Consider the following 47,972-nt stretch of genomic DNA (forward strand, 5'->3'; position numbering starts at 1 on the left):
GTGCGCCCCGGCATCCGCGGCAGCGCGCCGATCGCGCGGCCATGGGTCGGGACGACCGGCGCGGCCGGTCACGATCCCTGCCGGCGCGGCGGCCTGGACCGCGCCGCCGGGCGCGGGGGGGGAGCGCGCCACTGCTCAGGCCAGCGGCACCCCGATCCGTCCCAGCCCCGGCAGCTTCACCGCCGGGCGCCGCACGTCGATCCCCGCGACGCCGCCCAGGATGTTGATCTCGACCCCCTCGGCCCAGCCGATGGTGATGCCGGCATAGCCGCCGAGCGTCAGGCGCATCCCGGTGCCGGAGGCGGTGCGCCGCAGCCAGCGTCCGTCATAGGGATGGTCCTTGCCGATCGCCGTTGGCGGCAGCACGGCCTGCGCCTCGGGCACCGCATCGAGAAGCGCGGCGACGAAGGTGTTGGAATTGGGTCCCGGCCAGACGCGGTAGTCGCCGCGTGCGCGCCAGGGATAGGCCTCGACCGCGGCCTGCAGGCGCGGGATCAGCGCCGCAGCCGCCGCGCCGTCCGCGGCGAAGACCACCTCGGGCGCGCGCCCGAACCAGCGGCCATCGGGCACGAAGCCGTTGACGCGGATGGGATCGCCCCAGGCGGTGTAGTCGTAGCGCGTGTAGCCTGGCGCACCCTCGGGCTTGACCACCACCCAGCTGTGCACGGCGAAGACGCCGCGCCAGCGCACCGTCGGCGCGGCGAAGACGCGCACGATCGCGCCGGTGTGCTGGTCGGCCGGCGGCAGGTGGCCGATGCTGGACCGGTCGGCGGAGGCCCAGGCGGCGCCGATGCCGTCGCGCTGATACAGCACCGCCGCGAGGCCGATCGGCAGCAACCAGACCAGGACGAACAGGATCAGCACGCGCCGGGCGATCTTCATGGGCGCCAGGATGTGTGGCCGGCCGCCACACGGACAAGGCTGCGCGGCGGCGCCCCTGGCGCTGCCCGCCGCGCGGCCCCAGATCGGATGCACACCGAACAGGAACACCCGCATGACCGATTCCGCCGACTATACCCCGCCGAAGGTCTGGACCTGGAACAAGGCCAATGGCGGGCGCTTCGCCAACATCAACCGTCCCGTCGCCGGCCCGACCCACGACAAGGACCTCCCGGTCGGGCGCCACCCGCTGCAGCTCTATTCGCTCGGCACGCCGAACGGCGTGAAGGTCACCATCATGCTCGAGGAGCTGCTGGCGCTGGGCCATGCGGGGGCGGAGTACGACGCGTGGCTGATCCGCATCGGCGAGGGCGAGCAGTTCGGCTCCGGCTTCGTGGCGGCGAACCCCAATTCCAAGATCCCGGCCCTGGTCGACCGCAGCGGGCCGGAGCCGGTGAGGGTCTTCGAATCGGGTGCCATCCTGGTGCACCTGGCGGAGAAGTTCGGCGCCTTCCTGCCCGCATCGGGCCCGGGGCGCGCCGAGACGCTGTCGTGGCTGTTCTGGCAGATGGGCAGCGCGCCTTATCTCGGCGGCGGCTTCGGCCATTTCTACGCCTATGCGCCCTTCAAGATGGAATACCCGATCGACCGCTTCGCGATGGAAACCAAGCGCCAGCTTGACGTGCTCGACCGCCGCCTGGCCGAGAGCCCCTTCATCGCCGGCCCGGACTACACCATCGCCGACATGGCGATCTGGCCCTGGTACGGCGGGCTGGTGAAGGGCTGGCTCTATGGCGCGGCGGAGTTCCTCGACGTGGCCTCCTACGCCCATGTGAATCGCTGGGCGGATGCGATCGGGGCGCGCCCGGCGGTACAGCGCGGGCGGATGGTGAACCGCGTACAGGGTGAGCCCGCGAGCCAGTTGTGGGAGCGCCACGACGCGAGCGACTTCAACACGCGCACGCAGGACAAGCTGAAGGCAGCGGAGTGAAGGGGGATGGCGGAGGGGCCAGTCCATAGCGAACCAGTCTCCACCGCATCTTCTCTGTGAGCAGGGGAGATACCAGGGAGATGAGGCCCATCTGTGGAGTGGGCCCCTGGAGACGGACAAATGTCAGGCGGCGGCTTTGACAGGGTGCCGGGCCTGTTGCTCCTCGAACTGCACGGGGCTCAGGTAGCCTGAAGCCGAGTGCAGCCGCCCGCGGTTGTCGACATTCTCGATAAACCGCGGGCGATCCGCGGCGACGTCCTCGCAGGTGTCGTAGGCCATCGGATACGCGGCCTTGACTTTCAGCGTCTTCATGAAGGTCTCCGCCTTCGCGTTGCCGTGCGGATTGCCGCGCCGCCGCATGGAGCCACGCAGGCCATGGGCCTCCAGCAGCTCACGATACGCCTTTGCAGCGTATTGCGACCCGCGGTCCGAGTGATGAATGCGGCCGGCGGCGCCTGGGCTGGACGGCGTGCTCGCGCATGAGGCGGCAGACCTCCTTGTGGTTCACCACCAGGCCCAGGTGCAGGAGCGCGGCCTGGACCCGGCGCCAGCCATAGCCCCCGAACTCGTCGCAGATCGCCGCCACGGCCTCGACCACGGCGGTGTCGTCACATCGAACCGCGGCGCATCGCAGAAGGTGGAGCGGGCGATCCCCATCAGGTGGCATTCCCGCGCAAGCGAGACGCCGCCGCGCCGACGATCGCGGACATAGGCCCGCCTCTCGGCGACGCCGCGAAGCGCACCGCCCCCTTCAGAAGCTCCGGCTCCAGGGCCTGCCTGCCGTCGAGCCGCTCGAGCACGGCAATCCGCGCCTCGTAGGCCTGGATGAGGTCGGCTGCCCGGGCGTCCTCGTCGAAGGCGTCGGCTTCGCACTTCTCCACCCAGACACGGATCAGGTTGCGCCAGATATCGTGGCGCTTGGCGAGCCCGTGCAGGGTCGCCCCGGCCAGGTATTCCTGCGCGACCTGACGCTTGAACGCGAGACTGCGGGATCGGTATCTCGCCATGGGCTTCCATCCTTCGAAAGCCCGGTACCCCGGTCAGATCCAATCCGCCCGCCTGTCCGGGTCCAGGGGCCCACTCCACTGCCTGAACGATAGCGACGATCATCCAAGCGTCAGATGGACCGAATGACGTGCACCATCGTCAACAAACGGCAGACGCACAGGACGCTCCCTGATCGCCGTACCATCCAATGTGGCGGCGGCTACGCCGCGACTGACGCGGTCGGGGTTGTCGACGTGGATCAGATACCGCGCCGCGCCGCACGCGACGGTCACCTCGAACCGCGGCCACGCGCGGGGGATACAGGGGTCCAGCAGAAGGGTCTCGCCCCGTATGCGCAGCCCAAGGATGCTCTCGAGGCCGGCGCGCTGCATCCATCCGGCGGAGCCGGTGTACCAGGTCCAGCCGCCCCGTCCGACATGGGCCGGCGCGGAGTAGACGTCGGCGGCGATGACGTAGGGTTCCACCTTGTAGCGGTGGACACCAGCCCGGGTTCGGGCGTGGTTGATCGGATTCAGCATCACGAACAGTTCGGCCGCCTTGTCGCCCTCCCCAAGCGCAGCGAACGCCATGACGGACCAGAGGGCGGCGTGCGTGTACTGGCCACCATTCTCCCGGATTCCTGGCGGATAGCCCTTGATGTAGCCGGGATTGAGCAGTGTCTTGTCGAAGGGCGGCGTGAACAGCAGCGCCAGGCCATCCTGCGGACGGATCAGCTCGCGCCCGACCGCCGCCATGGCCTGCGCCGCGCGCGCCGGATCCGCCGCGCCCGACAGGACGGCCCAGGATTGCGCGATCGAGTCGATCCGGCATTCCTCGCTGGCGGCCGAGCCCAGCGGCGTGCCGTCGTCGAAGTAGCCGCGCCGGTACCAGTCCCCATCCCATCCCTCGCGTTCCATCGATGCCCGCAAGGACACGGCATGCCCACGCCAACGTTCCGCACGGTCAGCCTCGCCACGCGCCGCGGCGATGGGCGCGAATGCCGCGAGGGCAGCGTCGAGAAGCCAGCCAAGCCATACGCTTTCGCCACTCCCTCCTTCGCCGACGCAGTTCATCCCATCGTTCCAGTCGCCGGTGCCGATCAGCGGCAGCCCGTGACTGCCGAGCGCGAGGCTCGCATCGAGGCCGCGGGCACAGTGCTCGAACAACGTGGCCGTCTCATCGGCAACGGTCGGCTGGAAGAAGCTGTCGTGTTCGGCTGCCGTCAGCCTCTGGCCTTCCAGGAAGGGGACTTCGACATCGAGTACGCCCGTGTCGCCCGAGACCTCGAGGTAATGCGCGACGGCGAAGGCGAGCCACACCCGATCGTCCGAGATCCGCGTGCGCACGCCCTGGCCGGAATGCGGCAGCCACCAATGCTGCACATCGCCCTCGGGGAACTGTCGCGCGGCGGCACGCAGGAGGTGCTCGCGCGTCAGCGCCGGGCGTGACGCGGCGAGCGCCATGCCGTCCTGCAGTTGATCCCGGAAGCCGTAGGCGCCACTCGCCTGATAGAAACCGGAGCGCGCCCAGACCCTGCAGGCCAAGGTCTGATACAGCAGCCAGCCATTCAGCATGATGTCCGTCGCCCGGTCCGGCGTGCGTACCTGCACCGTGCCAAGGACATCGTCCCAGTAGCGATCCACCTCCGCCTTCGCGGCGTCGAGGTCGCAGGTTCGATAGCGCGCGATCAGGCTGCGCGCCTCCTCGGCGCTGGCGGTTTCGCCGAGGAAGAAGGCGATCTCGACGACACCACCAGGCGGCAATTCGACCGTGGTTCTCAGGGCGCTGCAGGGATCGAGCCCACCCCCGGTGTTCCCGGACAGCGGACCCACGCGCGCAAGCGCGGCGGGGCGAGCCAGCGTCCCGTTGCGGCCGATGAACTCACACCGATCTCCAGTCCAATCCGTCTGCCGGCCGCGAAGATCGGCAAAGGCCACGCGCGACGCGAAGGCCGGGTTCCAGGGATTGCGCGCGAACATCGCACCGGTCTCGCCGTCAATCTCCGTCGTGACGAAGGGAAGCGTCGCCGAGCGCGAAGGGCCAAGAACCCATTCCGCATATGCAGTCACCAAAATTCGGCGCGCGCGGCCCGAGGCGTTTCGCAGCACGAGGCGCGAAATCTTGATCGGGTCCTCCAGCGGTACGTACTGAAGCAGATCGCTCTCGATTCCGTACCCCGAGTGACCGAACCTGCTGTACCCGCGACCGTGGCGGCCAACGAAGGTCTCCCCGTTGCTGCGAATGGGAAAAGCGGTTGGGCTCCACAACGTGCCGGTGTCCTCGTCCCGCAGGTAGAATGCCTCGCCAGACCGGTTGGCCACGGGGTCGTTCGACCAGGGGGTAAGTTGATTCTCGCGGCTGTTGACCGACCAGGTGTAGCCGCCGCCCTCGGTCGCCACTTGGAAGCCGAAGGCGGGGTTGGCGACGACGTTGATCCAGGGCGCGGGTGTCGATCGGCCGGAGCCCAGGATGGTGACGTACTCTCGTCCGTCCTTAGCGAAGCCGCCGAGGCCGTTGAAGAATTCGAGTTCTGGCAGGGGCGGCGAAGCAACGGGCATGACAGTCGCGGCCATCGGTCTCGCAGGAGCTGGGACCGCGACACCGCGTTGTGGCGCACGGTTGAGCTGATGAGACAGTTGCCCACGACGGCCAACGAGCACCACACGTGCCGTTGCCGCGAGCAGTGCGACCGTCTCGGACGACATCAGGTCCGCGCGCACCACGAAGACACGTCCGGGCTGTCTGCCGTCCGGCGGTGGTGTCCGCGACTCGCTCGTCCGCACCAGGGTCTCGAGCGCGACCTGAAGATCCTGGACGTAGGAAGAAGCGCGATCGTTCAGGATCACGAGGTCAACGGCGAACTGCTTCATCCGCCAATACTCGTGCGCCTGCAGCAACTGGCGGGCGATCCCGATTTCCTCGACCTCGCCTATGCGCAGAAGAAGGATGGGCAGGTCCCCGGAAATTCCCAGGGGCCATAGCCCCGGCTGCCCACCGCCGCCGCGCATGATGACTTCGGAGGAAGGGCGGAGGATTGGCGAGGCATAGATCAGGTGAGCAGCAATGCGGTGGAATAAACCCGCCTCGCCCGAATCGATGCCGAGGTGATGAAGTTGCACCTGCGCCTGCGTCCAGGCGAGCGTGGCGGCCCGATCGAAGCCCGTGGCGTCCTGGTGCTTGTCCACGAGCTCGAGCAGCGTGTCGCGGGAGGATGCGGCCATCGTCCAGAACGTGACGCGCGCAACCGCACCCGGAGGAACCCTCACGCGCCGGCGCAGCGCAAAGACAGGATCGAGCACCGTGCCGACCGTGTTTGAGAGCGATCGGCGATCCGACATCGCGATTGGCCTGCGGATACTGCCCCCGCGGCCAAGGAATCGGGCCCGGTCGGTCTCGATCTCCGGCCGGCCCACAGCCTCGCCGTCGACGATGGCGAGGTGCGCAGCCCAGATCTCGGGTTCCGCCGGCGAGCGTCGCCGGCGAGTCGCCAGGATGCAGCCGATGTCGGCCAGATGCTCGGTCTCGACGAACAGCTTCGAGAGCGCGGGGTGCGCCACGTCGGCCGCCTGCGGGCCCAGAACCAGCTCTGCATAGGACGTGACCTCGATCTCCCGCATGCGGTCGCCGGTGTTCGCAATCGAGATGCGCCGGACCTCGGCATCATCCTCGGCCGAGACGAGCACCTCCAACGTCGTGGTCAGCGCGCCGTCGCGCCGCGTGAACACGGCACGGTCCTCGTGGAACACGACGTCGTAGTCATCGGGTTCGTCGCCGCACGGCTGGAAGCCAGCCGACCAGATCTCGTTGCTGGCGGTGTCGCGCAGGAAGATGTAGGACCCCAGATCGTCGCAGGTGGCGTCCTCGCGCCACCGGGTCACGGCATGGCCTCGCCAGAGGCTTTGGCCCGAACCGGCTGCGGTCAGCATGACCGTGTAACGGCCGTTCGAGAGAAGGTGCGTGGCGGGCGCGCCATCCTGCACCGAGGTGTAGCGTCGGCCACCCGGGGGGTCGATCTCCTGAAGCCTGACGGCCGAGTGTGTATCGGCGACCCATGACGGCATGATGGTGACATCGCGCGGCGTGCGCTCGTGCAGCAGCAGTTCGGTCGCCTGGACGATGGGCTCCGCATGGAACCGGGTGCGCATCGCGCCATCGAGCAGCGCGTCCGCGATGGCGACGACGGTCATGCCCTGATGATGCGCCATGAAGGCGCGCACGATCGCGACGTCCTGGCCCTCCGGCACCCGCATCGTCGTGTAGTCCAGGGCTTCGCGGAACCCGTGGCGGCCGAGCGCACCGACCTCGGCGAGGCGCCGGAAGTTCCGCGCCGCTGCAGTGGGGTCGACCATGGTGGCAAGCCCCGTTGCGTATGGCGCGACAACCGTGTTCTCGCCGAGGCCCCGCTTCAGGCCGAGGCTCGGGACGCCGAAGCTCGAATACTGGTAGGTGAATTCCAGGTCGCGGGCGTTGTAGGCCGATTCCGAGACGCCCCAGGGCACGCCGAGTGTCGTCGCGTACTCGACCTGTCGTCGCACGATCAGGCGGTTCGTTTGCTCGATCAGGCTCCCGGCCGGCGCGCGCATGACGAGCGACGGCATCAGGTATTCGAACATCGAACCCGACCACGAGATCAGCGCAGCGCCCGAGGCAACCGGCGTGACCGCGCGGCCGAGACGGAACCAGTGGCGCGTCGCGACGTCGCCCTTGGCGATCGCGAAGAAGCTCGCGAGCCGCGCCTCGGAGGCCAGTAGATCGTAGCAGCTTGGATCGAGCCTGCCCTCGGGCACCAGGTAGCCGATGGAGAGCAATTTGCGGTCGTGGTCGAACAGGAAGCCGAACTCCATCGCAAGCGCCATTGTCCGGGCAGCTTCCTCCAAAGCCGAGAGGCGAGCCCCCAGGGCTGCGTCAGGCCAGGCCGGCGCCGCAAGGTCGCGGCGGTGACTCTCGATCGATCTCTGCACCGCTGCCACCCAGGACAGCATGTCCGTTCCGGCATTGTCGCCCCGCTCGGCGGCGAGCGCGGCGGCGATGTCGGCAACGACCTCGGCCTGGACTGCAAGTCCCGCGAGACGTTCCGCGATGGGCTCTCCATCCACGGACGGCCGGCGCGTATCGGTCTTGAATGCGGCGAGCGCGTCGTCGAGCTGCTGCCACGTCACCGTTTGGGTCCGGCGCCCGTCACGCACGCGGACAGCCTCGTCGCGAGTGACGTCCAGCGCGTCCCCGATGCCGGCGATGCGCGCATTCGCGCTCAGCGGCAGTTCACGCCATTCCCGGCAGCCATTCGCGATTGCGATGAGGTGCCCTGCAAGGTTGCCGCTGTCGACGGTGGAGACATAGCCTGGATCGAGCGGCCGCAGGTCGCGCGTGTCGTACCAGTTGTAGAAATGGCCACGTAAGCGCGGCAGACGGCTCATGGTTGCAAAGGTCGCTTCGAGCCGTTCGACCGCGTCCGCGGTGCCGAGCCATCCGAAGTCGCGAGCGCTGAGCACGGAGAGAAGATATAAGCCGATATTGGTCGGGGACGTGCGATGCGCCACGATCGGCTTCGGATCCTCCTGAAAATTGTCGGGCGGCAGCATGTTGTCGCCGGCCGTCACGAACGTCTCGAAGAAGCTCCACGTTCGCCGCGCGATCAGTCGCAGAGCACGCGCGTCGTCTTCGGACACCACCAGCCGGCCGGCTGCAGGCGGCGAACGGCTTGCCCACCACGCAATGCCGGGAGAGGCGATCCATAGCAGCGCGAAGGGGGCCGCGAGTGGCCCGGTCCCCTGACCTGACAGAGATGCAACGAGGATAGCCAGGCCACCGATCGCCGGCGCGCCCGCCATCCGACGGTGGAAGTCGAGCAGGTCGGACCTGCACTCGATCGTTGCCTGCGCAGCGGTCACCCATTCGAGCAGGTGTCGGCGGGTGACGAGAAGGCGCGCGAGCGTACGCGCAATCGCATCGACCATCAGCCAGGCCTGGTGCGCGAGGAAGGTGACAACAAGCAGCGCGAGGGTGAGCGCAAGTCTCACATCGTGGCCGAGCGCGCACAGGTGGCTGCGCGGCGTGAGGCCGCGACGGCGCGGCAGGACTGCGCTGATGACGGGAATAAGCGTCGGCAGCACGATCGTTAGGAGCAGGAATGCTGTCCAGACGAGTGCAGCCTGGAAGGGCAGCGTCCATCCGGCCAGGAAGGCCAGCACCGTGGCCGGCGCCGATAGAGTCCGGCGCAGGTTGTCGAGCATCTTCCAGCGTCCGATCCCCGGGACGGCGCCGGCCTCCTGGCCACTCCCCGCTGGTTTTGGCGCGTATCCCAGGATCCATGGCAGCAATTGCCAGTCGCCACGCGCCCAGCGGTGCTGGCGCAGCGCGGAGATGTCGTAGCGGGCGGGAAATTCCTCGACGACCTCGACATCGGTGGCAAGGCCCGCGCGGGCGAAGATCCCCTCGAACAGGTCGTGGCTGAGCAGCGTGGCCTCCGGCACCCGGCCTGCAAGCGCGGCCTCGAAGGCATCGACGTCATAGATGCCCTTGCCGGCGTAGGAGCCTTCGCCGAACAGATCCTGGTACACGTCGGAGATAGCCGAGGCGTAGGGGTCGATTCCGCTGTGGCTCGAATAGATCCGCTGGAACAGCGAGCCTTCCCGCCCGACCGGCAGGGAGGGCGTGACCCGCGGCTGGAGCACCGCGTAGCCTTCGACGACCCGCCTGGTCCGCGGGTCGAGCCGCGGCCTGTTGAGAGGATGTGCCATCTTGCCGATCAGCCGCCGGACGGTGTCACGCGGCAGCCTCGTATCGGCGTCGAGTGTGATGACGTAGCGGACATCGGCCGGCACGACGACCGGTCGATCGGCCGCCTCGATGAAGCTCGTGTCGGTCGCGCCGCGCAGCAGCCGGTTCAGCTCATGGAGCTTGCCGCGCTTGCGCTCCCAGCCGAGCCAGCAGCCTTCGCCTTCATTCCACTGTCGCCGGCGATGCAGCAACAGGAACCTGTCGCCGCCGGGCGCCGGACCGTAGCGGCGGTTCAGCTCGGCGATGCCAGCCGCCGCGGCGGTGAGCTGAGCCGCGTCGCCCTCCATCCGTTCGCGCGGAGCATCGCACCAGTCCGAGAGCAGGGCGAAATGGAGGTCGCCGTCCGAACTCGCCAGATGATGGACCTCCAGTCGTTCGATCTGCTTCTCGATCGCCTCCTGCGACGTCAGGAGCATCGGCACCGCGATCAACGTACGCAGATGCGACGGCACGCCGTCGTTCAGATCCAGGGCAGGTAGGAGTTTCGGCCCGTAGCCCCATGCCGTGCCGCGGTTCACCAGCGCGACGGCGACGTCCAGGGCCGGGACGGCACCCAGCGCGCCGAGCAGCGCCAGCATGCTGCCGTCGAGCCCGCCCGCGCGCAGAAGCATGAGCGGCAGCAGCAGAAGGAAGGCCGCGACAATGGTGATCGCGCTGACATAGCCACCGATGCCGACTGCCTGGTTCAACAGCCAGGCCCGACGGCGCAGGGATGGCTTGAAGCCCATGGCGACCTCGAGCGCGGGCCGGCCAGCCGCAAGCAGGTAATAGCCCGGGTCCGCCCTGCGGCCGTCTGCGCCGTCCGGTGCCTCAAGCGCGGCCTGCCTCGCCGCGAGGACCGCGCTGCGGGCGATGTCGGTCTCCCGGCGCCCCGACCCGCGCGAGAGCTCCTCGATGGCGCTGCGGTAGAGGTTGCGGGTCGGGAAATCCATGTCCCGGTAGCCGTCGCTTTCGGCGAGCACGTCGTCGACGAGGCTCATGCTTTCAAAGAGCGCGCTCCAGTCGATGTCGGAGATCAGGCGCAGGCTGGTGATGATGTTACGGACGGTGACGCTCGCAGCGCCTTGGCGCTGGTGCTCCTCGCGCACGGCCGCTTCAGCCGTTGTTCCCCGTCGCGCAAGGCATTCATCGAGCCAGGTCAGAGCCGGGATGATCCTGGGGTCCTGATCGCGCAGCCGGTGCAGGAGTTGGACCGCACAGGCATTCGTCGGCTGCGCGCCGTCAGGATGCGCCAACACAGCCGCGAGCGGTTCGGCAGCGCGCCCGCCGGCGCCCAGCAGCCGATCCGCGAGTTCGTCGGCAACCTGGCATGATGCGCGGTCTTCAATGATCTGCGCTGCCAGCCGTCTCAGATTCTCGACCAGCACGATCCGGAGCGTGATCGCGATCGCCCAGAGCTCGCCGATCGTGAGCACCTCAACGTCCTGATACGCTCGCACGTAGCGGCACAGTGTCTCGGGCGCGAAGTGGCTGTCGGTGTGGGCAACGAATGCCCAGGTAAGGCCAAAGACCCGCGGGTAGCCCGCGAAGGGCCCGGTGGCGAGCTTAGGTAGCTGACGATAGAAGCGCGGCGGCAGGTCGCCGCGGATCTCGTGGATCTGCTTCTCAACGAGGAGATAATTGTCGATCAGCCATTCCGCCGCCGGCGTGATGGCGGCGCCTCCCTCCGCTGCCCGGGCGATGATGCGGTAGGCGTCGAGCAGTACGTTGCGGTTGTCCGTCAGTCGCAGTGCCAGCGGGTAGACCTTGCTGGGCTTCGCGGAGACCGTCTGTGCGACGGCGAGGCTGCGCGCGTGCTCCTCGAGACGCTCGACGCTGAAGAGCTCTTCGCGCACGGGTGCGCGGCTCGCCCACGGCGATGCCGAGGAGCCGCGTGTGAGCATTGGAGGAATGAGCCTTGTCACATGGAACCCTCCAGCGTGTTGTGCGATCGCGATAGCCTCGTGCGATTTCTGTGCGTCAACGGGTGGCGAGTCCTGGGACCGCGCCCATGCTGCTCCCGTCGATTTCTACTGGAGCCGATGCGGCGCCGCGGGGTTGTTCGGATCGAGACCCAGCGCCTGCAAGGTCGCTGGATTGACCTGGCCCGTCGACTGCAAGCCGCGCCCCTGCTGGAAGCGCTCGATGGCAGCCTGCGTACCGGGCCCCCAGAAGCCGTCGACCCCGCCGCGATAGAATCCAAGCGACCGAAGGCGCTGCTGCACGTTCCGCACCGCGGCTGGACCCAGGATGTCCGGCATCACCACGCCTGATGAAGCCGCCGCGGGCGGCTGCGAAGGCCGTGCCGCAAGCAACTCCCCGGGCGCCACGCCGAGCGTCGCTGCCGTGGCCTGGTTCAGCTGCCCTGTGACCTGGAGGTTGCGCGTCTGCTGGAAGCGTTCCAGTGCCGCCTGGCTATCCGGCCCCCAGATGCCGTCGGCCTGGCCCGCGTAGACGCCCGCCTGCTGCAGCTTCTGCTGGATGAGGACGGTCGCGGCGGGCGAGAGCGCCTGCGTGTACAGCAGTACGGGCGGGGCCTGTGCATGGCTGGGCAGTGGCACTATCGGCATGGCGAAGCTCAATCCGACCAGAAGTGCATGTGAACGCTTCATCCGTCCCGCTCCCCGACGATATCTCGTTCGCCAAGAACGCCGATGCCGCGGTCTGGTTGCATTGCTGCGCCCGTTCAATGTCTCCGGGGCTGATCGACTGGCAGCGGGGATCCCTGCAGCGTCCGTCCTCATTCGGAGTGCGCTGCGCGGCGGCAGGGGGTTTCGGTCCCGCTCCGGCACGGCCAACGCCACACATTGTCTGGCGAGAATGCCACGAGCGAAATGCGCCTCATGCCATCACTCGCGGCCCGCGACCCCGCCGGACGACATGCTGCCCAACTGGGATCGCCGACGCTCACCTCGGACGACCTGCGAGGCGACGTCACCATCCAGGGCAACCGGCCGCGGCGGGATCTCTTCAACGGAGTGCGCGCGGTCTGCGTCGACCCTGCGAAGAACAGGCAGCCGACCGACGCGCCGCCGCCGAAAGCACGGACATCGGTCTAGGGCTGCGCGTCAGGCTGGTCAGCGGCGACGTTCGGGGTGGCGATGGGCTGGTCCGGCGACCAAGGTCACCGGGTTCTGCCAGCCCGCCGTCGCGTGCCGTGTGCAAGGCCGATCCACGTGGCGCGACGGCGCCGAGGTCTGCTCCTCGGGCCTGGCAGCCGCCGCGGCCTGATCCGATCAAGCCGGCCGTCGACGACCGGACGCGTCAGTCTCCGCCGGGACGAGGGCGAGGGTCGAGGCCGATCCCATCCCTGCCCGCTGCCGCAATCTCGCCCGCGAAGGCCCTAGACATGGAGCGTCTTCCGGCGGACCGATCGCCCCGCCGACGCCACCCTTCGCGCGCGAAGCATCTGCCCTGACCGCTCGATCGGTACAGGCGGCCCTCGCCGCGGTGGGGCATCATCAGTCAGATGACAGCAGACTGCGCTGCTTCAGCGTCGGCGGAGCCAGATTGCGATCGCCTCCCCGGCCATTGCGCCGAGCACCGGCGCCGAACCCACGAGCGCCCCCGCCTCTCGCATCGGGCTGCGCGCCGCGGCCGAGAGCATCATCCTACGGAGCGCGAGCGCCTCCTCCGCCACCGGATCGCGCCGTTGCTGCGCCACTAGCGCGAGGATCCCCGCCACCACGAGGTCAGCCACTGCGACGATGCCACAGGCTGCGGCCAGACCGACGCGCGGCGCCAATCCGATCACCGCCGCGGCATGAGCAAGCCCGATCGCCGCCACGCCGAACAGGCTGGCCGCGGCCAGCCAGGCACCGCGCCGAGCCGTCATGCCCACCGTGCGGCGCAGGCGGAGGCCCTCCGCCTGCGCCGCGACGCCGAGAAGGCTCAACAGCCGCATGGCTCAGCGCCGCAGCAGCAGGCCGATAGCGATACCGGCCAGCGCCGCCGCACCGATCGCGGCAATCGGCTGTTCGCGCACGCTGGCGGACAGCGCGCCCGTCTGCCGCCGTACCGCATCCATGGCGCCATGCGCGGCATCCTCGGCACGGCCGGCGGCCTCGGCCAGCGCCGGCGTAACGCGGTCGCGCATGAGCGCCTCGACCTTCTCGCGCAGGGCCGCGAGTTCTTCGCCGGCGGCGTCCTTCGCCGTCTGGCTCAGATCGGACACGGTTTCGCCGATGCCGGACGTCTTGTTCGTCGGATAGGACGACATGGTGTGTACTCCTTGCAGCAAGTGATGGGTCAGGCCGAGTGGCTTCGCAGCATCCAGGTGGCCTTGTCATGGGCCGCGATGCGCGCCACCAGCAGGTCGTGGGTCGCGAGGTCGTCTTCCGCCTCCTCGGCAAGCGTGGCGGCCGCAGCCGAGAGCGTGTGGTGATCGTCGCCGAGCATGCGCACCATCCCGGATGCGTCGGGGATGCGCGCCCGCTCCTCGAGCGTCGCCTGCGCAAGCATTCCCTCGATCGTCATCGGTGCGGGACTTCCCAGCGCGCGGATGCGCTCGGCAATCACGTCGACCGCCTTGAACAGCTCGGTGTATTGCACCTCGAACAAGGTGTGCAGGCCGTGGAAATTCGGCCCCGTAACGTTCCAGTGGCAGGCCTGGGTCTTGCCCATGAGCAAGTAGCTGTCCGCCAGGAAAACGGTGAGGCCATGAACGATCCCGTCCATGGGTGGTGCGTTCGCGCCGGGCTTCGGTTCCATCGTGGCGTTTCTTTTTTCGGTCATGGTCATCTCAACGCTCCGTGGCGCCGATGGTTGCCCCTGGGCAGTTCCGGGCCCCCTAGTGCCCCGCAAGTGCCGACGGCGTCGCGTCGGTTGTCCTCGCGGCGGTGAAGCAGGCTTCGACGGCGTCGTGCAGGGACGTCGTGTAGATGTCGGCGCCGATCGCTGCCTGCATTCCCGTGTTCGACAGCACGGCCTCCTCCGCCGGCCACAGACCGACCAGGACTGGCACACCCGGCAGGTGCTGCCGAAGTCGGCGAATGAGGTAACGCAGATGTGCCGGGCTGCCGCTGATCTCGAGATACGAGATGCACAGCATCTGTACGCCTGTGCGCTCGAGGCTCCCCACCTGGTCACGCGCAACCGCGGCATGCGGCAGAAGGGCGGCGCCAATGTCGTTTTTGCTCAGAAGCTGTGCGAGCATCGCTGCCGCTGCCTCGTCCAGCGGCCCACGTCCGGCCACGCAGAGGACGGCTCGCTCCGACCGCCAGGCTTCTGGTAAAGGCTCCAACGTCAGCGCCATACCTTCGGGTGCTGATGTCTGCGATGCGTCCCGGTCCTTGACCTTCTTCGCCGCGCCATTCGTGTCGCCGTGGCTCGTGAGGTCGGCGATGACGCCCAGGGCCGCGCCCGCTACCAGGTCGAGCCGCTCCTGCGTAAGCACGCCTCGTTCGGCGTCTACCGCGGCCAGCCGCAATCCCTTGAGCGCCACATCGTCGTAAAAGGAGGTAAGAGAGCGCTCCTTGAGCAGCTGCTCCGCCTGGTCCAGCGCCTCGTCCCGGTCTCCCGCCAGCATGCGCTGGTAGAAGCGTTCGGGAGGTGTCAGCGCAGGTTGGTCGCCGAGTATGACATCGAGGAACTCGAGCCGTTCCACATGACGTCCGAGCACAACGAGGCAAAGGGTGAGCGGCATGGCGAGGATCAGCCCGATCGGCCCCCAGATCCAGCCCCAGAAGATCGCGGCCATGATGACCGAGGTGGGCGACAGGCCCGTGCTGTGCGCGAAGACGACCGGTTCGGCCACCTGACCGACGAGGGCTTCGCCCACAAGAAACAGCACGGCCGTCCAGAGGACGGCTGTCCAGCCGGGATCAACCGCCGCAGCGAGTAGAATTGGAGGCACCGCAGCGAGGATGCCTCCGACAAAGGGGACATAGCGCATGAGTCCTGCGAGCGCGCCCCACAGCAGCCCGCCCGGTACGCCGAGCACGAACAAGCCAAGCCCGATCACCAGGCCGTAGCCGGTGTTCAGCCCCAGCTGAAGCAGGAAGAACCGGCTGAGTCGTCGCGCTGCATCGTCGAGCGCGGTCGTGGTGCGGTGCAGGTCGGTCGCACCAGCGAGGCGGATCAGGCGGTCGCGCAGATCATCGCGCTGAAGCAGCACAAAGACGGCGACGACGAAAACGATGATGGCAGTGGCCAGGGGGGACAGGATCGGGGTGAGGTATCGTCCGGCCAGTTCCAGGGGAGACAGGTCGGGGGAGCGGAGCTCGACAAGCACGGGTTGGGGTCCGTCACCCGTCGTCGGGCGGGAACCCGTGACGCCGGGCCCGTCGGCCGACGTGGAACGAGTTCCGTGGTTCAGCACGCGCCCGACATTATCGAGCACACCAGAAAGCTGCCGCTGGGCAACCGTACGTGCCGCCTCTACCTTCTGCTCGACAGCAATCGCATAGCGCGGCAAGTCGTCGGCGAGACTCGCCAGCTCCAAACCGATCACGGCGCTCAGGACGAGCACGGCGGCGAGCGCCATGAACGACGTGAGCAGGACCGCCGGCGCACGCCAGATGCCCAGGCGCCGCAGACCGTCGACAATGGGCGCCAGAACGAAGGAAAGCAGCATCGCCAGCGTGACCGGGATCAGTACCTCCCGGCCGAGATGGAGCGCTACGACAACGACCACGCCAAGCAGCACCGCCAGCAGCGTCTGCAGACCGGGCGGCTGGACTGTCGGGACGTGGGGCCGTTGCGGCGTAGGCGGGGTCGCCGGCATGCGTCATCAATCTCCTGCTCCGGGACGACGCCACCCGGACGATCATACGGTGAGTAGAACCAACGCACGGACCCCCGAAAGGTTCAGATCCGACGCGGGCCCGATGGCCACCAATCAGGTCCAGGCTTCGGGCGGCAACCAGATGCTGCAAGCGAATGGTCACGCGCAGGCCAGTCTCGGGCGAAGCCCTGACATCGAGTTGTGCCCGGGCATTCTGCCGATGCGGCCCCGCGATCAGGGCTCCGACCCCCCGGAGATCGGTCAACTCGTGCCTGGGAGTAGACTGCTTGAACCGATCGCGCTGTCGAGCAATCCGGCAAGACTCAGGCTCCCGAGCAGGTCGGTCAGCGGCTGAGTCCTGACGTTGTTGGTCGACATGGGAGAGCCCCTCGGGAGGCGAACGGAATCGTGATAACCAACGGCTTCGGACCGATGCCGCCTTGCGGGCCACCGGCACACGGTCGGAGCCAACGGTGCAAGCACAGGCGACGAACCGCAGCGCTGCGCGCCGCCAGCATCGCCTCGCCTTTCGCCAAGGCCACAGATGTCGTCAGCGCGGGAGCGACACGCCGACGCCAATTCCGGTGACTACCGCGAGCGCCAGGCACGCAAGCGGGTGTTGCTGAATCGCCCGGGCCATCGGATGCATCCGATCTTCGGCGGGTTGCGCCGCGTCTTCCTTCGGGCCCAGCTTGGCCTTGGAGGCCAGGATCTCATCGAGGTTACTGCGTTCGCCACCCACCATCCCCTCGGTAGTTGCGTCGGACAGCTGGCGCGCATCCTGTTCGAGTGTGCCGAGCGCTGCGCGCTTCTGCGCATCGGACAGCTGGCGATCCGACACGATGTCATCCGGCACGTAGAAGTGAGTCGCCGGTTCCTGCACCCGCTCGCTCGCGCCGGACCACCTGGCCACGGAAGGGCCTTCTCCTTCGCGCGAAGCCTTCGCGGTCACGTTGAGCTTCACCGTATCCCCCTCGACCGTCTCGACGGAACTGACGGGAATGGGCCCGTGCGCTTCGTGATCGGAACCTTCGGTACGCGTGAATTGGATGCATGCATCCTCGACGCGATCGACGATGCCCACATGCACGCCGTCGACGTCGACAACGGCCATCTGGGCGCGTACTCGCTCTGACATGGAGTTCATCACGGCATCCTCACGTTTGCAGCTCCGCTTCACGTAAAGCGCCTGTCCCACATGCTGGAATGCGAACCGGTTGCCGGACGCCGCCGTTGCGGCGGCGTCCGGACTGGCAATCGCCGACTTACGTGAAGGCAGCGACCGGTTTCCGGGTCCGGCTGGGCTGCAGAATTTCCACCTCGTCACGCCGGACCGTGTCCTTCACGGTTTCGACGCGCTGCGTGCGCTCGGTCCGGACCACGATCTCCTCACGAAGGCGAAGGCGCTTCTCGACCGTGGGAACCTCCTCGGTTTCGACGATCTCGACGGTCACTTCGGTCAGGATCTCACCGGTGACCTTGTCGCTCACCGGCCGGCGGCGCTCCACCACCACCCGCTCGCTCAGCAGCATGACCTCCCGCTCAACCGGGGTCTCGACCACGAAGCGGCGAATCCGCGCCGTGCCGCGGTTCTCCGTACGCTTGCCGACCTCGAGGACCTCCTCGCCGAGCGCGATGACCTCCTCCATGCCGGACACGCCGCGCGGCCTGGTGGAGTCCTTCGGCCGCGCGCTCTGCATTGCGCCCAGCCAGGGCCACATGAACATGTTGGTCAGGGCCAGCGCCGGCGACTGAGTGAGTGCCGCTGCGGCGATCTGGCTGGCAGCCTTGGTGCCGATCTTCGCCGCCACGGCAGCCGGCTTCAGCACCACCTCGGCAAGCTCGCGCGTCTGAGCACGCAGGCGGTGCTCGGCGGCGGCCTGCTCACGTTCAGCCTTTGCGTCTGCCTGCTTCTGCAGTGCGGTCTCGCGCGCGAGAAGTTCAGCTTGGTCGCGGTCTTGCCTGGTGTTCGCCCTGCGCTCCTCAGCTTCGTCCTGCTTGGCTTGCTCGGCCTCGGCAATGCCAGCTTCCATCTTGTCCATCACGCCCTGGACCTGCTCGTCGCTCAGCGTACGCTGAACGGCGGGAAGGAGCCCCTTCCGATCGTCACGAGCATGCTGACGGAAGACCTTCTGCAAGTCGGCGAGACGCTCCGAGAAGGTCGCGTCGTTCTTCGCCATGCCGTCAAGCTCCGCAACTTTCGCGCGCACCTCCCTGTTGTCGCGGATCGCGTCGGCAACCAGATCCTTGGTCTCAGAATTCCGCCTCAGGACAGGAAAGAGGTGCTGCTCCTCGAGGCTGGTGTGTAATTCCAGCTCGGCCTTGAGTTCGGTAAAGAGCTTTTCCCGGGTCTTCAGTGCGCCGTCCGATGTCTCGGACAATCTGGCAAACAGTTCGTTGGCCTTGGTCGGACCGGCCTGCATCAGAGTTCGAAGATTCATGACATACGTCCTTGGAACGGCCGCTGGCGCGGATTGGGAAGGCACCCCGGATAGACTGGGACTTGTCCACAAGCGGCGGTGTAGGGAATAAGGCGCTGGCCTTCAGTAGGACAACGCGGGTACGGCTTCCGGGTTGCATGGCAGCACCAAGGGTATTGTTGCGCCTGCGCCCCCGGCGGAAACCAGCAGCGCCGTGAGTACGTCGCGGGGCGCAGTCGAAGGCGATACCACCGATGACTCCGCGCCGGTTTGGCGGCGTCCTTCACCCCGCATGCGCTCCAGCGGTTCAATTGGTTGTAGATCGTGGTCGGCGGGCGGTAGGCCGTCGGGCGTTCGGATCGCAGAACGCGGGGAACCCGAGGGAACTCTTAGAGGCGTGCTCATCTGTAACCCCCCACGGCCCGCGATTGGATGGCTGTGGTTGGGGGTGGGAGCGGCCGGAGTGCCTAGCCCGCGGCAGGTGCGCCGCGGAGCGGTCGCGGATCCACGGCCTGACCATGTAGATGCCGGCGAGCAGGTGCCCTCCGGGTCCGGCACCCTCGATCCAGCCAGAGCCTACCACCGCCGTCGGCGTCGATGGTCCAACTCGTTGCCCAGCAGCGCGATGCGATATGTGGCGGTCGGGGCACGGTTGCGCGGCGCTCGCTGTCCCGCGGGACGGCCAGCCCTTGTCGTGCACGGCCTGGGCGACTCCGGCCCCTGCGGGCCCTTCGCGCACCGAGAGCGCCCGGCTGCCTTCTCTCTGCGTTCGCTCACGCCGTGCGGTGGGCCCACGCGACGCGGGCGCGCGGCCGGCTTCGTCGCTCACAGGCGCTGACCGATGGAAACGAGCATAAGCGAGCGTCATCCGCCGAAGGCGACCGCATGGCCGGGGAGTGGACGGAAATCCGGGGCATGGTGCTGCCGGGGGACGGTGAGGCCCTCATCGTGATGCTCGGTCCTGCGGCGGTGATGCCGATGCCGGCGGCGGGGCGCGCACTGGAAGGCCCAGGCCCTGGCGCTCTATCTGGCCGGCTCACTTGGCGTCCGCCGTGGGGCTACCAAGCCTAGGGCCGCTCCGGCTGCTCGAGGCCGGCCCCGGCCCCTGGGACGCGGCCGGCGCCGCACACCTCGGGCGGTGGCGCGCGGCGGAGCGAGGCCGGTGGATCCGGCGCCCAATCAGCGGGACGGATCAGGTGTCCGGGTAGTGGCGGGTCAGTTGTGGACCCGATCGTGGACCCGACAGAACTGCCTCTCCATTCATTATTGAAATTACAGGATATCTGGCGGAGGGGATGGGATTCGAACCCACGATAGGACTTGACATCCTATAACGGTTTAGCAAACCACCTAATTATATAGAAATTCTAGTGACTTGACGGCTTTGATGGCCTAAGAGTTGCACTCTCGTTGCACTTGGAGGCGAGATTGGCCACCATCAATGCCCGTCCGACGCGTGACGGCATGCGCTTCACGGCGCAGATCCGGATGAGGGGAATCCGGCTGAATCGTACCTTTGCGACACGGCGCGATGCCGAGCGCTGGGGGATCTTGGTCGAAGATGCGATCGCGAAGGCGACCGATAACGCCCCATTCGACCCAACCGCCTATCTGCCGCCACCGAAGACTGCCGTCCCTGTCGTTGCGCCACCTGCCCGACCGGCTACGCCCGGCGAAGCAACGCAGCCAATGACCATCACCGAACGACTTGCCGCACGAGCCGCCCAGCGCGCCGCCAGCCCTGAGTACCAGACGGATGACGCTCTGCCCTCGCCTTCACCCGCTTGGAGCCTGCGGCGTGCTATCCAGCACTACCTCGACTCAAGCGATGGTCTTCATCGACGCACCGAAAAGACACAAAAGACCAACAGCGACAGGCTTCGTCGCTGGACTGATGCCGAGGAAGACAGAAGAACGCTGGTTGCCGCGCTCGACGCCGAGCGCGCGCGCCCAGAGCCTAACAGTGACCGCCTTTCGAAACTTGCCGGACGGCTCCTCGCGGCGACCCACCGGATCAAGATAGCGTCGCAGCGGCTGGATTCTGTGAGTGCTCACGACCTTCAATCGTTCATCGACCATCGCACGCAGAGACAGAGGCTAAATGCGAGCACGGTGCGGAACGAAATCTACTGCTTGTCCGCAGTGTTCGAGTTTTTCGCGGCGCAACCAAAGGCGCGGGGTAAAGGCGGGCGGGGACTGGACATAAAGAACCCCGTACCGCTGTTGGAACTGCCCAATCTCCCGCCGTCGCGTGACCGCCGATTAACCGGCAAGGAGGCCAACGAGCCTTCCGAATGGGACCGGGTTATCGCTGCGCTCCGCCACGTGCCAGATGGGCCGGAAATGGAGGCCCTCATCACGGTGCAGATCGAGACGGGCATGCGGCCCGGTGAAGTCCGAAGCATAAAGCGGGAATGGATCAAGAGCCGAGGTGCGGTTCGCTGGATTTCCATTCGAGAAGGCGGGGGCCTTACAAAGCAGGTGCGCCGTAAGGTCATCCTGAGCAATGAGGCATGGTCAGCGCTACGCCCACTCATTGAGGCGCACGACGAAATTCACGGCATGACGGCGGGTGCCAATCTGCGCCTTTTCACGCTCTCCGAGTCCGAGCAAGCCTATCGCTGGAAGCGGGCGCGCGAAATTGCCAAGTGCCCCGATCTCCGCCTCCACGACCTGCGACATGAGGGCCTTTCTAGGCAGGCTGAGGTCCTCACTATCGGAGAATTGCAGCAGCAGAGCGGACACAAGACGGCTTCCAGCCTTCTTCGGTATCTCCACGCTCGGCCCGATCATGTCGCAGAGAAACTTAAGAACGTTCGAAGAGATTAGATTTTTCCTGGTGAATTCTGTGTTCCTCAAGCTGACGCTGCACGTACAGTTCTTTCCAACGCTTTCGCTATGATGACCGCGCCATAGGAACCACCCGCCAGGCCGGTGGATACCGAGGTCTGCAATCATCGCGAGGATCGCAGGATTCAGGTGCCGGCTCTTTGCCTGAGCCGGCCCTCCTCGGCTTCGCCGCCGCGGCAAGCGCGGCGGTCATCGTCACCAACTGTTCTCTCAGGCACTCCCCTTCGCGCTCTGCGGCTGCGGCCATCGCCTCTGCCGCCACAGCCTTCCGGTCGGCCTCCCCGGCGGCCCTTACGAAACCAACGATCTGACCTTCGAGTTCAGCGATCGCGGCTGCAGCCTTCCACCCATTCGCGTTGGCCTTTGCACGAAGGGCTTCACTGCGCTCGGATACCGGCAGCGCGCCGATGAGGTTCATGCCGCCGACCGCGAAGATCGCTCCGCCCTGAGGCATCTCGAAGAGAGTGATATCTAAGCAGATCAGGTCTTTCGGCGAACCCGGCGTGGTTTGGTCGCGGCCTCCTTCATTGACCGGCTGGTAGCTCGCTTCCTGCACCACCGCGCGCGCGACGACGGGCGTATGGCGCGGCGCGCCGAGGGATACATCCGTGCGGTCGAGTGCATGCCCCGCCGCGACGCCGCTCATCAGTCCGCGATCTCCGAAGCTGCCGCCCGGCTGCGCCCGCCCGTTGCCCTAACTCATGCGGAGCGAGGCAACCCGCCGCGTCGTCGCCAGCAGCAACCGCGCGGCCCGGGACAGCAGCCTGCCACGCTGGATGATGGCGGCGGCGCCGACCGGGATCCTGGGACGGAGGTCCACCAGCGCTAGGTCCGCAGGCGTGCCGCTCATCGCGACGTAGGGATCCACGATGGCGATCCCCGCACCGGCACGTACAAGAGACAGGGCCACCGAGGTCTGCGTCACCGCGATCGCGATTCGGCGCTTGAGGCCCGCCGCACGGAAGGCATCCTCGGCGAGGTCACCAAGCGGCAGGCCACGCCCGACGCTGATTAGTGGCCATGGCACCAGATCGCTGACATTGACGCTGCCGCGGCCGGCCAATGGATGAGTCGCGGGCACGGCGCAGACGAGCTCGGTCTCGTCGAGCGCGACGATCTGCGCCTCCTCCGCCACGAGCGGCGAGAGGACGAAGCCGACATCGACGCGTTCCCGCGTGACGGATTCGATCACGCCGATGTTGTCCATCGTCTGAACCTCGACATGGATGCCGGGGCGGGAGCGGCGGAACGCGGCGATAGCGCGCGGCAGCAGATGGTCGGCCAGTGTCGGCGTGGCGGCGACCACGACGGAACCGACCGTCATGTCCCGGATGCCGTCGATCAGCCGGTCAATGCGGGCGACGCCCTGAAGGACGCGCTCCATCTCGGTGAGGATGACGCTTAGCTCGGCAGTCGGCTGCAGGCGCCCCTTGCGGCGGCTAAACAGCGGAAAGCCCACGGCTGCCTGGCTTTCGCGCAACAGCATGCTGACCGCCGGCTGCGAGACGCCCAGCACCTCGGCGGCCGCAGTGACGGCGCCATGCCGGGCGACGGCATGAAGGACTTCTAGTTGGCGGTACGTCAGTCGCATCATCTCATCTTATATTCTTATAAGTCTCCGGATGTTGAGCTTATCGGGAAGCACGCGCAGGATGCCTCCCGCGGCGCCCGACAGATCCCCACCAAGAGGGGGCGGGGCGCCGCAGGAACGTCCATGCGCATCACTTCCGTCGAGACCTCCGTCGTTGCGCTGCCCTTTACGATGGGCGGGCCGCATCCCCCCTTTGCCGGCCGGTCGTGGGACAGGCTCGAGATCCTGCTGGTGCGGGTGGAGACCGAGGACGGCTTGGTCGGCTGGGGCGAGGCCTTCGGCCATGCAGCCATCCCGGCGACCAAGGCGGCGCTCGACACCATAGTCGCGCCGCTGGTGGTCGGCCGCGACGCGCGCGCGATCGAAACTCTGACGCGCGAACTAATGCACGCGACGCACCTGCTCGGGCGCAACGGGGCGCATCTCTATGCCGTCTCCGGCGTCGAGATCGCGCTGTGGGACCTGATGGGCAAGCGCGCCGGGCAGCCGGTCTGGGCGCTGCTCGGCGGACGGGAACGCGCGAGCCTGCCGGCCTATGCGAGCCTGCTTTCCTACGCCAATGACCTTGGCCTAGTGGCGAGGAACACCGCCGATGCCCGCCGCGCCGGCTACCGCCACATCAAGCTGCACGAGGTGACGCGGGAGGCGGTGCTCGCGGCGAAGGACGCGGCGCCGGATGCCGCGATCATGCTCGACGTGAACTGCGTCTGGACGCCGCCGGTGGCGCGCGACATGGCCGCCGCGCTGGCCGGTGACGGGCTCTACTGGCTCGAGGAACCGGTCTGGCCGCCGGAGGATGCGCACGGCCTCGCCAGCCTGCGCCGTCACGGCATCCCGTTGTCTGCAGGCGAGAACACCGCCGGGCTGTTCGGCTTCAAGGCGCTGATCGAAGCCGGCGCGATCGACATCGCGCAGCCCAGCGTGACCAAGGTCGGCGGCATCGGGGAACTGGTCCGCGTCATCCGCCTTTGCCAGGCGCATGGCGTCGAGGTGGTGCCGCACTGTCCTTACTTCGGCCCAGGCTTCGTCGCGACGCTGCATGTCGCGGCCGCGCTGTGCGAACGGCCGCTGGTCGAGGTGCTGTGGCTCGACATGGAAGCGAACCCCTTCGACCCCTGGGTGCGGGCGCGCGACGGCCATGTGGCGGTGCCGAAGGGGCCGGGCCTTGGCTGCGATCCGGATCCGGCGATCCTGGCGCGCTACCTCACCACCCCGCCGGTGCGCACCGAAGCGAGGGCGTCGGCATGAAGGTCACCGCCGTCGAGACGACGCCAGTCGTCCTGCCGCTCGACAAGCCGCTTGGTAGTGCGCTCGGCGCCATCTCCCGCTTCGGTGTCATCCTGGTGACGGTCCGCACCGATGTGGGCATCACAGGCGAGAACCTGATCTTCACCCTGCACGACCGTCGCACCGCGGTGCTGCGGCAGATGGTCGACAGCCTCGCGGACCTGATCGTCGGGCGCGATGCCGGGCACATCGGCGGCTTCTGGGCGCGCGCCTGGAAGGACATCAACTTCATCGGCCACCAGGGTGTGGCGGTGATGGGCATATCGGCGATCGACGGCGCGCTGTGGGATGCGGCCGGCAAGGCCGCGAACCTGCCGCTCTACCGGATGCTCGGCGGAGCGAAGGACCGCGTGCCGGCCTACCATTCCGGCGGGCTATGGCTGTCCTACACGGTGGATGAGTTGGTGGCCGAGGCGCAGGCTTTCGTCGCCCAGGGCTTCGGCGCGGTGAAGATGCGGCTCGGCAAGGCCGATCCCGCCGAGGACGCCGCGCGCGTGCGTGCCGTGCGCGAGGCGATCGGCCCACGCATCGCGCTCATGGCCGACGCCAACCAGGGGCTGAACGAGGCGCAGGCGATCCGCCTCGGGCGCATGCTGGAACCCTTCAACCTCACCTGGTTCGAGGAACCGCTGCCCTGCTGGGACCTCGAAGGTCTCGCGCGCGTCGCGGCCGCGCTCGACACGCCGATCGCCAGCGGGGAGACGGAATACACGCGCTACGGCTTCCGACGCATGCTCGACCTGCGCTCGGCCGATATCCTGATGCCGGATCTCCAGCGCGCCGGCGGTGTCAGCGAATTCATGCGTATCGGGCACATGGCGCAGAGCCACGACATCGCGATCTCGAGCCACCTGTTCCCGGAGACGAGCATCCAGGTGCTCGGCGCTCTCTCGAACGCGATCTATCTCGAGTACATGCCGTGGTTCTCTCGGCTCTACAATGAAGCGCTGGAATTCGACGCGGGCGACGCCCTGGTGCCGGAACGCCCGGGCTGGGGCTTCACCCTGAACAGCGATTACATCCGCCACCTGCAATCATAAGGACCGGCGCCGCACCGCGACGACCGGCCACAACGGAGGGACCGAAACCATGAAGATCACGCGTCGCGCACTGGCCCTGGGGGGCACCGGCCTCGTCGCAGGAGCCTCCCTCGCCCGCCCGGCCATCGCGCAGAACGAGCCGATCCGCATCGGCTGGCTCGCCGCGCTGACGGGGCCGAGCTCCGCCCCCGGTGTCGGCTTCAATCGCGGCGTGCAGTTCGCCGCCGAGGCCATCAACTCCGCCGGCGGCGTCAAGGGCCGCCGCATCGAGATCCTGACACGCGACACCCAGGGCGATCCCACCAAGGCGGTGAACGCGACGCAGGAAATGATCAGCCAGCTGCGCGTCCACGCCATCTGGGGTCCGACCAACTCTGGCGAATCCCTCGCCGTGACAGCCATCATGGCGCGGGCCAAGATGCCGAACATCCACCCCTGCGTGGTGGACACGCTGATCGACGAGCGCCGCTACCCCAACGCCTTCCGCATCACGCCGTCCAACACCCAGTGGGACGATGCAGTGCGCGGCTACTGCCTACGCCGCGTCAACGCGCGGAAGGTCGCGGTGATCGGCGACACGACGGGCTACGGCGTAAGCGCAGTCAACGCCTCGGTCGCCGGCTTCCAGCGCGACGGGGCGGAGGTTGTCTACAAGGCGAATATCGACGCCACCCAGCCGGACATGACGCCGGACATGCTGCGCGCCCGCAATGCCGGCGCGCAGGCCATCGTCATCTGGTCGGTCTCGACGGGCATGATCGCGCGCATGCTGAACACGCGCGCCACGATGAACTGGGACGTGCCCTTCGTCGGGCATCCCTCGCTCTCCTCGGGTGAGATCGGCAGCCTGATCGAACGGCCCGCCAACTGGGAGAAGGTCTATGCCATCGGCTACCGTTCCTGCTCCTTCGACGCGGCGGGCAACCTGCCGCCGCGCACGGCGGAGCTGGTGCAGCGCTTGCAGGGCAAGGTGAACCTGCAGGACACGCTGCTGTGGTGGGTGGCCTCGGCGATTGACGCCATCGACCTCATCGCCAAGGCGGTGGACGCGACCGGTTCGACCACCAACGACGCGATCATCGGCCACTGGAACAGCCTGCGGAACTATCCCGGCTACTACGGCACCTACAGCTACTCGCCGACGCAGCATAACGGCTTCCCGGTGGAGGAAGTGGTGATGTCCGCGGCGAACTCCGCGCGCAACGGCGCCTTCGCCCTGGCCCCGGGCTACTGAGCGGGGCGACGCGGGAGGACGCCGATGCTCGCATCCATCATCGCCTCGGGGCTCGCGGTCGGCGCCGTCTATGCGCTGATCGGCATCACCTACAACACGATGTTCGCCACCTCCCGCGTGATGAGCTTCACCGCCGGCCAGCTCGGCATGCTCGGCGGCGTCTTCGGGTCCATGTTCATGCTGCGCCTGGGCGTGCCGATGCTGCCGGCCCTGGCGCTGACCCTCGCCTGCTGCGCCCTGATCGGCGTGGTGACGGAGATCGTCGCCGTCCGGCCCGTGCTCAAGAGCCTCGAACAGCACCTCTATGTGCTGACCACGCTCGCGGTCGCGCTGCTGATCCAGCACACCACGGCGATGGAATGGAGCACCGAGCCACAGCCCTTCCCGCGCCTGTTCAACATCGGCACCGGCGTCTGGGACGAGAAGTACTGGCTGCCGGTCGCGGCCTGCATCGCGACCATCGTCGGGCTGGAATACCTCTATCGCCGCACGCTGGTGGGGCGCGCCTTCGTCGCCATCGCCGAGGACAATTTCGCAGCGCGCGCCCTCGGCCTGCCGGAGCGAAACCTGCGCATGGCGAGCTACGCGCTCGCCGGGGCCATCGGCGCGCTGGCGGGCTTCGCAGGCGGGCAACTGCTGCTCGCCTTCTTCGCCAATGGCCCGCTGCTGAACTTCTATGGCTTCATCCCCGTGGCGTTGGGCGGCCTCGGCAACAACCGCGGCGCGGTGATCGGCGGCTTCGTCCTCGGTCTCTTCCAGCAGGCGGCGAACTTCATGGTCGGCGGCATCTTCTCCTCGGTCGCCGTGTTCACGCTGTTCATCATCGTCCTCCTCGCCGCGCCGCAGGGCATGTTCGGCGCGCAGGCGGCGCGGAGGGTCTGATGGACGCGATGACCGGAACCGCGCCCGCCCGGACTGGCAGCGCGCCGAAGGTGGCGGGGCCGCTCTCGCCGCTCTGGCCCTTCCTGCTGCTGCTCGCCATCGGGCTCGCCATGCCGCTGACGGGCAACGCCTATTGGGGGCTGATCGCCACCCGCATGGCGATCTACTGGGTGCTGGTGGCGGGGTTGAACCTCATCGTCGGCTATGCCGGCCAGCTCGCCATCGGCTACGTCGCGCTGCTCACGATCGGTGCCTACACCACCAGCGTGCTCGCCGCCGGCAATGTCTTCACGCCGCTGCCGGCCTTCGCCGCGCTGAGCGTCGCGGGCCTTGCCGGTGCGGTGGCTGGCGTGGTGGTCGGCCTGCCGGCGCTGCGCCTGCGCACCTTCTACTTCGCCATGACGACGCTGGGCTTCGCGACCATCGTCACGCAGATAACGCTCGCCTGGCAGGACGTGACGGGGGGCGGCATCGGCATCACCGGGCCCGAAATGCCCGCGCCCTTCGATACCACCTGGGGCCTCCTCTATTTCTGCCTCGGCTTCGCGGCGGTGTGCACTTGGCTGACGGCCAACATCGCGCGCAGCCGTTACGGTCGTGCCCTGGTCGCGGTGCGCGACGCGGAAGTGGCGGCCGAGGCCTCGGGCATCCGCAAGCCGCGGCTCCTAGTGCTGGTCTTCATCCTCGCTGGCGCGCTGGCGGCGATGGCGGGCGGCCTGTTCGCCACCCTGCAGACCTACATCACGCCGGATGCCTTCACCTTCGACCTGTCGCTGCTATTCTTCATCGCCATCCTGATTGGTGGCCGCGGCTCGATACTCGGTCCGCTGCTCGGCACGGTGATCCTGACCCTGCTGCCCGAGATCGCCGCCCCGCTCGCCGCCTGGTCCACCTTCCTCTATGCAGTGCTGCTGCTGGTCATCGTGCTCGCCATGCCGGGCGGCATCGCGGCGCTGATCGACCCGCGCAGCCGGCGCAAGCTGCCGGAGAACCGGGTGATCGCCCCGCGGACTGAAGCGCTCGATGCGCTGCTCGGCCATCGGAAGGTGCCCGAACCGATGCGCCTGCGCGGCATCGTGCTTGCCTTCGGCGGGGTGCGTGCGATCGACGGCGTGGACCTCGACGTGCAGCCGGGCCAGGTGCATGGGCTGATCGGCCCGAACGGGAGCGGCAAGACCACCACCCTGAACGTCATCTCCGGCTACTACCGGCCCGAGGCCGGCACGATGGCGATCGGCGCGCAGCCGCTGCCCGCCGGCGATCCGGAGGGCCGGGCGGGGCTGCGCATCGCCCGCACCTTCCAGACGCCCAGGCTGATCGGCGAGGCCTCGGTGCTCGAGAACGTCATGATCGGCGGCACCATCGACGGCAGCGCGAGCTTCGGCGAGGCACTGCTCGCCCTGCCGCGCCAGCGGCGCGACGAGCGCGACCTCGAATCCCGCGCCCGCCTCGCGCTGGAGGCGGTGGGTCTTGCCGACCTCGCCGCCGCGCGCGCCGACCGGCTGCAGCACAGCGAGCTGCGCTTCATGGAAATCGCCCGCGCGCTAATGCTCCGTCCGTCCTTCCTGATGCTGGACGAGCCCGCGGCGGGCCTCTCGACCGAGGAAATCCGCCGCCTCGGCGCGCTGATCCGCGGCATCAGCCGGCATGGGACGGGGGTGCTGCTCGTCGAGCACCACGCCGACCTGATCTTCGACATCTGCGACCAGGTGACCGTGCTGAACCTCGGCAAGGTCCTCGCAGCGGGAACGCCGGCCGAGATCCGCGTGCACAAGGAGGTCGTCAGTGCCTATCTCGGCGCCTGAGCGGAGCCTTCTCGAGGTCGGGGGCCTCGAGGCCGGCTACGGCAAGATCGCCGTACTGCACGGCGTGGACCTGCGCATCGGCGCGGGCGAGGTGGTCGCGCTGCTCGGCCCCAACGGCGCCGGCAAGACGACCCTGCTGCGCGCCATCTCGGGGCTGCTGCCGGTCACCGCCGGCAGCGTCTCCTTCGACGGGCAGGACCTGTCGCGCGCAAGCCCGCGGGAGGCCGCGCGCGCCGGGCTGGTGCACGTCATCGAGGGGCATCGCGTCTTCACGCAGATCTCGGTCGCGGACAACCTGCTGCTCGCCGGCTACGACCTGCCACGCGGGGAGCGCGCCGCGCGCATCGAGGAAGCGTTGTCCTTCTTCCCCGAGATCGCGGCCAAGCGCCACGACCGTGGCGGTGCACTGAGCGGCGGGCAGCAGCAGATGCTCGCAGTGGCGCAGGGCCTGGTCCGCCGTCCCCGGCTGCTGATGCTGGACGAACCTTCCGCCGGCCTTTCGCCGGTGCTGGTGGACCGCGTGCTCGGCGTCGTCAGCGAATTGCGCGCGAAGGGCACCTCGGTTCTGCTGGTGGAGCAACTCATCGAGAAAACCCTGGCCGTCTCCGACCGCGTCTATGCCCTGGCGCAAGGTCGCATCGTGCTCGAGGCCGGCGCCAGGGAGGACGACCTGCCGCACCGGCTCGAACGCGCCTATTTCGGCGAGGACGTGCCGACGGCGTTGCATGCCTGAACGTCAGCCGATCGGAGATATGCCCTGATGCCGTCGTTCAGCCGGCGCTCTACCATGCCCGCGGAGCCATGCCTGGCGTGGCTCCTGCAAGACATCGTCCGCATCGGACCGCAACCAGGGTCCGACCTGATACGGCGACCCCACGCTTTCCGTGATGCAACCCTGGATCACCGAGGACAGCAGCATGCTCAAGCGACGTGAACTCCTTCCTCTTTCCGCGGCGCTGCTCGCCGCGCCGCGCCTCGCGGCCGCACAGGGCCAGCGTTCGCTGCGCTTCGTGCCACAGGCGGACCTCGCCATCCTTGACCCCATCGCGACGCCGGCCTTCGTCACGCGCGCCCATGCCCTGATGGTGTTCGACACGCTCTATGGCTGGGATGCCGATTTCGTCTCCCGCCCGCAGATGGCGGAAGGCCATGTCGTCGAGAATGACGGCAAGCTGTGGCGCATCACGCTGCGCGAAGGGCTGCGCTTCCACGACGGCGAGCCGGTGCGCGCACGCGACGTGGTCGCGAGCCTCAACCGCTGGGGCAAGCGCGACACCTACGCCTACGACCTGATGGACGTGCTCGAGGACATGCGCGCGGAGTCCGACCGCGTGGTGACGCTGCGCCTGCGCAGGCCGTTCCCCACGCTGCCGGACCTGCTTGGCAAGCCGGGCACCAACATCCCGTGCATCATGCCCGAGCGGCTCGCCAGCACCGACCCGATGCGCCCGCTGACCGAGATGGTCGGAAGCGGCCCCTTTCGCTTCGTCGCGAATGAGCGGGTGCCCGGCGCGCGCAATGTCTACACGCGCTTCGAGGGCTATGTGCCGCGGCCGAGCGGTACGCCGAGCTTCCTTGCGGGCCCGAAGGTGGCGCATCTCGACCGCGTCGAATGGCGCACCATGCCGGACGCCGCCACCGCCGCCGCGGCACTGCAGTCGGGTGAGGTGGACTGGTGGGAACAGCCCCTGCCCGATCTGCTGCCGGTGCTGCGCCGGCACCGCGACGTGCGCGTGTCGATCCAGGACGAGTCCGGCTTCATCGCCTTCCTGCGCCTCAACCACGTGCAACCGCCCTTCAACAACCCGGCGATCCGCCGCGCGATCTTCGCGGCTCTCGACCAAGCGGAGGTGATGCGCGCGGTTGCCGGCGAAGACCGCGCCATGTGGCGCGACAATATCGGCTTCATCACGCCGGGGCCGATGGCGAGCGATGCCGGCATGCAGGCGCTGACGAGCCCGCGCAGCCTCGACGAGGCGAAGCGGCAGCTCCAGGCCGCGGGTTATCGCGGGGAACGGGTCGTCTTCATGGCGCCGACCGATTTCGCCGCCATCAACGCCATGAGCCTCGTGACCGGCGACCTGCTGCGCCGCATCGGCTTCAACGTCGACTACCAGGCCCTCGACTGGGGCACGCTGGCGCAGCGCTGGAACAGCCGCCAGCCTGTCGAGCAGGGCGGCTGGAGCGCCTTCTGCACCTTCACTACCGCCGCCGCCACCACGACGCCCGCGGACAACAAGTTCATCCGCGGCATCGGCGAGCGCGGCCTGATGGGTTGGCCGGACAGCACCGAGATCGAGCGCCATCGCACCGCCTTCCTCGACGCCACGGATCTCGCGGCGCAGCGCGCCGCCTGCGCGGCGCTCCAGGAAGCCGCCTTCCGCGAAGTGCCCTATGTGCCGCTTGGCATCTTCCTGCAGCCGACGGCCTACCGGCGGGACGTGCTCGACATCCCGAAGGGCTTCCCGCTGTTCTTCAACGTCCGGAGAGGGTGATGGCGGCGGGGGACCTCGCCTTCCTCTCCGCCACCGAGATGGCTGCCGCGCTGCGGGCGCGGCAGGTCTCGGCCGTCGAGTTGCTTGATCTGCACCTCGCGCGCATCGACCGCTTCAACCCCTCGGTCAATGCGATCGTGGTCGAGGACCGGGAGGGCGCGCGGCGCCGCGCCGCGGCGGCCGATGCGGCACTGGCGTGCGGCGAGGCGCTGGGTCCGCTGCACGGCGTGCCGATCACGGTGAAGGAGGCCTTCGACGTCGAGGGCCTTCCCACCACTTGGGGCGACCCGGCGCTGCGCGGCAACATCGCCGCGCGCACGGCACCATCGGTCCAGTCGCTGCTCGATGCCGGGGCGGTGCTGATCGGCAAGAGTAACGTGCCCTACCTGCTGTCCGACTGGCAGACCTTCAACGCCATCCACGGCACCACACGGAATCCGTGGGACCCTGGCGCGACACCGGGTGGATCCTCGGGCGGGGCGGCGGCGGCGCTGGCGGTCGGGATGTCGGCGCTGGAACTCGGCAGCGACATCGGGGCGTCCATCCGCAACCCGGCGCATTACTGCGGGGTGTTCGGCCACAAGCCCAGCTTCGGCGTGGTGCCGCAGGCGGGGCACGGCATTCCCATCGCGCGCACGCCGCTCGACGTTCTGGTGTGCGGCCCGCTGGCGCGCAGCGCGGAGGATCTCGTGCTCGCCATGGACCTCCTCGCTGCGCCGGAGCCGCAGGATGCACCCGGATGGCAGGCCCGCCTGCCGCGACCGGCGCAGACACGCCTGAGCGATTTCCGCGTGGGCGTGTTGCTCGGTTCGCCGGTCTGCGCGGTGGACGACACGGTCGTCGCCTGCCTGGAGAACGCGATCGCCGCCATCGCGACCGCAGGAGCGCGGGTGGATCGCTCGGCACGGCTGGAATGGGACCTGGCTGCCTTCCACGACACCTATCTGCGCGTCCTGCGCGGGGCGACGGGTGCCCTTCTGCCGGAGGCGGACCATGCGGCGCTCGAGCAGGATGTCATTGCCCTCGGCCCGCAGGATGGCAGCTACCGCGCGCGCGTGGCGCGCGCGGCGACGCAGTCCCATCGCGCTTGGTTCCAGGCCAGCGAGGAACGCCAACGCGTCCGCGACGCCTTCGCGCGGCTGTTCGAGACCGTCGATGTCCTGCTGTGCCCGGTGGCAGCCTCGGCTGCCTTTCCGCATGACCAGGACAGGCCGCGCTGGGCGAGGACCATCACCGTCAATGGACGGCAGGAGGATTACAACGACCAGCTCTTCTGGGCTGGCATCGCCAGCCTGCCGAACCTGCCGGCGACGGTGGTGCCTGCCGGGCGCACGCCGGCCGGCCTCCCGGTGGGGCTGCAGATCGTCGGGCCCTATCTGCAGGACCATCGCACCATCGCGTTCGGCAGGCTCGTCAGCGAGGTGATCGGCGGCTTCGTGCCGCCGCCGGGCTACGCATGACCCGCCGGAGCCTGATCGCCAACGGGATCGTGCAGAGCTACCTGCGCTTCGGTTCGCCGGACCTGCCGGCGCTGGTGCTGCTGCCGGGCATCACCAGCCCGGCCCAGACCTGGGCCTTCGTGGGCGAGCGGCTCGGTGCCCGCTATGACACCGTCATTCCGGATCTGCGCGGGCGCGGCTTCAGCGAAGCGGGGCCGCATCTTGCCTACGACCTCGACAGCTACGCGGCGGATATCGAGGCGCTGGTCGGCGCCATCGGCCTCTCCGCGCCGGTCCTGATGGGCCATTCCATGGGGGCGCGCGTTGCCATTCGCCTGGCCCGGCGCGGCCACGTCGCCTTCAACCGCGCGGTGCTGATCGACCCGCCAATGAGCGGGCCGGGCCGCCGGCCGTATCCCACGGGCCTGGCGTGGTTCCTCGACTCCCTCGACCTCGCGCGGACCAGCACCGACCCGGCCGTGCTGCGGGACTTCGTGCCCGGCTGGTCGGACGAGCACCTGCGCACGCGCCTGGAATGGCTGCGCCGCTGCGACCGCGACGCGGTGATCGCGAGCCACGAGGGCTTCCACGCGGAGGACATCCACGCCGACCTGCCGCATCTCGCACTGCCGACGTTGCTGATGGTGGCGGGCCGCGGGGGCGTCGTCTCGGACGCGGACCTAGCGGAGATCGCGGTCCTGAACCCGCAGATCGAGATGAGTAGGGTGGCGAACGCCGGCCACATGATCCCGTGGGAGGACGAGGTGGGGTTTTTCCGGGCCCTGGAGGCGTTCGTCTGAGCACGGCGCCGGAATTACCGGCACGGGCAGGCCTGCCCTGCGACCTTGGGCGGCACAGACAGAGACGGATTTAGTTTCGCCCGTCGGTAATCCTGCATCCGGCGCTTGCGCGACTAGTGACGACGCACGAGGTCCACCCCAAGGAGGGCACCTGGATTGTCCCCGCAGTATCCGGGGGCACGCGGCGCCACAAAGCGGATGCTGAGCGGATTGGCGTCGCGTTCCTTTCAAGCGACACCGGCGCGACACTGGAGGAGATTCGTGCGGCAATCATTGCTCGAGGCTAGCGGGCCACCGTCGCCTCTACTCACGGCCACCTGACCAGTACAACCATCTGCAGGGCGATCAGTGCAGCATACAGCAGTGTACTCGGGGGAACGCGCTTATCCCTACTGCCACGGGCGACCAACGACAGCCCGTCTTGACCCCGACCTTCCGAAGACCTCCGTAGGCCAGTGACGGCTGGAAGCGGTGCCAAATGTGCGCGGGCTTTCCGAATTCGTTCCGGGCGGGCCCGCCCGAAGCCTAGACCAGCATGCACTCCGAGTACGCCTCTTCACCAATTACAGATTTCACGATGTCCGCGAGGTGGGCATGATGGGTGAAGAAGAGGACCTGCGTCTTCCGGGCGAGGTCTGCGAGCACCTGGAAACCGGCCCGGGCCCGGTCATCATCGAAGTTTACGAATAGGTCGTCGGCGATGAACGGCAACCGAATACCTGCATCGATTGTCTGTTCGATCGAGGCCAATCGCAGCGCGAGAAAGAGCTGGTCGGTGGTGCCCTCGCTCATGGCGTCGACTTCGACCGCGCCCGTGCCGTCCTGGGTCAGTCCCAGCAGGCGGGGCGATGACCCGTCGAGTTCCACGTCCAGGCCCCCGTAACGCCCCAGCGTCAGCGTCGAGAAGATCTTACTGGCGCGGGCCACCAGGGGGTTCTGATGGCGCTCGCGGTACCGTTCGATAGCCCACCGCAGGACCAGAGCCTGGGTCCGCTTGAGGACGTACGCCTCGGCCAGCGTCGCCATCTCCGCACGTGCCTGCTCGGCGTCGAATGCCGCGTCTGGAGCCCTGGTCGACCCCTTCTCCAACTCCTCAAACGTTCGCTTTGCCGTGGCATAAGCCTCGGCAGCCTCAGTGACACGTGCATTCAGGTCGGTGACCTGGCGCCCAATCATTTCCGCCTGGGCGGTCAAGGCGTCAGGATCGGCCTGCATGACCAACTCGACGAGTTCATCGAGCGCTTTGCCATCACCATTACGGATAATCGCGTCCTCGGCGCGCGCCAGATCGTCCCGCTTCTCGCGCAGTTGCCGGGATCTCTCGATGGCCACGGACAGCTCTGATGGATCGCGACAGCCGGTCTGCTCCAAGACTGGTGCCAGCCGGTCCATGGCCACCTCATATGCCGCCCTCGACTCGTCGATCTCCTTTTGACGCTTCGAGCGGTCCTGGTGGTGGGCGGCAACCACCTCCGCGGTCGCCCGGGCTCTCGCCAAGCGTTCCCTCAGCCGCTTCACAACCTCCGCATCGGGGACGTTGACGTCGTCCCCCAGGCGCTTGCCCACCTCCTGAACAGCCCTATTGAACCGATCAGCTTCCTCGGTGATCCCGCGAATGCGCTCATCCAGACCGGCGATGGCTTGTTCAGCCTGTCGGACAGCGTCCAACGCCGAAAGGCGGGCATTCGCCGCATCGATGTCGAGCGCCATGCCCGTTCCTGCCAAGAGGGCGTTCCAGGCCTTCATGCGTGGTTCGAGCTTCGCAGTAATCGAAGTCTTGTGCCGGCTCAGCGAGACAAGCTCCTCCCTGACCTCGATCAGGCTCCGACGGTCCCTACTTTGCCGCTCTCGGCGCTCCGTTACCTCGGCAAGGGAGCGTTGGGCACGCCGGAGTACGCCGGCAACCTCCGCCTCGCCTTCGCCGGCTGTCTCGCCGATCGCGTGGCGCAACGCTGCTGCGGCTGTGGCGCGCCTCTCCTCGAGGTGACTGGCCTCTTCCTCGGCCCTATCAAGGGCATCCTGGGCAGAGATGGCTGCATCCCGGAGGGCCAGCCAACCCGTGATCTGGACCGGATCCAGATCTGGGAGGCCGAGCGACTGCAGCCTGGGCCTCCACGTCTCCTGTTCGGCCGTCAGTCGATCCGCGGCGGCTTTACCATTCCGCCTTGCCTGCTCGATCTCCTCCTCGAGCCTAGCGCGATCCGCCTCGAGGCTCACCAAGCGGGCCGACCCCTCAGCGAAGGTAAAACGGCGGTCCGCCACTTCGTCGGCGTCCTTGACGGCTGCCTCATAGGCCTCCGCCTGCCCCGCTCCATCCGCCAGGACGCGCTGTCCAAGGAGATGCGCGCGTATCGGCGCCCAGTGTGCCGCCCTGGCCTCCCGGCTAGCGGTCAGTTCCTGCGGCGAGATAGCCACGCCGCGGCCGACGGCACCAATCTCAAGGGTCAGGCGCTTGACCTCACCCTCCAGCCGTCGAACGTTTTCCTCCTCGCGAGAAACCATCTCCTTCTCGCGATCCCAGGCCCGTTTAGCCCGCTCGATCTCCTCGGCGCTTGGCACCGCGAGGCACGCAAGGTCCTCGATGCCGCCAAGCCACGGCTTCAGCTTGGCCAGGGCCTTTTGCAGATCAGCGGCCGCCCGTGTTGCGGCGCGCCTGGCTGCGTCGCACCTGTCGTCCACGTCAGCTCCCAACCGCCGGGCAGCATCGACGGCGTCTGCCAACGAGCGTGGATCTTCGTCCTGCTGCTCCTCGGCCAACCGTGCCTCGAGCGCATTGCGGCGCGTTTCGAGCTGGTCCTGCTGCGAAGTGAACGCCTGCAGGGCTGCGGCATCCTGCGCATGTTCGGCGGCGAGCTTTCGCAGGCTCTCCACCGTCTCCGCGGAGAGGATTATGCCCGCCTCTGCGCCAGCCTTCGCCCTAAGGCCTTCCAGCGTCCTGCGGTCCACTTGGCGCTGAGCCCGCAGACCGACTAAGTCGTGCAGCGCCTTGGTTACCGCGCCCGAGACGTTCACCAGATCCTCGATGGCCTGGGCCTCGTCCAGCACCGCTGGATCGGGCTGCTGTGCCCGGACCTTCTCCTCAATCTCATTGAGAAGGCGCTCGGCAATCTGCCGGTTCCGGGTCGCCTTGTCGGCCTCCTCTATGGCAGCCGTCGCCGCTGCTTCGGTTGCAGGCGTCAACTCGACGAAATCGCCGGCATTCTGGATCTCCAGCAGCAGCGCCTGCCTAATCCGCACATCCCCGGCTACGCGCCGAATTCTCCCAATCTTCTGACTTTCGGCGAGAAGCTTATCCCGCTCCCTCTCGAGATCCTTAAGGCGCTTCCAGGCCTCTTCCTGGGCGTCCCGGGCATCCTTCCATTCCTTGGGCTTCAGGCTCGCTTCCTTGACAGCCTGCTGCGCAGCCTCGAGAGCGCGGCTCGCCTGGGTGTACGCACGAGAAGCGCGGGCGCGCGGTCCCCAAATCTCATCGGCTTCAGCCTCCAGAGCCTTCAGCCGATCGGATATGCCGACCAACCCGGAACCAGCGGCGAACAAGGCTTGGCCGACATCATCCTTCGCTGCGACCATTGCCGCGCCGCCCTTCCGCAGCGCGTCCTGATCCAGGCTGAATGAAAGCTGGAACGTATCGCGCGTCTGCCCCTTGAGCATGGCCAACAAGAGGCTTTCCGAGATTGGATTCTCGTTCGCGTCGATAAGGCTGTTGCTGTTGGTCTTCCGGCGACGGAATTCGAACTTGGTCCCATCCGCTTCGACCACCGCGCCGATCCTGAGCAAGCGGTAGTCGAAGCGGAAGTTGTAAGGCGAGCGAGCAGGGAAGCCGAATAGAAGATCGGCTACAGCCGATCGCGAAGTCGACTTTCCGGCTTCGTTCCCGCCTTTGATGACATGGAGGTCCGGTGACCTGGCTGGAAATTGGAGTTCGCAGCCATCAAAGCGGCCGTACTTCTCCAGACTCAGCCTGACGAAGCGCATCTCACCCCTCCGCCGCCAAGCGTGTCCGAAGTGCAGACGCTGCGGCGCTAATGACCTGGGGCCAAGCGCCCTTCTCTACGGAATGACGGAATTCGTCGTCATCGCTGGCCTCACCCAGGGACGACTTCACCGCGGAGAGAAACACCGCCAGATCCGTCCGTAGTTCGTTCGCCAACTCCTCGCTGGTCACCGCCTCATCGATCAGGGAAACCAGATCCCCGGGAAGGTGCTCACTCGCACGGGTTTCCGGCTCCCTGAGCCTGACCTGTACCTTCTCAATCCAGAGCTCGGGCGAGATGGCTACCGCAGCAGCCATGGCCTCATCCCTAAGGGACATGGCGCTCTCTCGCAGCCCTGCCGCATGCTCAGTGGTGCCCGTGAGCACCAGACGAGCGATCATCGGGCGCCCATTCGAACCCGTATCACGGGCATGCGCGAGGCGTTCGCGCATGCGGGAAAGCACCACCTCTCGATCGGCGCCCGTGCAATCGACCTCGACCGACGCCCAGCGAATGGCGTCGACCTCTATCCGATTGATGGAGACGACCTCGCGATCGACGACGTCGACGATGACCGCACCCTTGGCTCCGGTCTCCCGGACGTTCCTGCCCTGGATGTTCCCGGGGAAGACCACGTGGGGATCGGAGGCCACGATCTCGAAGCTATGGACATGTCCAAGCGCCCAATAGTCGTAGCGCTTGGCCCGTAGATCCCTAACATCGCAGGGGGCGTAGGAGGCGTGCCCTTCCCGGCCGGACAGGGAGGTGTGCAGCACGCCGATGTTGAAGTGACCAACGCGAGTCTCGGGAAATGCAACGACCATGTTCTCGGTCACGGCCTGCTTCTCGAAGCTCTGGCCATGCAAGGCGACCCCGAGATGCTCGATGATATGGGTTTGCGGCTTCCTGTGCCCGAACTGGTGCACGTTGCCCGGCAATCGGACACTCTTGGTAATCACCGAAGCGGCGTCGTGATTGCCGAACAGGAGGTAAACGAGGATGCCTGCCCGTTCGAGCGTCCCCATGGCACGGGCGAAATACAGTCCGGTGCCCATGTCCTTCCAGTCGCCGTCGAACATGTCCCCTGCGATCACCACGAAGTCGACCTTCTCATCGATCGCGTGGTTGATCAGGTTGTCGAAACTTGCCCTCGTGGCACCCCGGATCTCCTCCGTCGGCAATCCTTCATAGCGAGCGAGCCCATGCAATGGGCTATCGAGATGGATGTCGGCGGCGTGCAGAAATCGAAAACTTGCCAAGAGCCTTCCCCCGAATGACAGGCGTCCCTTTTGATTCCGAAAATAATTTGTTCTATTACTGGATTACGCTGTCAAGCCACGCTCATGTCCCCTTGGGCGAACCGGAACTTGGTGGCAATCGACTTATCGCGTTCGATAAAGCTCACCGGTACGGAGGTTATTGAGAAGCCCCTTATTGGCGGCAGGCACATTTTTGTTATGGCGTCGCGGGCCTTCGTCGTGGCTCCGATCCGCCACTGCGCGGTGACCCGACCGTATGCCTGTTCTGCAACCTCGACCGACTACCGCTCGGCGGCCCACCTGCCAGCGATGTTGTAGTCGCAGGCTGCACCTCGCCTTGTATCCTCAGGTGGTAATCTTGCGCGTACTCGAGCAATCGCCGCGTGCGCGCCCGCCGTATCCACTCCATGGACCTGGGGAACGCGCTTTCCGAGATCGAGGCCGACGGTGCTGACTCCCGTGGCGAACGGCTCATCTCTTCTGGCGTCACCAGCGACGACCAGTTCCCAGCACTCGATGCCGCGCAGCAGGGGCTGTCCAGCCCATCAACTTCACCCACCGCCGTCGCGTAACGGTCGACAGCTCCCGCAACGATATAGAACGTCTCAGGCAGCCTCCGCCGATTGTCAGCCTCCTGCAGCCACGCCCCAGTTCCGCAAAGTCAACGCTGGGATCCCACCCTTCTTCAGCTAGTTTAACATTTGGTCTCTCCCATAGGCCTTGCCCATCTCACCGGCGTCGTGGGCGCTGACGCTGCCGAACAGCACGGCCATCATCTGCGGGAAAGCATCGTGGAACAGGTCGCCGCCAAGCTGGACGAGTCGCTCGATGTCGTCCGGCAGCAGCGCATCCGGCCGCGCCGGCATGGACGCGCGGTAGCGGATCGAGCGCCGCTCGCCGACCACCTCCAGCGAGCCGACGCGGAGATGCCCGTTCTTCCGATTGAACAGACGAATCAGCTCGTCCACCCGGCTCTCCAGCGCGCGGATCGGCGCGTAGACGTAGACCGAGAGAAACCCGATCTCCTCTTCCACATCGACGAAGACCTCGAAGGTCTGATCGCCGATGTTGTAGTCGAAGGCGATGGAATACTCGCCGTCTGGCCTGTCGATCTCGCGGACGCCGCGGATCTCCTCCCGCGCCACCCAGGCATCAACAACATCCTTCAGGGCCTTTCCGGCCATGGCCTGTCCTCCATTGTCAGTGGTTGGGCGCGTCGCGCGGGCGTGCGTCGTCGCCTGGCGGCGCGTTCTCGCGGCCTGCGCGTGCGTCGCCAACGGCGACGTGGTCAGCCTTACCGCCTAATGACAGCTCGCTCGTCGAGCGCGCTCATGACGCGTTGCAGCGCCTCGGCACGCCCGATCCGCTCGACGGCGGCAAACTCCGCCACGAACCGATCGAGAGCGCGCTCGAAGACCTGCCGTTCGCTCCAGCTCTGCTCACCGTCCTGCGGGCCCCGATGAACGTCGCGGAGGATTTCCGCGATCCGCATCGGATCACCGCTCTTGATGCGCGCCGCATAATCCTGCGCGCGCCGGGCCCAGGGCGCGCGGCTGCGGCGCGGTGGCCGCCGCAGCACGTCGAAGGCCTCCTGCATCGCCGCCGGCGTCGTCAGCGGGCGGAGCGTCACCGCGGCACGGGCCAGCGGCACCGCCAGGGAGCCGCCCTCCCCTTCCGCGGCCAGGATCAGCGCGGGCACGTCCTGCTCGTCCACGCGCAGGGTCTGTGTGGCCGCCACCGCGAAGACGCCGCGCGCGGGATGGACGACCACGCTGCCGACCGCGAAGGGATTGGCCGGCTTGCGGCGAGCCCGTGAACGGACAGTCGAATTGCTTGCTGCGCGGGCGCGAGAGACATCGGTCATGCCATCCTCCTAAGGTGTGGGTTTGTGTTGCCGGCCGTGGTCACAGGCTGTCGAGCAGTTGCCCGCGCGCCGTCACGGCGCGCACCCGGTGATTCGGAAACCGGCGCTTCACGTCCTGCAGATGGAAGGCAACCTGACCGTCATCCCCGCCCGGCAGGGTCATGACGTCTTCCCAGGTGTCGTGCATCAGGACCTGGAGCCTGATCAGTCCTTGATCCATTCCTTGCTTCCTTCTCTTCGCTTATTCTGCCGTCGCCCTGCGTCAGGATCGGACGCAGGGCGTTACACGGCGCGTGCCCGCGCGGCGCGCGCGAGCAGTTGTTCCGCGATATCCGGCAGATCGACGGGCCAGTAGGTGCGCGGCCGCGGATGCCGTGCCCCGAGTTCCTCGAGCGGCCGGCAGGCGAGGATCGGCATCCGCCACCGGACCGGCACGGCCTCGACGCCATGGGCCACGCCGAGCAGCGCGCCGCAGATCGCGGCATTCGTGTCGGCGTCGCCACCCAGGCCCACAGTCTCGATCAGCGCGGTCGCCAGGTCTGGCGCATGCCACAGCCGGTGGAACGCGTTGCGAAGCGCATGCAGCACCCAGCCGGAACTGGAGAGGGCATCCACCAGCCCGACGCCCTGCCGAGCCTCCCGCAGCACGACCAGGACCGGCGCGTCCGCAGCCGCCGCTGTCTCGGCGGCCTCCTGCATCGCCGCGCGGTCATCGCCAGCGATCGCCACATGGATCGCCGCCGCGAAGGCCGCGCAGGCCGCGACACAGGACGGATGCGGGTGGCTGAGCCGGGAATCCGCCGCCGCCGCCATCGCCGCTTCCTCCGCATCCTTCGCCCAGAGGCCGATCGGCGCGACGCGCATCAGCGACCCGTTCGCTTGGCTGTCCCGGCTCGCCGCACGACGCGCGGCCGCGGCCTTGCCGGATTCCGCAACCGCCGCGGCAAGAAGCGCTTGGCGCGTGGTGTGCCCCATGTCGAAGGGTGCAGAGTTCGCCCAGGCGCCGTAGGCGGCGGCGACGGCCTCCTCGTCCCATGCCTCGCTGGCCACCAGGGTCCGGGCGAGGGAAAGGGCGAGTTCCCCGTCATCCGTCGGCTGGCCGGCGAGGATGTTCCACACGCCGCCATCCGCCAGGTCGCGCACGCCCTCCGGGTGCCTGCGGGCAATCGCCTGCGGCGTGGCGAACTCCACTTGGCCGCCGAGCGAGTCCCCTGCGATCAGCCCGAACAGGCAGCCCGTCGCACGGTCGAGCCGATGGTCGGCCGCCATGCGCGGCGTCGGCGGCAGGCCGAAGCCCGGCAGCGACCTGCCACGGAACACCTCGTTCCAGTTGCGCCGGACCAAGGCCGCGGCCGCCTCCGGCGCCCCGCCGAAGCAGAAGGCGACGCGGCTGGCGCCGTGCTCCGTGTAGCGCACCTCCTCCCCCGTCTGGTCGAGCAGCACCCCGCCGGCGCCGCGCAGCAGCGCGTGGCCGCCGGCGTAATCCCAGCCGCAGGGCCCGTTCAGCGAGACGGCAGCGACCCCATCGCCGCAAGCCGCCCGCGCGAGGCGGTAGGCGATGGACGGCAGGGCAACGAACCGCCCCGGCGCGACGAGTTCCGCGTTCTGCACCGGCTTGCCGGCCGCCGCGTGGCTGACGAAGACGATGGCGCCGGGATCGAGGCGCCGCTCCGCCGCCGCCGCCGGCAGCAGGCGGCCGTTGCGCAGGACGCCCTCCATCCCGTGCGCCCAGGCGATGGTGTCCGGCCCGCGATCGGGCGGCAGCGGCGCGTGGACGACACCGAGCACCGGCTCGCCGCGATGCAGCAGCGCGACCGAGATGGCGGTGCCGCGGTGGCCGTCGAGATAGGCGGTGGTGCCGTCATGCGGATCGACGAGCCAGCAGTAACCGCCGATGCTGCCGGGCAAGGTCTCGGTCTCCTCGCAGACCCAGCGCGCGGCGAAGAGCGCCGTGAGGTCGCGCTGCAGGTCGCGGGCGATGGTGTCGTCGATGTCGGCGTGATCGCCGCGGCCGCGCGGGCCGCCGGGGCGGGTAAACTCTGCCGCCAGCGCGCGGCCGGCCTTCTCCACGGTGGCGATGATGGCGGTGAGATCGGGGAGCGTGGTCATGGCAATGCCCTTCCTGCGTCTGCTTGCCGCGCCGGCCGTTGCTGGCCCTCGGCGTCGTCTGCGGGCATCATGGTCTGCGACTATGCCGATACTCGTGGCCGTCGGTTTTTTTCGCCGACGCCCCTCGGCAAAAGGGCACAGCGCAGCGCATGACAGATCACCGCTCGGAACCGGCCTTTGTGGGTTTCTACTGGACACTGCCCGTCCCCCGCTTCGGCTTCACGAAATTGCCGGAATCGGCAGAGGAAGCCGCCGCGGAAAGCCGCACCATCCGGTATCAGCGCGAACTCGTCCGCCACTACGCCGTCGAGCGGTGCGGCGGGCGTATCGTCGGTGAGGTGCCCTGGATGGAGGAGAGGCCCGACCGCGGCGGGCACTTCGCGGAAGCCTATCTGGAAAAAGCCTACGCGATCTGCAGGGCCGAAGGCGCGACGCTTGTCTACGTCAATTTCGGCGAGCGCTACGGATGGCGCAAGCACATGGAACTGCACGCCCTGCTGAAGAATGCCCCGGTGGAATGCATCGCGCTCGCGCCCCGCGACATCGAGATTGACGGCGAGTGCTTCAATCCCGTGAAGCATTTCCAGGACTGGCGTGACCTGTTGGACCAACGCCGGCTGGCGCCGCACGAGAAAGAGGACTACGCCAAGCGCATCCTCGCGCTGATCGCGCCCTACCTGCCACCGGAGCGGTCCATCCCGGACTATACGGCAGCGGCCCGGTTCCTCGGCGAACACGATGCACGCACCACGACGGGAAAGCCGTGGTCGGCGGACTCCCTGCGCATGTTCCTCAAGAAGTATGCGCCGCCCGAAGTCGGATAGGTGTCCTCCCGCACCCGCCGAGATCATCGGTACAGGGCAAGCACATACGAGGACCGAGTGGCAGGCATCGCAACGCGCCGTCCCCTGGCCTTGAGCCGCGCCGGCGTTCCATCGCAGGCTTCCGCCGACCGCGTGGCCCTCAAGCGCCGCGCGTGGACCGGGGAAAGGAACGGCATGCCGGCACGCCAGGAGAAACTCGCGGACGGTCTCCGCATGGTCATGTCGCTTGCAGGCAGCCGCTACGGCAAGAGCATCCAGGACCTGATGGAGGAGTTCCAGGTTGGCCGGCGGACGGTGGAGCGTCGCCTCGAGGCCATCCGGGAGGTCTGCCACAACCTCGAGGAAGTGCCGACGGAGGCGCCGCCGAAGCGGTGGCGCATCCGGACCCATCGCCTGACCCATGCGCTCGGCCTGAAGGCCGAGGAGATCGCTGAAGTCGAAGCCGCCGCGCTGCGCTTGGAGGAGGAAGGCCTCAAGGGCCGCGCGGCCATCCTGCGCGATGTCGCCAACCGCCTGCGCGCGATGCTCGACGAGACATCGCTGCGCCGCGCGGAAAGCGACGTCGAAGCGCAACTCGCGAGCGAGGGCCTGGCCGCCCGGCCCGGTCCGCAGGTGGTCGTGGACGATGCCGTCCTGGCCGCGCTGCGCGGCGCGCTGCTGCATGGGCACCGCATCCGCATGCGCTACCGGCCGGCGAACGGGACGATGCGCGAGTATCTGCTCGAACCCTGTGGCCTGCTCTACGGCACCCGGCCCTATCTGCTCGCGGTGGTGCCGGGCAAGACGGATGCGGCGGTCTGGCGGCTCGACCGCATCGAGCGTGTGGAGGACACCGGCGAGGGCTTCGTGCCGCGCGAAGGCTTCGATGTCGCGACCCTGAGCGCGCAATCCTTCGGCGTCTGGCGGGAAGCACCGCACGATGTGGTGCTGCGCTTCTCCGCCGCTGCCGCGAAGGAGGCGGCCGGCTGGCGCTTCCATGCCAGCCAGGTCTGCGAGCCGCAGGTGGACGGCACGCTGGTAGTGCGCTTCCGCGCGGGCGGCCTGGATGAGATGGCGAACCACCTTGCGAGTTGGGGCGGCACGGTCGAGGTCCTGCAACCTGCCGTGCTGCGGCAGCGCCTGGCGGAGATGGGCCGCGCCCTGCTCGAGCGCCACGGGACGGACTGACCACGCCCCGCTCGGGCGGCACGTCCGATTCTGACGCACCCCTCCCCGATAACGATCCCACACCGGATCGAGGGGAAAAGTACATGAGCGCCATCGAGGAGATCATCCCGCTGCCCTGCACCGCGCTCTCGCTCGCGGCGCCGCATAGGAGCAGCCTCCCCCCGCCCCTCTGGGCGCTCTCGGCGGCGGAGCGGGCCATCGCCCTTCCGCGCCGCGCCGCCGAGCGCCGCAACCGTGCGCTGCAGCCGGTGCTCCGTCGCCCGCCGGCGCGTAACCCGGTCGCGGCGGATCGCCTCTTCCGGGCGGTCACGACGGCCCTCGGCTCCGACCCTGTGCCGGAGCGACTGCCGGGCGACCGCCACACCGCCCTGGAATGCCGCGCCTTCGGTCCTGCTGCGACACCCGGGCTCGATCCTGCTGGCCCGGAGGGGCTCTCGCTCCGCCGGCTGGTGGTGCTTGCCGGGAAGCATCTCGACTGGCGGTTCACCTCCACGGTGCTGCACGTCACCCATCACGCCGCGGTCCGCTTCGCCGAACGCAGCCGGCGCACGGCGCCCGAGGACTTGGCCGCCGCCGCGACGGAAGCCGCCGGCGTCGCCGATGCCGTGCTGCTCGGGCATCTCGACGGGCCGCTCGCTGAGCGCCTCGCCGGCGGCAGCGCCGCCATCCTGCTTCCGGCGGGACCGTCGAGCGCCGTCGCGTGCCAGCCGGCTTCCACGAGACTGTCCCGCCAGCCCAGCAGCAGGCGCGCCGTCGCGAAGGGATCAGTCGCGAAGGAGCGGTGCCAGAACCGCGCCGGTCCATCCGCCGCGGTCAGTTTCGCGCGCCACAGCGCGAGGCGCCGCACCGCCGGTACCGCCGAGGCGACGAGGCCGAGCGCCGTCTCCACCACGCGCATCAGCCCCGCGGGCCCGGTCACCATGCCGCCGGCCTGCGCCGCCGCCCCGTTGGTGGTCAGCGGCCAAGCGTAGGTATCGGCATCGAGGCCGAGCACGATCTCCATGGCAGTCCTTCCCGGCTTCGGCGGCGACGTGAGCGCACCGCAGTCTTGCGGAGAAGCTGGCACGCACTCTCCGCGTCGGTCCATCCGCGGTCCGGCGTTCAACCGTGACCCCGGTCACGCCGCAGGCGACGGCGTTCGCCGGCAATGGTGTCGGGGCAGGCGACGCCGAGGCGCAGCCGCGCCCCTGCCGCGGCGGGGGCCGCAAGGCTCGCCAGCCAGTCCTCGGCCCCGTCGCTGCGCCGCAGCGGCACCACCCGCAATCCGGCGGCGACTCGCCGGTCGCCCGTCACGCTGGCCCGGACGCCGGCGAAGCCCTCCGGCATGTGGCGCAGCATCTCGGCCACGGGGAGCTTGGCGCGGCAGAAGGCGAGTGCCTCGAGCTGTCCCACGCCGAGGTCCGCCTCATGGACCCAGGTGCTGGCCTCCATCACCGCCTCGGTCTCGCCGGCCACCGTTTCGAGCAGCCGTAGGAAGCCGAGGAAGGCACCGGGTCCGCCGCCCCGGCTGGCCGATCTCGCCGCCGCCGAGGCGGTTCCCCCGGCGCTGCCCCCAGGTCCGGCGGATCGCCTGCGCCGCGCCCTCGCCCTGCTGCGGGATGATCCGCCGCCCGAGCCTGCGGTGGGGCTAATCCGCCTACTCGACGAGCGGCGCCTCCTGCCGCCGGGACTGCGCGCCCTGCTCGACGCCCTGGAAGCGACGGGCACGCGCATCGTCGAGGAACCTGCGCCAGATGTCCCCGCAGCGGGCGACCTCGGCGCCGCGCAGGGCATGCTGCGCGGGCTGGGCGAGGCTCACGTCACGGGCGACGGGCGCTTCACACTGCTGGAGGCGGAAACCGAGACGGCAGCCGCGGACCTGGTGGCCGACCGTCTGCGGGCGGAGGCGCATCCGGATGACGTGGTGCTGCTCGCCACCCGCCCGACGACGGTGCTGGATGCGGCCCTGCGCCGGCGCCACCTGCCGCGGCTGGGCATGAGCGCGGCCTCGCCCCTGCGCGGCATCCTGCAGGCGCTGCCGCTCGGCCTCGCGACGCGCTGGTCGCCCTTCGACGCGCGCCGTATGCTGGAATTCCTGCAGCTGCCGCGCTGCCCTGTGCCGCGCGAGGTCCGGCGCGCCCTGACCGACTGCCTGCCTGAGACGCCGGGGCGCGGCGGCGCGACTTGGCGCGAGGCGATCGCCACCGGCCTGCGCAAGGCGGAAGAGCGCCTCGCCACCGAGGAACCCGACGCCGCGCGCCGCAAGGCACGGCGCGCCGCGGACGAGGACGCCGTCGCCACTTGGCTCGAGGGCGACCTCGCCGACCCGGACGAGGGCATGCCGACGGCAGACCTGCTGCGGCTTTGCACCACCCTGGCGCGCTGGGCCAGCGGCCTCGCGGCGATGGGCGATCCGCTTGCCGCCGAGCTCGCCGGGCATGCCGGCGCGCTGGCCGAGGCGGCGCGCGAGACCGGCCTCGCACGCCTGCCGCGCATCGACCTCGAGCGCATGCTCGACGCCGTGCTGGCCGAGGGCGCCCACGATCCCGCCCCGGCCGAGGACGCCGCCCCCTGGGGCAGCGCCGCGGCGCCCGGCGCCGTGTGGGGGCGCCC

Annotated in this window: 36 protein-coding genes and 2 pseudogenes; 16 read left to right on the forward strand and 22 right to left on the reverse strand. The window is 68.3% G+C overall.

Going from position 1 to position 47,972, the window contains the following annotated elements; translation table 11 throughout:
- Nucleotides 1–135: 135 nt before the first annotated feature.
- Nucleotides 136–882 (reverse strand): DUF3750 domain-containing protein, encoded by a 747-nt coding sequence (locus HW578_RS02105; protein ID WP_198368877.1) that lies wholly within the window; start codon nucleotides 880–882, stop codon nucleotides 136–138.
- Between the two features lie 112 nt (nucleotides 883–994).
- Between HW578_RS02105 and yghU the strand changes: the two genes are divergently transcribed.
- Nucleotides 995–1,870 (forward strand): glutathione-dependent disulfide-bond oxidoreductase, encoded by an 876-nt coding sequence (gene yghU, locus HW578_RS02110; protein WP_198368878.1) that lies wholly within the window; start codon nucleotides 995–997, stop codon nucleotides 1,868–1,870.
- 123 nt (nucleotides 1,871–1,993) lie between these two features.
- On the opposite strand, the gene HW578_RS27645 is transcribed toward yghU, so the two are convergent.
- From HW578_RS27645 to HW578_RS02165, 12 genes and pseudogenes are all read right to left on the reverse strand, one after another.
- Nucleotides 1,994–2,182 (reverse strand): hypothetical protein, encoded by a 189-nt coding sequence (locus HW578_RS27645; protein WP_232478478.1) that lies wholly within the window; start codon nucleotides 2,180–2,182, stop codon nucleotides 1,994–1,996.
- A 39-nt stretch (nucleotides 2,183–2,221) separates the two neighbouring features.
- Nucleotides 2,222–2,314, reverse strand: a pseudogene (locus HW578_RS28355) (hypothetical protein); the annotation flags it as partial.
- Nucleotides 2,315–2,324: 10 nt separating this feature from the next.
- Nucleotides 2,325–2,537, reverse strand: a pseudogene (locus HW578_RS28360) (IS3 family transposase); the annotation flags it as partial.
- Nucleotides 2,527–2,877, reverse strand: coding sequence for a helix-turn-helix domain-containing protein (locus HW578_RS02125; protein WP_198368880.1), 351 nt, complete (start codon nucleotides 2,875–2,877; stop codon nucleotides 2,527–2,529). The pseudogene HW578_RS28360 and the gene HW578_RS02125, both read right to left, overlap by 11 nt.
- Before the next feature lie 99 nt (nucleotides 2,878–2,976).
- Nucleotides 2,977–11,472 carry a GH36-type glycosyl hydrolase domain-containing protein gene (locus HW578_RS02130; protein WP_369407793.1) on the reverse strand — a complete coding sequence of 2,832 codons (8,496 nt, stop codon included), beginning with the start codon at nucleotides 11,470–11,472 and terminating at the stop codon, nucleotides 2,977–2,979.
- 174 nt (nucleotides 11,473–11,646) lie between these two features.
- Nucleotides 11,647–12,228: a peptidoglycan-binding domain-containing protein gene (locus HW578_RS02135; RefSeq protein WP_198368882.1), complete on the reverse strand. Its 582-nt coding sequence runs from the start codon at nucleotides 12,226–12,228 to the stop codon at nucleotides 11,647–11,649.
- A gap of 878 nt (nucleotides 12,229–13,106) precedes the next feature.
- Nucleotides 13,107–13,520, reverse strand: coding sequence for a hypothetical protein (locus HW578_RS02140; protein ID WP_198368883.1), 414 nt, complete (start codon nucleotides 13,518–13,520; stop codon nucleotides 13,107–13,109).
- Nucleotides 13,521–13,523: 3 nt separating this feature from the next.
- On the reverse strand, nucleotides 13,524–13,835 hold the full coding sequence (locus HW578_RS02145; protein ID WP_198368884.1) for a hypothetical protein: 312 nt from the start codon (nucleotides 13,833–13,835) through the stop codon (nucleotides 13,524–13,526).
- Nucleotides 13,836–13,864: 29 nt separating this feature from the next.
- The gene (locus HW578_RS02150; RefSeq protein WP_198368885.1) at nucleotides 13,865–14,356 is read right to left on the reverse strand and encodes a Dps family protein; all 492 of its coding nucleotides are present in this window, start codon (nucleotides 14,354–14,356) and stop codon (nucleotides 13,865–13,867) included.
- Between the two features lie 49 nt (nucleotides 14,357–14,405).
- On the reverse strand, nucleotides 14,406–16,340 hold the full coding sequence (locus HW578_RS02155) for an AI-2E family transporter (RefSeq protein WP_198368886.1): 1,935 nt from the start codon (nucleotides 16,338–16,340) through the stop codon (nucleotides 14,406–14,408).
- 550 nt (nucleotides 16,341–16,890) lie between these two features.
- The gene (locus HW578_RS02160; protein WP_198368887.1) at nucleotides 16,891–17,487 is read right to left on the reverse strand and encodes a DUF2171 domain-containing protein; all 597 of its coding nucleotides are present in this window, start codon (nucleotides 17,485–17,487) and stop codon (nucleotides 16,891–16,893) included.
- 118 nt (nucleotides 17,488–17,605) lie between these two features.
- Nucleotides 17,606–18,781, reverse strand: coding sequence for a DUF2382 domain-containing protein (locus HW578_RS02165; protein ID WP_198368888.1), 1,176 nt, complete (start codon nucleotides 18,779–18,781; stop codon nucleotides 17,606–17,608).
- Nucleotides 18,782–20,188: 1,407 nt separating this feature from the next.
- Here HW578_RS02165 and HW578_RS02170 point away from each other — a divergent pair.
- Nucleotides 20,189–21,589 (forward strand): tyrosine-type recombinase/integrase, encoded by a 1,401-nt coding sequence (locus HW578_RS02170; protein ID WP_198368889.1) that lies wholly within the window; start codon nucleotides 20,189–20,191, stop codon nucleotides 21,587–21,589.
- Nucleotides 21,590–21,656: 67 nt separating this feature from the next.
- On the opposite strand, the gene HW578_RS02175 is transcribed toward HW578_RS02170, so the two are convergent.
- On the reverse strand, nucleotides 21,657–22,256 hold the full coding sequence (locus HW578_RS02175) for a hypothetical protein (protein WP_198368890.1): 600 nt from the start codon (nucleotides 22,254–22,256) through the stop codon (nucleotides 21,657–21,659).
- 48 nt (nucleotides 22,257–22,304) lie between these two features.
- On the reverse strand, nucleotides 22,305–23,204 hold the full coding sequence (locus tag HW578_RS02180; RefSeq protein ID WP_198368891.1) for a LysR substrate-binding domain-containing protein: 900 nt from the start codon (nucleotides 23,202–23,204) through the stop codon (nucleotides 22,305–22,307).
- A 120-nt stretch (nucleotides 23,205–23,324) separates the two neighbouring features.
- Between HW578_RS02180 and HW578_RS02185 the strand changes: the two genes are divergently transcribed.
- The 9 genes from HW578_RS02185 to HW578_RS02225 all read left to right on the forward strand — a co-directional run bounded on the left by HW578_RS02185 (nucleotide 23,325) and on the right by HW578_RS02225 (nucleotide 34,183).
- On the forward strand, nucleotides 23,325–24,449 hold the full coding sequence (locus HW578_RS02185; RefSeq protein ID WP_198368892.1) for a mandelate racemase/muconate lactonizing enzyme family protein: 1,125 nt from the start codon (nucleotides 23,325–23,327) through the stop codon (nucleotides 24,447–24,449).
- On the forward strand, nucleotides 24,446–25,528 hold the full coding sequence (locus HW578_RS02190; RefSeq protein ID WP_198368893.1) for a mandelate racemase/muconate lactonizing enzyme family protein: 1,083 nt from the start codon (nucleotides 24,446–24,448) through the stop codon (nucleotides 25,526–25,528). The genes HW578_RS02185 and HW578_RS02190 overlap by 4 nt, the downstream gene beginning before the upstream one ends.
- Nucleotides 25,529–25,577: 49 nt before the next feature.
- Nucleotides 25,578–26,762 (forward strand): ABC transporter substrate-binding protein, encoded by a 1,185-nt coding sequence (locus tag HW578_RS02195; protein ID WP_198368894.1) that lies wholly within the window; start codon nucleotides 25,578–25,580, stop codon nucleotides 26,760–26,762.
- Between the two features lie 24 nt (nucleotides 26,763–26,786).
- Nucleotides 26,787–27,644: a branched-chain amino acid ABC transporter permease gene (locus HW578_RS02200; protein ID WP_198368895.1), complete on the forward strand. Its 858-nt coding sequence runs from the start codon at nucleotides 26,787–26,789 to the stop codon at nucleotides 27,642–27,644.
- Complete coding sequence (locus HW578_RS02205; protein ID WP_198368896.1) at nucleotides 27,644–29,449, forward strand: branched-chain amino acid ABC transporter ATP-binding protein/permease; 1,806 nt, start codon at nucleotides 27,644–27,646, stop codon at nucleotides 29,447–29,449. Before HW578_RS02200 ends, HW578_RS02205 begins: the two co-directional genes overlap by 1 nt.
- Nucleotides 29,430–30,182 carry an ABC transporter ATP-binding protein gene (locus HW578_RS02210; protein WP_198368897.1) on the forward strand — a complete coding sequence of 251 codons (753 nt, stop codon included), beginning with the start codon at nucleotides 29,430–29,432 and terminating at the stop codon, nucleotides 30,180–30,182. Before HW578_RS02205 ends, HW578_RS02210 begins: the two co-directional genes overlap by 20 nt.
- Before the next feature lie 184 nt (nucleotides 30,183–30,366).
- A complete protein-coding gene (locus HW578_RS02215; RefSeq protein ID WP_198368898.1) occupies nucleotides 30,367–31,944 on the forward strand; it encodes an ABC transporter substrate-binding protein in 1,578 nt (525 codons plus the stop codon).
- Complete coding sequence (locus tag HW578_RS02220) at nucleotides 31,944–33,404, forward strand: amidase (protein WP_198368899.1); 1,461 nt, start codon at nucleotides 31,944–31,946, stop codon at nucleotides 33,402–33,404. The genes HW578_RS02215 and HW578_RS02220 overlap by 1 nt, the downstream gene beginning before the upstream one ends.
- Entirely contained in the window at nucleotides 33,401–34,183 is a 783-nt protein-coding gene (locus HW578_RS02225) for an alpha/beta fold hydrolase (RefSeq protein ID WP_198368900.1), read from the forward strand. Before HW578_RS02220 ends, HW578_RS02225 begins: the two co-directional genes overlap by 4 nt.
- 525 nt (nucleotides 34,184–34,708) lie before the next feature.
- On the opposite strand, the gene HW578_RS02230 is transcribed toward HW578_RS02225, so the two are convergent.
- Together HW578_RS02230 and HW578_RS02235 are read right to left on the reverse strand one after the other, a co-directional pair.
- Nucleotides 34,709–38,158 (reverse strand): ATP-binding protein, encoded by a 3,450-nt coding sequence (locus HW578_RS02230; RefSeq protein ID WP_198368901.1) that lies wholly within the window; start codon nucleotides 38,156–38,158, stop codon nucleotides 34,709–34,711.
- A 1-nt stretch (nucleotide 38,159) separates the two neighbouring features.
- The gene (locus HW578_RS02235) at nucleotides 38,160–39,416 is read right to left on the reverse strand and encodes a metallophosphoesterase family protein (RefSeq protein ID WP_198368902.1); all 1,257 of its coding nucleotides are present in this window, start codon (nucleotides 39,414–39,416) and stop codon (nucleotides 38,160–38,162) included.
- 407 nt (nucleotides 39,417–39,823) lie between these two features.
- On the opposite strand from HW578_RS02235, the gene HW578_RS02240 reads away from it, so the two are divergent.
- Entirely contained in the window at nucleotides 39,824–39,988 is a 165-nt protein-coding gene (locus tag HW578_RS02240) for a hypothetical protein (protein ID WP_198368903.1), read from the forward strand.
- A gap of 117 nt (nucleotides 39,989–40,105) precedes the next feature.
- On the opposite strand, the gene HW578_RS02245 is transcribed toward HW578_RS02240, so the two are convergent.
- The 4 genes from HW578_RS02245 to HW578_RS02260 form a co-directional block, all read right to left on the reverse strand.
- On the reverse strand, nucleotides 40,106–40,600 hold the full coding sequence (locus tag HW578_RS02245) for a YbjN domain-containing protein (RefSeq protein ID WP_198368904.1): 495 nt from the start codon (nucleotides 40,598–40,600) through the stop codon (nucleotides 40,106–40,108).
- Nucleotides 40,601–40,710: 110 nt separating this feature from the next.
- A complete protein-coding gene (locus tag HW578_RS02250) occupies nucleotides 40,711–41,280 on the reverse strand; it encodes a CarD family transcriptional regulator (RefSeq protein ID WP_198368905.1) in 570 nt (189 codons plus the stop codon).
- A 40-nt stretch (nucleotides 41,281–41,320) separates the two neighbouring features.
- Nucleotides 41,321–41,500 (reverse strand): hypothetical protein, encoded by a 180-nt coding sequence (locus tag HW578_RS02255; RefSeq protein ID WP_198368906.1) that lies wholly within the window; start codon nucleotides 41,498–41,500, stop codon nucleotides 41,321–41,323.
- Nucleotides 41,501–41,562: 62 nt separating this feature from the next.
- Nucleotides 41,563–43,389: an inositol monophosphatase family protein gene (locus HW578_RS02260; RefSeq protein WP_198368907.1), complete on the reverse strand. Its 1,827-nt coding sequence runs from the start codon at nucleotides 43,387–43,389 to the stop codon at nucleotides 41,563–41,565.
- A gap of 149 nt (nucleotides 43,390–43,538) precedes the next feature.
- Here HW578_RS02260 and HW578_RS02265 point away from each other — a divergent pair, with 149 nt between their 5' ends.
- The 3 genes from HW578_RS02265 to HW578_RS02275 all read left to right on the forward strand — a co-directional run bounded on the left by HW578_RS02265 (nucleotide 43,539) and on the right by HW578_RS02275 (nucleotide 46,351).
- Nucleotides 43,539–44,213 carry a hypothetical protein gene (locus tag HW578_RS02265; RefSeq protein ID WP_198368908.1) on the forward strand — a complete coding sequence of 225 codons (675 nt, stop codon included), beginning with the start codon at nucleotides 43,539–43,541 and terminating at the stop codon, nucleotides 44,211–44,213.
- Between the two features lie 174 nt (nucleotides 44,214–44,387).
- On the forward strand, nucleotides 44,388–45,380 hold the full coding sequence (locus HW578_RS02270; RefSeq protein WP_198368909.1) for a helix-turn-helix transcriptional regulator: 993 nt from the start codon (nucleotides 44,388–44,390) through the stop codon (nucleotides 45,378–45,380).
- An 83-nt stretch (nucleotides 45,381–45,463) separates the two neighbouring features.
- Nucleotides 45,464–46,351 (forward strand): hypothetical protein, encoded by an 888-nt coding sequence (locus HW578_RS02275; protein WP_198368910.1) that lies wholly within the window; start codon nucleotides 45,464–45,466, stop codon nucleotides 46,349–46,351.
- A gap of 130 nt (nucleotides 46,352–46,481) precedes the next feature.
- Here the strand turns inward: HW578_RS02275 and HW578_RS02280 are convergent, their stop codons facing one another.
- Complete coding sequence (locus tag HW578_RS02280) at nucleotides 46,482–46,835, reverse strand: hypothetical protein (RefSeq protein WP_198368911.1); 354 nt, start codon at nucleotides 46,833–46,835, stop codon at nucleotides 46,482–46,484.
- Between the two features lie 166 nt (nucleotides 46,836–47,001).
- On the opposite strand from HW578_RS02280, the gene HW578_RS02285 reads away from it, so the two are divergent.
- Nucleotides 47,002–47,972, forward strand: a 971-nt coding sequence (locus HW578_RS02285) for a hypothetical protein (protein WP_456308258.1), incomplete at its 3' end; no start/stop codon positions are given.

Origin of the sequence: Roseomonas rosulenta (assembly GCF_016106005.1) — a bacterium.
Taxonomy (GTDB): Bacteria; Pseudomonadota; Alphaproteobacteria; order Acetobacterales; family Acetobacteraceae; genus Neoroseomonas; species Neoroseomonas rosulenta.

What these genes read in the sequence shown, in the direction of transcription:
- HW578_RS02185 (WP_198368892.1), top strand. Translation starts at nt 23,325, where the DNA reads ATGCGCATCACTTCCGTCGAGACCTCCGTCGTTGCGCTGCCCTTTACG.
- HW578_RS02225 (WP_198368900.1), top strand. Translation starts at nt 33,401, where the DNA reads ATGACCCGCCGGAGCCTGATCGCCAACGGGATCGTGCAGAGCTACCTG.
- HW578_RS02240 (WP_198368903.1), top strand. Translation starts at nt 39,824, where the DNA reads ATGGACCTGGGGAACGCGCTTTCCGAGATCGAGGCCGACGGTGCTGAC.
- HW578_RS02125 (WP_198368880.1), bottom strand. Translation starts at nt 2,877, where the DNA reads ATGGCGAGATACCGATCCCGCAGTCTCGCGTTCAAGCGTCAGGTCGCG.
- HW578_RS02175 (WP_198368890.1), bottom strand. Translation starts at nt 22,256, where the DNA reads ATGAGCGGCGTCGCGGCGGGGCATGCACTCGACCGCACGGATGTATCC.
- HW578_RS02205 (WP_198368896.1), top strand. Translation starts at nt 27,644, where the DNA reads ATGGACGCGATGACCGGAACCGCGCCCGCCCGGACTGGCAGCGCGCCG.
- HW578_RS02215 (WP_198368898.1), top strand. Translation starts at nt 30,367, where the DNA reads ATGCTCAAGCGACGTGAACTCCTTCCTCTTTCCGCGGCGCTGCTCGCC.
- HW578_RS02165 (WP_198368888.1), bottom strand. Translation starts at nt 18,781, where the DNA reads ATGAATCTTCGAACTCTGATGCAGGCCGGTCCGACCAAGGCCAACGAA.
- HW578_RS02160 (WP_198368887.1), bottom strand. Translation starts at nt 17,487, where the DNA reads ATGAACTCCATGTCAGAGCGAGTACGCGCCCAGATGGCCGTTGTCGAC.
- HW578_RS02145 (WP_198368884.1), bottom strand. Translation starts at nt 13,835, where the DNA reads ATGTCGTCCTATCCGACGAACAAGACGTCCGGCATCGGCGAAACCGTG.
- HW578_RS02180 (WP_198368891.1), bottom strand. Translation starts at nt 23,204, where the DNA reads ATGATGCGACTGACGTACCGCCAACTAGAAGTCCTTCATGCCGTCGCC.
- HW578_RS27645 (WP_232478478.1), bottom strand. Translation starts at nt 2,182, where the DNA reads ATGAAGACGCTGAAAGTCAAGGCCGCGTATCCGATGGCCTACGACACC.
- HW578_RS02135 (WP_198368882.1), bottom strand. Translation starts at nt 12,228, where the DNA reads ATGAAGCGTTCACATGCACTTCTGGTCGGATTGAGCTTCGCCATGCCG.
- HW578_RS02245 (WP_198368904.1), bottom strand. Translation starts at nt 40,600, where the DNA reads ATGGCCGGAAAGGCCCTGAAGGATGTTGTTGATGCCTGGGTGGCGCGG.
- HW578_RS02190 (WP_198368893.1), top strand. Translation starts at nt 24,446, where the DNA reads ATGAAGGTCACCGCCGTCGAGACGACGCCAGTCGTCCTGCCGCTCGAC.
- HW578_RS02250 (WP_198368905.1), bottom strand. Translation starts at nt 41,280, where the DNA reads ATGACCGATGTCTCTCGCGCCCGCGCAGCAAGCAATTCGACTGTCCGT.
- HW578_RS02155 (WP_198368886.1), bottom strand. Translation starts at nt 16,340, where the DNA reads ATGCCGGCGACCCCGCCTACGCCGCAACGGCCCCACGTCCCGACAGTC.
- HW578_RS02200 (WP_198368895.1), top strand. Translation starts at nt 26,787, where the DNA reads ATGCTCGCATCCATCATCGCCTCGGGGCTCGCGGTCGGCGCCGTCTAT.
- HW578_RS02275 (WP_198368910.1), top strand. Translation starts at nt 45,464, where the DNA reads ATGAGCGCCATCGAGGAGATCATCCCGCTGCCCTGCACCGCGCTCTCG.
- HW578_RS02265 (WP_198368908.1), top strand. Translation starts at nt 43,539, where the DNA reads ATGACAGATCACCGCTCGGAACCGGCCTTTGTGGGTTTCTACTGGACA.
- HW578_RS02230 (WP_198368901.1), bottom strand. Translation starts at nt 38,158, where the DNA reads ATGCGCTTCGTCAGGCTGAGTCTGGAGAAGTACGGCCGCTTTGATGGC.
- HW578_RS02195 (WP_198368894.1), top strand. Translation starts at nt 25,578, where the DNA reads ATGAAGATCACGCGTCGCGCACTGGCCCTGGGGGGCACCGGCCTCGTC.
- HW578_RS02270 (WP_198368909.1), top strand. Translation starts at nt 44,388, where the DNA reads ATGCCGGCACGCCAGGAGAAACTCGCGGACGGTCTCCGCATGGTCATG.
- HW578_RS02105 (WP_198368877.1), bottom strand. Translation starts at nt 882, where the DNA reads ATGAAGATCGCCCGGCGCGTGCTGATCCTGTTCGTCCTGGTCTGGTTG.
- yghU (WP_198368878.1), top strand. Translation starts at nt 995, where the DNA reads ATGACCGATTCCGCCGACTATACCCCGCCGAAGGTCTGGACCTGGAAC.
- HW578_RS02150 (WP_198368885.1), bottom strand. Translation starts at nt 14,356, where the DNA reads ATGACCATGACCGAAAAAAGAAACGCCACGATGGAACCGAAGCCCGGC.
- HW578_RS02255 (WP_198368906.1), bottom strand. Translation starts at nt 41,500, where the DNA reads ATGGATCAAGGACTGATCAGGCTCCAGGTCCTGATGCACGACACCTGG.
- HW578_RS02140 (WP_198368883.1), bottom strand. Translation starts at nt 13,520, where the DNA reads ATGCGGCTGTTGAGCCTTCTCGGCGTCGCGGCGCAGGCGGAGGGCCTC.
- HW578_RS02260 (WP_198368907.1), bottom strand. Translation starts at nt 43,389, where the DNA reads ATGACCACGCTCCCCGATCTCACCGCCATCATCGCCACCGTGGAGAAG.
- HW578_RS02220 (WP_198368899.1), top strand. Translation starts at nt 31,944, where the DNA reads ATGGCGGCGGGGGACCTCGCCTTCCTCTCCGCCACCGAGATGGCTGCC.